The following is a 57,671-nucleotide window of genomic DNA, read 5'->3' as shown; positions in this document are numbered from 1 at the left end:
TCGCCGTCATCGCCCAGTTCAGGAAGTACATCCAGCCCGCCGCGTAGGCGAACTTCTCGCCGTAGAACTCGCGGGCGTACGAGACGAAGGATCCCGAGGAGGGGCGGTGCAGCACCAGCTCGCCCAGCGCGCGCAGGATGAAGAACGCGAACACGCCGCAGATGGCGAACACGATCGCGAGAGAGGGCCCCGCCGTGGCGAGTCGACCGCCGGCGCCGAGGAACAACCCCGTGCCGATGGCGCCGCCGATGGCGATCATCTGCAGCTGCCGGGGCTTCAGACCGTGCTGGAACCCCTCCTGCTCGTGGCTGAAGTCCTGGGGGACCGTGTCCGGGTGCGCGGCCGAGCCGCGGTCTCCGTCTGATGCGCTCATGCCGAGAGGGTAGGCCCGAGTCTGCAGTTCGCGCACATCGACAGGTCGGCATGTCGGGGGACCCGCGCTCTGCGGACGGCGACCCTCGGAGGTGCAGAGCGTGTAACGAAACGGCCACGATGTCGATGCCCATGAACACGGCGATCGAGGGGGATCGGGGTACACGTCCGGTCCCTTCGGAGGGGGGTGCGGATTCGGATGCGCGACACTTGTTCGCTACGGTCGTCGAGGCCCGCTCCGGTGGGCCCGTCATCATCAGGACGCGATGATCGGCGGTCCGGCAGTCTCGGATCCCGGTCGCCGTACGGTCTGGTGGCGCCGGTGCCGGTCCCATGACCGCACCAGTGGGGTACAGGTTCGCATCTCGGATCACGATGCTTGAGCCGGACCATCCCGCATGCGCCGTCGACCCGTCCGCCCGACCAGAACGCCGCCGACGGCGCGCCTGCCCGAGCGGAAGGCGCGACCCGGTGTGCCCGCGGAGAGCCCATGACAACGACACCACCCGCCGTGCGTGCGAAGAACCTCTACAAGGTCTTCGGACGCCGCCCCCGAGAAGCGGTCACCCGCCTCGAGTCCGGCGCCAGCCGCGCCGATGCCTCGGCCTTCGGCACGGCAGCCGTCATCGATGCGTCATTCGACGTGCAGCCCGGCGAGATCTTCGTCGTCATGGGGTTGTCGGGCAGCGGCAAGTCGACCCTCATCCGCATGCTGAACGGCCTGCTCGAGCCGACCTCGGGCTCCGTGGAGGTGTCGGGGTCGAACATCTCCGACGTCCCCGCGAAGGAGCTGCGCGCCGTCCGACGGAAGCACGTCTCGATGGTGTTCCAGCACTTCGCGCTGCTCCCGCACCGCACCGTGATCGACAACGTCGCCTACGGCCTCGAGGTGCAGGGAGTCGCCAAGGCGAAGCGCCTGGCCAAGGCCCGCGAGGTGACCGAGATCGTCGGTCTCGCCGGCTGGGAGGACAAGCTCCCGAGCGAGCTCTCCGGCGGCATGCAGCAGCGAGTGGGCCTGGCCCGTGCGCTCGCAGCCGAGACCGACATCCTGCTGATGGACGAGGCGTTCAGCGCCCTCGACCCGCTGATCCGCCGCGAGATGCAGGAGCAGCTGCTCGAGCTGCAGGCGAAGCTCGGCAAGACCATCGTCTTCATCACGCACGACCTGAACGAGGCCATGTTCCTCGGCGACCGCATCGCGGTCATGCGAGACGGCCGCATCGTCCAGATCGGCAGCCCCGAGGACATCCTCACCGATCCGGCCAACGACTACGTCGCCCAGTTCGTGCAGGACGTCGACCGGGCACGGGTCCTCACCGCGTCGAGCGTCATGGAGCCGGCCAGGGCCGTCGTGCAGCTGACCGCCGGCCCCCGGGGCGCGCTCCGCACCCTCCGCGATCTGCAGACGGCGGCCCTGTTCGTCCTCGGCCGCGACCGCAAGCTCCTCGGCTGGGTCCGCGACCGCCACGTCATGCGTCAGGTGAAGACGAACGACACCGACCTCGAGGCGATCGTGAACACCGAGTTCGCCAAGGTCGGCCCCGACGCCGCCCTCGTCGACCTCTTCGAACTCGCCGTCGAGAGTCCGCTGCCCATCGCCGTGGTCGACGACCGCGATCGACTGATCGGCGTCATCCCGCGGGTCACGCTGCTCGCCGCCCTCGGCAACGTCGACACGACGACCTCGCCCATCCCCGTGCTCGAACCCGTCACGCGGTTCTCCGAGAGCGAGCTCGACGCCACCCTCGCGACGGAGGAGACCCCCGTCGCGGTCACCGAAGGAGCCACCCGATGAACGACATCCTCCGCATCCCCTTCGGCAGCTGGGTGTCGTCGGTCGTCGACTGGATCACCGACAACCTCGGCGGCTTCTTCGACGTCGTGCGCGCCGTCTTCCTCTTCTTCTACGAGTGGATGGAGTACATCCTCAGCGCGCCTCCGTTCTGGGCCGTCGTGATCGTCGTCGCGGCTCTGGCGTTCTTCGCCCGCGGCTGGAAGTTCGCCGTCGGCTCGGCCGTCGGCCTGCTGCTGATCAGCTCGGTCAACCAGTGGGAGAACGCCATGGCGACCCTCGCCCTGGTGCTCGTCGCCGGTGCCATCGCGATCGCGATCAGCATCCCCCTCGGCGTGCTCGCGGCCAAGTCGACGATCGCGTCGCAGATCATCCGCCCCGTCCTCGACTTCATGCAGACGACCCCGGCGTTCGTGTACCTCATCCCGGCTCTGCTGCTGTTCCGGGTCGGCGTCGTGCCGGGCATCGTGGCCACCATCGTGTTCGCCATGGCACCCGGCGTGCGACTGACCGAGCTGGGCATCCGAGGGGTGGACACCGAGGTGGTCGAGGCCGGCCAGGCGTTCGGCTCGTCGCCGTGGCGGATCCTGCGACAGATCCAGCTGCCCCTCGCGAAGCCGAGCATCATGGCCGGCGTCAACCAGGTCATCATGCTGTCGCTCTCGATGGTCGTCATCGCGGGCATGGTCGGAGCAGGCGGACTCGGCGGCGACATCGTCGCGAGCCTCAACCGCATCGACGTCGCACTGGGGGCCGAGGCCGGCGTCTCGGTCGTGATCCTCGCGATCATCCTCGACCGCATGACCGCGGCCCTCGGCGCCGACCGCCGTCGTCGCCCCTCGCGCTCCCCGCGCGCCCCCGGCAGCGCTCCCGCCGCCTCCGGCGGTGCCGAGACCGAGGTCGACGCCACCCCGCTCCCCGACGCACCGGCGCCCGAGCGCGCCACCGCGTCGGTCTAGAACCCCGGCGGGTCGGCCGGCGTCATCGGCCGACCCGCACCTCCTGCACCACCCGAAAGGATCACATGAACAAGCGCACCACCATCGCAGCCTCGGTCGCCCTGGGCACCTCCGCAGTCCTCGGCCTGGCCGCCTGCTCGCCCCCCGGCAGCTCGTCGTCGACCGAGACCCTCGAGAACGGCGACCAGAGCGTCGTCGACATCGCCGTCTTCAACGGCTGGGACGAGGGCATCGCCGCATCCTGGCTGTGGAAGTCCGTGCTCGAAGAGCAGGGCTACACGGTCAACCTCGAGATGGCCGACGTCGCACCGGTCTACCAGGGCCTCACGACCGACGACTACGACGTCGTCCTCGACACCTGGCTGCCCGTCACGCACAAGGAGTACATCGACAAGTTCGGCGACGACCTCACCGACCTCGGCGCCTGGAACGACGGCGCCAAGCTGGCCATCGCGGTCAACGCCGACGCCCCGATCGACTCGATCGACGAGCTGAACGAGAACGCCGACCTCTTCGGCGGCACCATCGTCGGCATCGAGCCGGCCGCAGGTCTGACCTCTGCCGTCGAGAACGCGACGATCCCCGAGTACGGCATCGACGACCTGACCCTGCAGACCTCGTCGACGGCCGCCATGCTCACCGAGCTGAAGAGCGCCACCGACGCGGGCGAGAACATCGCCGTCACGCTGTGGAGCCCGCACTGGGCCTACGACGCGTTCCCGATCAAGGACCTCGAAGACCCCAAGGGCACCCTGGGCGACGCCGAGGGGATCCACTCGTTCGGCGGCAAGAGCTTCACGGACAGCCACCCGCAGTTCGCCGAGTGGCTCGAGGGCTTCGAGATGGACAACGACCGTCTGTCGTCGCTCGAGAACGCCATGTTCAACAGCGGTGTCGACGGCAGCGACTACACCGAGGTCGTCGACGCCTGGATCGACGACAACCAGGAGTACGTCGACGGCCTGACCAGCTGATCCGACCGCATCACCTGTGCGTGGGCCCCGGGCGACGACATCGCCCGGGGCCCTCGTCGTGCGCCGCCCCGGCGGACACCGGGATCACGCAGCCCGGCCGGGGGTTACGCACAGCGAACCGTCAGGGCCTTGCCGAGGAGGCGCGACTACCGTCTGTCTCGTCGCGATCGCAGCATGCGTCAGCACCATCACCCCGGACATCCCGGGGATCAGCACGAGAGGCACCACCCGTGAGCATCACCAGCATCGACGCCGTCCGCCGCAACGCCCGGGTCAGCACCCGATCGATCGCCGCAGACCTCGTGCAGGTGTCGACGCCCGACCGCGTGCTCGGCCACATCCGCGTCGAGAACGGCTCGCACGTCGCGCTGCGGGGCGCGAACCCGCACTGGGGCGACGAGGTGGGCCGCTACGCCACGCAGGGCATGGCGCTCGAGGCTCTGCGACTGCGGAAGCGCTCCGTCTGAGGCGCTGAGGCGCTGAGGCGCTGAGGCGTCCGCCCTACGGGCCGATCGTCGCGAAGAACGACCGCAGCTCGCGGTCGATCCGGCTGCGCGCCTCCTCGTCCGACAGGGTCGCCGTGCCGTCGCCCGACTGCTCGCCGTAGTCGCCGAACTGCGCGTGGTTCGAGCCCTCGATCTGCACCATCGTGGCGTCGTCGGGCAGTTGCGCACGGTAGCGCTCGATGTCCTCCGGCGTGCTCAGGCCGTCCTCGCTGCCGCCGAGGCTGAGCACGGGCAGCTCGGAGTCGTCCGAGAGGTCGTTGGTCGCGCAGTACGACCCGAGCAGCACGAGACCGTCGACCCGGGGGTCGCTCTCTGCGTAGCCGCAGGCCCGGACCCCGCCGAGCGAGTGCCCGCCGACGGCCCAGTGCGAGATCTCGGGGGCGACCGCGGTGAAGTCGCTGAGGGCCCGCCAGTCGAAGATCGCGAAGCCGAGCACGGGACGCACGATCACGACCGTCACACCGGTGCGGACGACGCCCGAGAGCACCTGCTCGTAGGCCTGCGGGTCGACCCGCGCGCCGGCGACGAAGACGAGGCCCTGGTCGCGGGGGCGCGTCTCGGCCGGTCGCATGACCACGGTGTCGGGTCGGTCGGTGACGGTCACCGCCGGGTCGGCCGCGACGGCGGCGATCGAGGAGGCGGTGGCCGACATGGGCAGTTTGGCCCAGGTGAAGAAGCCGGTCGCGACCAGGACGACGACGGCGAAGAGCACCGACGCGACGATCTTGACGAGGCGTCGCGATCGTGATCCCCGATGGAATGCGGGTACGCGGGCGGCGGGCTCGTCGGGGCTGTCGGTACGTCGTCTCACGTCTGACATTCTGGCCTCTTCCTGGTCGCGCCGCTCGCCGGCGTCGACCAAGCTGGTGCGATGCCATGGATCGAACTCGCCGTCGCGGTGCTCGTCGCCGTCGTCCTCACCTTCGTCGTCTCCGCCCTCGTGGCCTGGGTCTTCTCGCTCGTCGCCCGCCGGAAGGACTGGGCCAAGGCGTTCGTGACGCGGATGCGTCGACCCTTCCGATGGTCGCTGCTGGTGGTGCTGCTCACGATCGCGCTCTCGACGACGCTCCCGCGCCTCCTCGGGGCCGACTACCCGGGGCAGGAGGCCGTCTCGCAGCTGTTCCGCTGCACGGTGATCGTGGTCGTCGCGTGGTTCGTCGGCGCCCTCGCCCTGTTCTTCGAGGACCTGGGTCTGTCGCGGTACCGGGTCGACACGCCCGACAACCGGGTCGCGCGGCGCGTGCGGACCCAGGTGCTGATCCTCCGTCGGCTGACGGTCGCCCTCATCGTGATCGTCGCGGCCGGCGCCCTCCTGCTGGGGTTCCCGGGGGTCGAGGCCGTGGGAGCGAGCGTGCTGGCGAGCGCCGGGCTCGTCTCGGTCGTGGCCGGTCTCGCGGCGCAGTCCACCCTCGCGAACGTGTTCGCGGGGATCCAGCTCGCGTTCAGCGATGCCATCCGCATCGACGACGTCGTGGTGGTCGAGGGTCAGTGGGGCCTGATCGAGGAGATCACGCTGTCGTACGTCGTGGTGCACATCTGGGACGACCGACGGCTCGTGCTCCCGTCGACGTACTTCACGACCACCCCGTTCGAGAACTGGACGCGACGCAACAGCGAGCTGCTCGGCGCCGTCGAGTTCGACCTCGACTGGCGCGTGCAGCCCGGCGACATGCGCGACGAGCTCGACCGGGTGCTGGCCGGCACCGACCTCTGGGACGGCCGGGTGAAGGTGCTGCAGGTCACCGATGCGACGGGCGGCTACGTGCGGGTGCGGGTGCTCGTCACCGCGAAGGACGCCCCGACCCTGTTCGACCTCCGCTGCCTGGTGCGAGAGGACCTCATCGCTTGGCTGCACGCCTCGAGCCCCGTGTCGATCCCGCGCGCGCGGGTGCAGATGGTCGGCGACGAGCAGACCGCCCCCGCGCGGCCGCAGCGGTCCACGTCCGAGGCCGGCGGCCTTTTCAGCGGCGAGAACGCGGACACCGAACGCACCGCGCTGTTCACGTCGGCGATCCCGGTCCAGCACCCGGACGACGACGGCCACGGTCGACCCGACGGGCACCCGGTCGGACGACCCGACCGCTGACCCCGCGAGGACGACGAAGGAGGCGCGCCCCGGTCACCCGAGGCGCGCCTCCTTCTCGAATCGATCGCTCGGATCGGTTCGCTCGATCTAGTCGTCGTTCGCGGCGTCGACCACGTTGCCGATGGCGATGGCCGTCGTCGCGGCCCAGGCGACCGCCGTGAGGAGCAGTCGCCAGTCGCGGGGACCGGCGGTGATGCTCTTCAGCAGGCTGAAGCCCGAGAAGGTCGCACTGAGGATGGCTCCGTTGAAAAGGAATTTGCGCAAGGTTCGCTCCCGTGTTCGTTGTGATCACGCTATCCGGTGCGGCCCGTCGTGTCCGGCGGTTGTAGGTTGAGCTGTCCGACGCCCGGTTCGGACGGATCGCCGGTCCCGTCCCCTCCGAAGGAGTCCCCGTGCGCACTGCCGTGCTCGGCGCCGTGTTCCTCGCCCTGGGTCTCGTGGCGTTCCTGGCGGGTGTCCTCACCGGCGCCGAGCTGGTCGCCCTCGTCGAGCGGGTCGCGCCCGTGCTGGGGTTCGTCGTCGCGCTGACCGTCGTGGCCGAGCTCGCCGCCGAGGCGGGGCTCTTCTCCTGGCTGGCGCGCACCTGCTCGCGGCTCGCCGGCGGGCGCGTCGTCGTGCTGTGGCTGTACGTCGTCGTCCTCGCCGTGGCATGCACGGTGTTCCTGTCGCTCGACACGACGGCCGTGCTGCTGACGCCCGTCGTCGTCCTCGTGGCGCGTCACGTCGGCCTGCCGGCGATGCCGTTCGCCCTGACGACGGTGTGGCTGGCCAACTGCGCGTCGATGCTCCTGCCCGTGTCGAACCTCACCAACCTGCTGGCGCTCGGGCAGCTCGGCTCGCCCGCGCCCCTGACCTTCGCGGCGCTCGTGGCACCCGCCGCGGCCGTGGGCGTCGTGGTGCCGGTGGCGGCGATCGGCCTGCGGTACCGCCGCCAGCTGACCGGGCGGTTCGCGCCTCCCGAATCGGAGGAGCCGGCCGACCGGGTGCTGTTCCGCGTGGCGGCGATCGTGACCGCCCTGCTCGTGCCGGCGCTGGTGTCGGGGGTGGAGGTCTGGATCCCCGCCGCCGGCGCGGCGCTCGTGCTCGTCGTCGCGTTCGCCGTCCGCCGTCGCGCGGTGCTCCGACCGGGCATCGTCCCGTGGAGCACGATCCTCTTCGCGGGCGGGCTGTTCGTGGTCGTCGAGGCCGCGCATTCGCTGGGGCTGGCCGACCTGCTGGGGTCGGTCGTCGGGGGAGGGGACTCGCTGCCCGATCTGCTGCGGCTCGCCGGCGGGAGCGCCGCCGCCGCGAACGTCGCCAACAACCTGCCGGCCTACCTGGCGCTCGAACCCGTGGCCGGGTCTCCGCTCCGTCTCGTGGCGGTGCTCATCGGCGTCAACATCGGCTGCCTCGTCACGCCGTGGGCGTCGCTCGCCACGCTGCTCTGGCACTCGCGGCTCTCGTCGATGGGAGTCGAGGTGTCCTGGGGTCGGTTCATGCTCGCCGGCCTCGGGATCGCCGTCGTCGCCGTGCCGCTCGCCGTCGTGGCGACCGTGCTCGTGCTCTGACCCGACGCGGGGGACGGTGCGGGGGCCGGGGATCCGAGGTGCCGACGCGCGAAGGCGACGGTCCGCCGCAGCTGCTCGACCCGCGCCTCCTCGGCTCGGCCGCCGGTGCCGGTGTGCACCTCGGCGACGATCGAGCCCGACCACCCCGAGCGGGCCAGATGCGTCAGCACCTCGGCGACCGGCTGCGTGCCCTCGCCCGGCACGAGATGCGCGTCGTGCAGTCCGCCCGGGCGCTGCGAGACGCGGCCGTCGGTCAGATGGACGTGCCGGAGGCGCGACCCCAGCGCCAGCGCGAGGTCGAGCGCGTCGCGCCCGGCCACCGCCGCGTGCGAGAAGTCGAGGGTCGCCGCGTCGACGTCGATGCCCGCGGGGTCGTGGCCGGGTCGGTGCACGTCGATCCCCAGCGGCCCGACGCGCAGCGGGAACATGTTCTCGACCGCGAGCGTCACCCCGGTCGCCCCCGCGATCTCGCGGATGATCTCGACGAACCCGGCCGAGTACCGCCGCTGCCAGAGGAACGGGGGATGCACGACGACCGTCGAGGCCCCCAGCTCCGCGGCCAGCTCGGCCGAGCGGAGCAGCTTGTCGCGCTGATCGCGACCGAACGCGAAGTGGGCGATCGGCAGCACCGGGGCGTGCACCGAGAGCACCGGCAGACCCCATCGGGCCGAGGAGGCGCGGAGCAGGTCGGCGCGACGGGTGCCGCGATCCGCGGTCACCATCACCTCGACGCCGTCGAAGCCGGTGAGCCGGGCGAGCCGGAAGGCTTCGTCGGTCGACATCGGGAAGACGCAGGACGTGCTCATTCCGACCGTGATCACGCGGCAAGGCTACGACCGACGCGCCCGGGCCCCGGGGCGGGCCGGGTGAACAGTTCGCGAACGACCGGTCACAGCCAGTCGCGGCGTCTGAACTGCCACCAGAGCACGCCGCCGATGGCGACGATGAGCACGCACGAGGTGACGAACCCGGTCGTCGACTGGAACCCCGGGTACGGCACGTTCTGGCCGTAGAAGCCGGTGATCGCCGTCGGCACCGCGATGATGGCGGCCCAGCTCGTCACCTTCTTCATGATCAGGTTCATCCGGTTCGACTGCAGGTTGAGGTTCGTGTCGAGGATCGTCGAGACCAGGTCGCGCAGCGAGTCGTTCTGCTCGGAGACGCGCAGCACATGGTCGTAGACGTCCTGGAAGTACGGCTGCATCTCGGCGTCGACCTCCTTCAGATCGCGACGCAGCAGCGTGTTCAGCACCTCGCGCATCGGCGACGACACCCGGCGGAGCTGCACCAGGCTCTTGCGCAGGGCGAACGAGCGCTTCTGGACGTCGAGGGTCCGCGGCTTCGGGTCGAAGAGATCGTCGGCGATGCCCTCGATCTCGTCGTCGAGCGCGTCGGTCGCGTCGAAGTGCCGGTCGACGACGCTGTCGAGCAGACCCCAGAGCAGGTAGGTCACGCCGTGCGTCGTGAGGTCGACGTTGTCGTCGTAGGTCCGCTCGAGCCGCGACACGTCGAACTCGGGGTGGTGGATCGTGACGAGCGCCCGGGCCGTGACGAACGCCTTGACCTCGCTCGTGCTGAGCACACCGGAGTCCCGGTCGAAGTCCACGTCGTACAGCGCGGTGAAGAGATGGCCGTCGTACCGGTCGATCTTCGGACGCTGTCCGTCGTGCAGGGCGTCCTCGACCGCCAGCTCGTGCAGGCCCAGCTCGTCTTCGAGCTCCGCGAGATCGGCAGCGGAGGGGTCGGTGAAGTCGACCCAGACGATGCAGTCGGCGTCCTCGAGGTGGTCGCTCACCTCCGCGAGCGGGAACCCGTGCGCGACGAGCTCGCCGTCGCGGTAGGCCCTCGTGACGGTCGCGGTGCTGCTGGTGCGGGCGGGTCGCGTGTTGGTCATGAGGCGAATGCTATTCCCGTGGGCCCGGACACCGAGAGGAACCCCGGCGCCCCCACGACCCCCGCTGATAATCTGACCGTCCCGCGTCCGTGCGGGTGATCCGACAGGAGCTGACCCACCTCATGCCCGACTCTTCCGAACGTTACGGCTTCGTCGTCGTCTCCAACCGCCTCCCCGTCGACCGGGTGATCGCCGACGACGGCAGCGCCTCGTGGCAGCACTCGCCCGGCGGCCTGGTCACCGCCCTCGAGCCGGTCATGAAGGCCAACGACGGCGCCTGGGTCGGCTGGGCCGGTCAGCCGGACCTCGAGTTCGAGCCGTTCGACGACCAGGGCATCTCGATCGTCCCGGTGCCGCTCAGCGCCGAAGAGGTGCAGCGGTACTACGAGGGGTTCAGCAACGACACCCTGTGGCCGCTCTACCACGACGTCATCGCCGCCCCGACCTACCACCGCGTCTGGTGGGAGGCCTACGTGCAGGTCAACCAGCGCTTCGCGGATCGCGCCGCCGAGATCACGGAGGAGGGCGGCACCATCTGGGTCCAGGACTACCAGCTGCAGCTCGTGCCGCGGATGCTCCGCGAGGCCCGCCCCGACCTCACCATCGGCTTCTTCAACCACATCCCGTTCCCGCCGCTCGGCATCTTCTCGCAGCTGCCGTGGCGCAAGCAGATCCTCGAGGGGCTGCTCGGCGCCGACGTGATCGGGTTCCAGCGCGCCGACGACGCGTCGAACTTCTCTCGCGCCGTCCGGCATCTGCTCGGCTACGGCACCACCCGCCCGTACGTCGAGGTGCCCGTCGACGACGAGTCGGCTCCCGTGTCGAAGCGCGGCAAGAAGGTCCGCCGGGTGCTCGCGAAGCACTTCCCGATCTCGATCGACGCCGCCAGCTACGAGGAGCTCGCCGCGCGGCCCGACATCCAGGCCAGGGCGCGCGAGATCCGCGAGGGGCTCGGCAACCCCAAGACCGTGATGCTCGGGGTCGACCGACTCGACTACACGAAGGGCATCCGGCACCGCATGAAGGCGTTCGGCGAGCTGCTCGCCGACGGCCGCCTCAGCGTCGAGGACGCCACGCTGGTGCAGGTCGCGAGCCCGAGCCGCGAGCGGGTCGAGACCTACAAGCAGCTGCGCGACGAGATCGAGCTGACCGTCGGCCGCGTCAACGGCGACTACGCCACGATGAGCCACACCGCCATCAGCTACCACCACCACGGCTATCCGCGCGAGGAGATGGTCGCCCTCTACCTAGCGGCCGACGTCATGCTCGTCACGGCCCTCCGGGACGGCATGAACCTCGTCGCGAAAGAGTACGTCGCCGTCCGCCGCGACAACGACGGGGTGCTCGTGCTCAGCGAGTTCGCCGGCGCCGCCGACGAGCTCAAGACCGCGCTGCTGATCAACCCGCACGACATCGGCGGGTTGAAGAACACCATCATGCGGGCGATCGAGATGCCGCGCCGCGACCGTACGACCCGCATGCGGGCCCTGCGTCGTCGGGTGCTCGACAACGACGTGGCCAAGTGGTCGGCGTCGTTCCTGCAGGCGCTCGAGAACGTGCGCCCCGGCCAGCAGATCACCCCGGCGGACGCCGGGGCGACCGACACGACCGAAGAGAGCACCGCCGAATGACCTCCGAAGACCCCCGCGCCCTGTCCGACGCGCTCGGTCGTCTCGCGACGACCCCGCGCCTCCTCGTCGCCCTCGACTTCGACGGCACGCTCGCGCCCGAGGTCGACGCGCCCCTCGAGGCCAGGGCGCTGCCCGAGGCGCTCGCCGCGATCTCACGACTCGCGGCGGCCGAGTCGACCACGGTGGCCCTCGTCTCGGGGCGCGACCTCGCCTCGTTGAGCGCGATTAGCGAGACGCCCGACGAGGTGCTTCTGGTGGGCTCGCACGGCATCGAGCTGCGGATGGACGGCCACGAGACCTCGCTCACCCCCGACGAGGTCGCGGCGCGCGCCCGTCTCTCGGACGCCGTGCACGCGGCGGCCGCGGGGCACGAGGGCGTCTTCGTGGAAGAGAAGCCCGCCGGTCTCGCCCTCCACACGCGCCTCGCCGACGACGAGACCACCGAGACGGTCCTGGCGGAGGCGCGGCGCACGGTCGGCGCGCTCGACGGCATCCATGCGCGGACGGGCAAGAACGTACTCGAGTACGCCGTCCGGTCGACGGGCAAGAACGACGGCATCGATCGGCTGCGCGACATCGTGGGCGCGACCGGGGTGCTCTACGCCGGCGACGACGTCACCGACGAGGACGGCTTCGCGGCCCTCGGCGAGGGCGATCTGGCCGTCAAGGTCGGACCGGGGATGTCGCGAGCGGGGCACCGGGTGGCCGACCCGCAGGCCGTCGCGCGACTGCTGGCCGAGCTGGCGGATCTCCGGGCGCACCTCGGGCACTCCTGAGGCCTCCGGGGTCGGCCGGGGTCGGCCCCGGGGCGAACGCGACCGGGCGTTCCCAGGTGCCTGCAAGGTAGTCTGGACTCTCCGCCCGACTCCCCGCGCCCGTTCATCCCGATCGGTAGACGAGGTCGCCAGCCGACGGAGGTCGTCGTGATCGTAGCCCTGACAGCCTTCGCGGTGGCCGCCGTGGTCGTCGCGGCCATCGGTCGCCGTCTCGGCACGTCGCTGTTCCTGTGGGCCTCGCTCGTCCCGTTCGCGGTCTTCGTCTTCACGGCCCTGCAGGGGCCCGCGGTCCTGTCGGGGGACGTCCCCGAAGAGACCGTGCCGTGGATCCCGCAGCTGGCGATCTCGCTCACCCTGCGGATGGACGTCCTGGCCTGGGTCCTCGCCCTGGTCGTGACCGGCATCGGCGGGCTCGTGCTCGTCTACTGCGCCCGCTACTTCCACAGCGACGAGGCAGGGCTCGCGCGATTCGCGGCCGTCCTGGTCGCGTTCGCCGGGGCCATGTACGGCCTCGTCACGAGCGACGACGTCTTCGTGCTCTTCGTCTTCTGGGAGGCCACGAGCGTCTTCTCGTACCTGCTGATCGGGCATTACACGTCGAAGCAGGCCAGCCGCGGCGCCGCTCTGCAGGCCCTGATCGTCACCACCGCGGGAGGCCTCGCCATGCTGGTGGGTCTCGTCATCCTCGCCGTGCAGGGCGGCACGAGCTCCCTCTCCGCGCTCGTCGCCGAGCCCCCGTCGGGCACGGCCGTCACGGTGGCCGTCGTGCTGGTGCTCGTCGGCGCCCTGTCGAAATCCGCCCTCGTGCCGTTCCACTTCTGGTTGCCGGCCGCCATGGCCGCCCCGACACCGGTCAGCGCGTACCTGCACGCCGCCGCCATGGTCAAGGCGGGCATCTACCTCGTCGCCCGACTGGCGCCCGGCTACCACGACTCGCCCGGCTGGCAGGAGATCATCGTCACCGTCGGCGTGGTGACGATGGTGCTCGGCGGCTATCGCGCTCTGCGGCAGCACGACCTGAAGCTCGTCCTCGCGTACGGCACGGTCAGCCAGCTCGGGTTCCTCACGATCGTCGTCGGCTACGGCACCCGCGACGCCGCCCTCGCCGGCTTGGCGCTGCTCGTCGCCCACGCGCTGTTCAAGTCGACGCTCTTCCTCGTCGTGGGCGTCATCGATCACCGCACGGGCACCCGGGATCTCCGCAAGCTCAGCGGTCTCGGTCGTCAGACGCCGGTGCTCCTGGTCGTGACGGTGCTCGCGCTCGCCTCCATGGCGGGCGTCCCGCCGACCTTCGGATTCGTCGCGAAGGAGGCCGTGCTGACCGCCCTGCTGCACGACGCCGAGTCCGGTGCCGTCTGGGGCGTCATCGCCCTGGTGGGCGTCGTGGTCGGATCGATCCTCACCACGGCCTACAGCCTGCGGTTCCTCTGGGGGGCCTTCGCCCGCAAGAAGGGCGTCGAACCGGTCGACTTCGTCCGCGAGCACATCGACTTCCTGTTCGCCCCCGTCGTCCTCGCCGTCGCGGGTCTCGTGCTCGGTCTCCTCGCGCACCCCGTCGACCCGGTGTTCGCCCGCTACGCCGACACCCTCCCGGCGGGCGGCGGCGACCACGAGCCGTACTACCTGGCGCTGTGGCACGGTCTCGAGCCCGCCCTGGGGCTGACCGCCATCTCGCTGGCGGTCGGCGCCCTGATGTTCTGGCAGCGCGACCGGGTGTCCGCGTTCCAGAAGGCGGTCTCGTTCCTGCCCCGCGCCTCCGACGGGTACGTCCGCATCATGGCGGGCATCGACCGCACGGCCTCGCGCACGACCGCGACGACTCAGCGCGGTTCGCTGCCGTTCTACCTGGCGACGATCCTCGTGGTGTTCATCGCCTCGTCCATCGTGACGCTGTCCCTGAACCGCACCTGGCCGAGCACGGCCGTGCTCTTCGACTATCCCGCTCAGCTCGCGATAGGCGTCCTGATGATCGTCGGTGCGATCGCCGCGGCGCTGTCGAACAAGCGCTTCCAGGCCGTGGTGCTCGTCGGGGTGACGGGTTACGGCATGGCCGCCCTGTTCGCCCTCCATGGGGCGCCCGACCTCGCCCTGACGCAGGCGCTCATCGAGACGATCACCCTCATCGCCTTCGTGCTGGTGCTGCGGCGCCTGCCCGCCCGTCTCGGCGACCGCAACGGCCGGACGCACCGGGTCGCGCGCGCCGTCATCGGCGTGGCCGTCGGCTCCGTCATGGCGGCCATCGCCGTGGTCGCGCTCGGCGCCCGGCCCGGTGCGACGATCTCGGGGGCGTTCCCGTCGCTCGCCGTCGACGGCGGTCACGGCAAGAACGTCGTGAACGTCACCCTCGTCGACATCCGCGGCTGGGACACCATGGGCGAGATCGCCGTGCTCATCGTCGCGGCCACGGGTGTCGCCAGCCTGGTCTTCATCACCTCGCGAGCCGACATCCTGCCGCGACCCGCACGTCGCACACGGGCGCAGCGCTTCCTCGCCCGTGTCCGCCCCCTGCGCGAGCCGGCACCCGTCGTGCCCGACGGCGGATCGACCGTGCAGATCGGCGACAGCACGGAGGGCGACCGTCGCGCCTGGCTCCTCGCCGGTCGCAAGCTGGCGCCGCAGAACAGGTCGATCCTGCTCGAAGTCGTCGTCCGACTCATCTTCCACGCCATCATCGTGGTCTCGATCTACCTGCTCTTCGCGGGGCACAACACGCCGGGCGGCGGTTTCGCCGGCGGGCTGGTCGCGGGCTTCGCGTTCGTCGCCCGCTACCTCGCCGGTGGTCGGTACGAGCTCGGTGCGGCCGCACCGCTCGACGCCGGCAAGCTGCTCGGTGCGGGTCTGCTCACGGTCAGCGCGACGGCGCTCGTCCCCCTCTTCTTCGGGGCCGACGCGCTCACGTCCACCTGGGTCGAAGGCGAGGTCCCGCTGCTCGGTCACCTCGAGTTCGTCACCTCGACCTTCTTCGACATCGGCGTGTACCTCGTCGTCGTCGGGCTCGTGCTCGACGTCCTCCGCAGCCTCGGCGCCGAGGTCGATCGACAAGAAGAGGAAGACGACACCGGTTCGCCGGTGCCGCAGCCCGACGACGCCGGCGAGACGCTCCCCGTCTCGGTCTCCGGCCCGACCTCGACCGACGGAGGCCGCGCATGAGCGTCTCGCTCGTCCTGATCGTCGTCATGGCGGCGCTCTACGCCTGCGGCGTCTACCTGCTGCTGGAGCGCAGCATGACCCGGGTGCTGCTCGGATTCCTGCTCGTCGGCAACGCGACGAACATCCTGATCCTCATCATGTCGGGTCGCCGCGGGGCTGCTCCCATCGTCGACGGCCAGGCCGCGCCGGTCGACTTCGCCGATCCGCTGCCGCAGGCGTTCGTGCTGACGGCGATCGTCATCACCTTCGGCATCTCGGCCTTCATGCTCGCGCTCATCTACCGGTCGTGGCGCCTGGCCCAGGTCGACACGGTGGTCGACGACGTCGAGGACCTCGAGATCGGGCGCCGCGGCGTCCCCGCCGAAGAGGAGGACTCGCAGAGCGACGGCGACGACGTGGCCGGCGGAGACACCGAGTTCGGTGATCGCGCCGAGGCGGCGGTGCCGACCGAGGCGCTCCGCCGGACGGCGCCCGGCGACACAGCCGGGAGCCGCGCCGACCCGGCCGGTTCCAGCCGCACCGGCCGCAGCCGCACCGACCGCACCGACCAGCCCGACGAGAGCGAGAACGCATGAGCTTCCTCGTCCCCCTCGTCGTCCTCGTCCCGCTCCTGGGCGCGGCCGCCGCATTGATCACGGGTCGCCGCCCGCGGCTCCAGTCGATCCTCTCGATCGTCGCCCTCGGCATCGTGGTGGTCATCAGCCTCGTGCTGCTCGTGGTCGTCGACACGCAGGGCGCCATCGCCGTGCAGGTCGGCGGCTGGGAGGCCCCGTACGGCATCACCCTCGTGGTCGACCGCCTCGCCGCCCTGATGCTCAGCATCTCGTCGATCGTGCTGCTGGCCGTGTTCGTCTTCTCGGTCGGGCAGGGGCAGGCCGACGGCGACGGCGAGGCTCCGGTCTCGATCTACAACCCCACGTACCTCATCCTCGCGACGGGGGTCTTCAACGCCTTCATCGCGGGCGACCTCTTCAACCTCTACGTCGGCTTCGAGATCCTGCTGGTGGCCAGCTACGTGCTGATCACCCTCGGCGGCACCGAGCAGCGCATCCGCGCCGGCGTGGTCTACATCGTCGTCAGCCTCGTCTCGTCGGTGCTCTTCCTCGCGTCGATCGCGATGATCTACGGCGCGCTCGGCACGGTGAACATCGCCGACATCGCCCAGCGGATGGACACCATCCCGGCCGACGTGCAGACGATCATCCACGTCATGCTGCTGACCGCGTTCGGGATCAAGGCCGCGATCTTCCCGTTGTCGTTCTGGCTGCCCGACTCGTATCCGACGGCGCCCGCGCCGGTGACGGCGGTGTTCGCGGGTCTGCTGACGAAGGTCGGCGTCTACGCGATCATCCGCACCGAGACCGTGCTCTTCGTCGAGAGCAACGTCAACGTCTACCTGCTGATCATCGCGCTGCTGACGATGGTGGTCGGCATCCTCGGCGCGGTCGCGCAGGCCGACATCAAGCGGCTGCTCTCGTTCACGCTGGTCAGTCACATCGGCTACATGATCTTCGGCATCGCCCTCGGCACGGTCGAGGGGCTGGCGGCCACCATCTACTACGTGGTGCACCACATCACCGTCCAGACGACGCTCTTCCTCGGGGCGGGGCTGATCGAGCGCCGAGGAGGCACGGCCTCCATCACGAGACTGGGCGGGCTCCTCAAGGCGGCCCCGATCATCGCGGTGCTGTTCTTCATCCCGGCGCTCAATCTCGGCGGCATCCCGCCGTTCTCGGGCTTCATCGGCAAGGTGGCGCTCTTCGAGGCCGGCGCGCGACTGGACGATCCGCTCGTCTACGTGCTGATTGGCGCCGGCGCCCTCACCTCGCTGCTGACCCTCTACGCGCTCATGAGGGCCTGGAACCTCGCCTTCTGGCGTCCGAAGGCCGACGTCGACGACCACGAGTCGCCGTTCACCGAGCACCTCGAGGAGGCGCCGGGTCGCGTGGCCGTGCAGCAGAAGCGCACCAACCCCCGCACGATGGTCGGCGCGACGGCCGGGATGGTCCTCGTGTCGCTCGTGCTCACCTTCGCGGCCGGGCCGCTCTACGGCGTGGCCGAGCGGGCGGCAGGTCGCGTGTACGGGTCGAACGAGTACGTGCAGCTCGTCTTCCCCTCCGGAGAGGGCGAGACCCGGGGCGACGACTCGTCGCCGGCACCGACACCCGCCGGGGGACCGGTCGACGAGGGGAGCACGCCATGACCGGTCGCCCGTCACGCCGCGAGGTGGGTCGCAGCCTCGCCCGTCAGATGCCGTTGCTGATCGGCCTCGTCGTGCTGTGGATGTGCCTGTGGAGCCAGTTCACGGTGCTCGCCTTCGTCACGGGTGTCGCGGTGGCCCTCCTGGTCACCCGGGTGTTCTTCCTGCCCCCGGTCGAGCTGAGCGGCCGGTTCAACATCTGGTACGCACTCGCGTTCCTGGCGCACTTCGTCGTCGATCTCGTGCGCGCGTCGGTGCAGGTGGCCTGGCAGGCCGTGGGCCCCAGGGGGGTCCACTCGAACGCCATCGTCGCCGTCCAGCTGCACACGCGGTCGGACTTCATCATGACGCTGGTGGCCGAGGCCATCTCGCTCGTCCCCGGTTCGCTCGTCGTCGAGGCCGATCGCGAACGATCGATCCTCTACCTGCACGCTCTCGGCGTCTCCGACGCCGACGAGGTCGAGGCGGTCCGGTCGGGCGTGCTGGTCGTCGAGAAGAGGATCGCCCGCGTGCTGGGCAGCACCGACGATCTCCGGCGGATCGCCGACGGCACGCCGGCCGCCGCCGAGGTGCACGACCCGGTGTCCCCGTCCTCGTCCTCCGAAGGGGGTCCCTCATGATCGTCGTCGAATACGTCGTGGGCGCGCTGTTCGCCTTCGCCGGTCTCGCCTCGGTGATCCGCATCGTCCGGGGTCCGTCGATCCTCGACCGCATGATCGCCTCCGACATGCTGCTGACGACGCTCATCTGCGTGCTCGCGGCCGACATGGTCTTCTCGGGGCACACCCGCACGATCCCCGTGATCATCGTGCTCGCGTTGTCGGCGGTGTTCGGATCGATCACGGTGGCCCGGTACGTCTCCAGGCAGGACCCGTCATGATCCCCCAGTCCGTCTACGACATCGCGTCGTCCGTCCTGCTCATCGCCGGTGCGCTGCTCTCGCTCGCCGCGGGCATCGGTCTGCTCCGGTTCCCCGACGCGCTCTCGCGGATGCACGCCGCGACCAAGCCGCAGATCTTCGGGCTCATCCTCGTGCTCGCCGCCATCGCGCTCGACCAGCACACCGTCGGCACCATCGCGTCCCTCCTCGTGGTGCTCGTGTTCCAGATGCTGACGGCGCCCATCTCGGCTCACATGATCGGGCGCGCCGGCTACCGGAACGGCGACCTCCGGCGCGATCAGCTCGTCGTCGACGAGCTCGACGAGGCCGTGGCCCGTGCCGCGGGCGAACTCGCCGAGACGGTCGAGAGCGACGACGCCGACATCGACGTCACCGACCTCCCGGTCGGATCCGCCGACGCCCTGGCCGTCGAGATGGACCGCGTCGAGGGCGTGGGCGACCACTCCACGGCCGACGGCGACGGTCCCGTCGAACGCGACTCGGAGGGCCTGCCGCGGCAGGCCGGCGACGATCGACGAGGCGGTTCCGACGGGCTCTGACCGCCCCCGGCCCGGGTGGACGGAGCACACGTCGCCACGCCCTAAACTCGACCCATGCCAGAGAAGGACACCCCGGTAGGGATCGACATCAAACCGCGGAGCCGAGTCGTCACCGACGGCGTCGAAGCCACGACCTCCCGGGGCATGCTCCGTGCCGTCGGGATGGGCGACGCCGACTGGGACAAACCCCAGATCGGCATCGCCAGCAGCTGGAACGAGATCACCCCCTGCAACCTGTCGCTCGATCGTCTCGCGCAGGGTGCCAAGGAGGGCGTGCACTCGGGCGGCGGCTACCCGTTGCAGTTCGGCACGGTGTCCGTCTCCGACGGCATCTCGATGGGGCACGAGGGCATGCACTTCTCCCTCGTGTCGCGCGAGGTCATCGCGGACAGCGTCGAGGTCGTCATGAACGCCGAGCGCCTCGACGGCTCGGTCCTCCTCGCCGGCTGCGACAAGTCGCTGCCGGGCATGCTGATGGCCGCCGCGCGCCTCGACCTGGCTAGCGTGTTCCTCTACGCGGGCAGCGTCGCCCCCGGCTGGGTCAAGCTCAGCGACGGCACCGAGAAGAACGTGACGATCATCGACTCGTTCGAGGCCGTCGGCGCCTACAAGGCCGGCACGATCGGCGAAGAGGACCTCAAGGCCATCGAGTGCGCGATCGTCCCGGGCGAGGGCGCCTGCGGAGGCATGTACACGGCCAACACCATGGCGAGCGTCGCCGAGGCCCTCGGCATGAGCCTCCCCGGCTCCGCCGCCCCGCCCTCGGCCGACCGTCGTCGCGACTACTTCGCCCACCGCTCGGGGGAGGCGGTCGTCGAGATGCTGCGGCTCGGCATCACGACGCGCGACATCCTCACGAAGAAGGCCTTCGAGAACGCCATCGCGGTCGCCATGGCCTTCGGCGGCTCGACGAACGTCGTGCTGCACCTGCTCGCCATCGCCTACGAGGCCGAGGTCGACCTCACCATCGACGACTTCAACCGCATCGGCGACAAGGTGCCGCACATCGGCGACCTCAAGCCCTTCGGCAAGTACGTCATGAACGACGTCGACCGGATGGGCGGCGTGCCCGTCGTCATGAAGGCCCTGCTCGACGCCGGGCTGCTGCACGGCGACTGCCTCACGGTCACCGGCAAGACGGTCGCCGAGAACCTCGAGGCGATCAAGCCGAAGCCCCTCGACGGCGAGGTGCTCCGCACCCTCGACAACCCGATCCACGCGACCGGCGGGCTGACGGTGCTGAGCGGCACCTTCGCCCCCGAGGGCGCCGTCGTCAAGACCGCCGGCTTCGACGCCGAGGTCTTCCAGGGCCCGGCCAAGGTCTTCGAGCGCGAGCGCGGGGCCATGGACGCCCTGACGGAGGGCCGCATCGAGGCCGGCGACGTCGTCGTCATCCGGTACGAGGGCCCCAAGGGCGGGCCGGGCATGCGCGAGATGCTCGCCATCACGGCCGCCATCAAGGGCGCAGGGCTCGGAAAAGATGTACTACTCTTGACGGACGGACGATTCTCAGGCGGCACAACCGGCCTGTGCATCGGCCACATAGCACCCGAAGCGGTCGACGCAGGTCCGATCGCCTTCGTGCGCGATGGTGATCTGATTCGGGTCGATATCGCCGCTCGCTCGATCGACCTACTCGTCGATCCTGCTGAGCTCGCCTCCCGCCGCGACGGCTGGGAGCCCCTCCCGCCGCGATACACCCGCGGTGTCCTCGCCAAGTACGCACGCCAGGTCCGCTCCGCAGCGGAAGGCGCCGTCACCTACTAGGCCGCGCCTCCCGGGCGATCCTCGGTGGGGGTCGGCCCACCGAGACCGCCGGCACGGCGGCCAGGGCTCGACCGTCAGCGGCGACACCCCGTCATCACCGTCACATCATCACGAAGAGGAACCCGGCTCCGATGCCTCCAGAAGCGACGCCCCTCCCCGGCGGCACGACCCGTGCCTCCGGCCGCGGCACCAGTCCCGACGCGACCACCGCGCCTCCCGTCCTGACCGGCTCGGGCGCGATCCTCAAGTCGCTCGAGTACCTCGGCGTGACCGACGTCTTCGGTCTGCCGGGCGGCGCGATCATCCCGTTCTACGACGAGCTGATGGCCTCGACGGCGATCCGTCACATCCTGGTCCGGCACGAGCAGGGCGCCGGTCACGCCGCCGAGGGCTACGCCGCCTCGTCTGGTCGGGTCGGCGTCGCCATCGCCACCTCCGGCCCCGGCGCCACCAACCTCGTCACGGCCATCGCCGACGCCTACATGGACTCCGTGCCGCTGCTGGCCATCACCGGTCAGGTGTTCTCGACCCTGATGGGCACGGACGCCTTCCAGGAGGCCGACATCGTCGGCATCACCATGCCGATCACGAAGCACTCGTTCCTCGTGACGAAGCCCGAAGACGTCCCCGCCACCCTCGCGGCGGCCTACCAGATCGCCAGCACGGGTCGACCCGGCCCGGTGCTCGTCGACATCACCAAAGACGCCCAGCAGAACAGCGCGCCCTTCATCTGGCCGCCCGTCGTCGACCTGCCCGGCTACCGTCCGGTGACCAAAGCGCACGGCAAGCAGATCACGGCAGCTGCCCAGATGATCGCCGACGCGAAGCAGCCCGTCTTCTACGTCGGCGGCGGGGTCATCCGCGCCGGCGCGTCCGCCGAGCTCAAGACCCTGGTCGAAGCCACCGGCGCCCCCGTGGTGACGACCCTGATGGCCCGTGGCGCGTTCCCCGACTCGCACCAGCAGCACCTCGGCATGCCGGGCATGCACGGCACCGTCCCGGCCGTGCTCGGTCTGCAAGAGAGCGATCTGATCATCGCGCTCGGCGCCCGCTTCGACGACCGCGTCACGGGCAAGGCCGATCTCTTCGCGCCGAACGCCAAGGTCGTCCACGTCGACATCGACCCCGCCGAGATCTCGAAGATCCGCATCGCCGACGTCCCCATCGTGGGCGACGCGAAGGTCGTCATCCCCGACCTCACGAGCGCCTTCCTCGAGGTCACCGGCGGCACCCGCCCCGACATCTCGGCCTGGTGGGAGCACCTCGACGGGCTGCGCGAGCAGTTCCCCCTCGGCTACACCGAACCCGACGACGGCCTCCTCTCGCCCCAGGGCGTCATCCAGCGGATCGGCGAGCTCTCGGGCCCCGAGGCGGTCTACGCGTCGGGCGTCGGTCAGCACCAGATGTGGTCGGCGCAGTTCATCCAGTACGAGCGTCCGAACGCCTGGCTCAACTCCGGAGGCGCGGGGACGATGGGCTACTCCGTCCCGGCCGCCATGGGAGCCAAGGTCGCGCAGCCCGATCGCGTGGTCTGGGCCATCGACGGCGACGGCTGCTTCCAGATGACCAATCAGGAGCTCGCCACCTGCGTCATCAACGACATCCCGATCAAGGTCGCGATCATCAACAACTCGTCGCTCGGAATGGTGCGGCAGTGGCAGACCCTGTTCTACGAGGGCCGCCACTCGTTCACCGACTTGAACACGGGGCACGAGACGCGCATGGTGCCCGACTTCGTCAAGCTGGCCGACGCGTACGGGGCCCTGGGCATCCGCGTGCGTCGTGAAGACGAGGTGGACGCCGCCATCAAGCTGGCGCTCGAGACGAACGACCGCCCGGTCGTCATCGACTTCGTCGTCAGCCGCGACGCCATGGTGTGGCCGATGGTGCCCCAGGGCGTCTCGAACTCCGAGATCCAGCACGCCCGAGCCCTCGCTCCCGAGTGGGATGACGAGGCGCCCGGCACGAGCGCCTCCGACACCACGCGCGACGGCGACATGACAGGAGAGCACGCATGAGCCACGTCCTGAGCCTCCTGGTCGAAGACAAGCCGGGCCTGCTGACGCGGGTCGCCGGCCTCTTCGCCCGCCGTGGCTTCAACATCGAGAGCCTCGCCGTCGGCAAGAGCGAGCTCGAGGGCTTCAGCCGCATCACGGTCGTCGTCGACGTGGAGGAGCTCCCGCTCGAGCAGGTCACGAAGCAGCTGAACAAGCTCGTCAACGTGATCAAGATCGTCGAGCTCGACTACTCGCAGTCGGTGCAGCGCGAGCACATGCTGATCAAGGTGCGGGTCGACAACACGACCCGATCGCAGGTGCTCGAGGCCGTGACGCTCTTCCGCGCCTCGGTCGTCGACGTCTCGACCGACGCTCTCGTCATCGAGGTGACCGGCGACACGGGCAAGACCAACGCCCTGCTCCGAGTGCTCGAGCCCTACGGCGTGAAGGAGATCTCGCAGTCGGGGCTGCTGGCCATCGGCCGCGGCGCGAAGTCGATCACCGACCGCGTCTTCAAGAACTAGACCGGCGGGGCGCGGTCGACCCGCGCCTCCTCGGCCCCCATCAACCGACATCCACCGACACCCGTCGACAACCGAGGAGTATCACCACTGTGACTGAAATCGTCTACGACAACGACGCCGATCTGTCGATCATCCAGGGCAAGAAGGTCGCCGTCATCGGCTACGGATCGCAGGGCCACGCGCACGCGCTCAACCTGCGCGACTCGGGCGTCGAGGTCGTCGTCGGCCTGAAGGAGGGCTCGAAGAGCCGCGCCAAGGCCGAAGAGGCCGGGTTCACCGTGCAGACGCCCGCCGAGGCCTCGGCCTGGGGCGACGTCATCGTCATCCTCGCGCCCGACCAGGTGCAGCGCCACGTCTACGCCGACGACATCGCCCCGAACCTCGCCGACGGCAAGGCGCTCGTCTTCGGCCACGGCTTCAACATCCGCTTCGGCTACATCGAGGCGCCCGCGGGCGTCGACGTCGTGCTCGTCGCACCCAAGGGCCCGGGCCACACGGTCCGCCGCGAGTTCGAGGCCGGCCGCGGCGTCCCCGTGATCGTCGCCGTCGAGCAGGACTCCTCGGGCTCCGCCTGGGACCTCGCCTGGTCGTACTCGAAGGGCATCGGCGGTCTGCGTGCCGGCGGCATCAAGACCACCTTCACCGAAGAGACCGAGACCGACCTCTTCGGCGAGCAGGCCGTACTCTGCGGCGGCACCTCGCAGCTGATCCAGTACGGCTTCGAGACCCTCACCGAGGCCGGCTACCAGCCGCAGATCGCCTACTTCGAGGTGCTGCACGAGCTCAAGCTGATCGTCGACCTCATCTGGGAGGGCGGCCTGGCCAAGCAGCGCTGGAGCGTCTCCGACACGGCCGAGTACGGCGACTACGTCTCGGGCCCGCGCGTCATCACCCCCGACGTGAAGGACAACATGAAGGCCGTGCTCGCCGACATCCAGTCCGGCGCGTTCGCCAAGCGGTTCATCGACGACCAGGACGCCGGTGCCCCCGAGTTCAAGGAGCTGCGCAAGAAGGGCGAGGAGCACCCCATCGAGGCCACCGGCCAGGAGCTCCGCGCGCTCTTCGCCTGGAAGCAGCAGGACGCCGACTACGTCGACGGCAGCGCCGCCCGCTAGTCGCCCGTCTCGTCACCGAGTCACCCCACGAGGGCCTCGCACCGCCCGGTGCGGGGCCCTCGCGGCGTCCGCCCGGTCGGCCTCGCCGTGGCATGATCTAAGGCATGGCAGATCGCAAGACAGCAGTCCACTTCGGCGCCGGCAACATCGGCCGCGGCTTCGTGGCCCAGTTCCTCCATGCGAGCGGATACGAGGTCGTGTTCGCCGACGTGAACGACGACCTCATCGGCTCGTTGCAGTCGCAGTCGTCGTTCGAGGTGCACGAGGTCGGCGAAGACAGCCGCACCACCGTCGTCGACGGCTACCGGGCGATCAACAGCCGCTCCGACGAGGAGGCGCTGGTCGCCGAGATCGCGGCCGCCGACATCGTCACGACCGCGGTGGGCGCGCGCATCCTGCCGTTCGTCGCCCCGGTCATCGCGAAGGGCCTCGCCGCCCGAGACGCCGACCGCCCGGCCCTTGCGGTCATCGCCTGCGAGAACGCCATCAACGCGACCGACTCGCTGGCCGCCGCCGTGCGCGAGCACGACCCCGCCGAGAACGCCGTCTTCGCCAACTGCGCCATCGACCGCATCGTCCCCGAGCAGGCCGGCGGCACGCTCGACGTCACCATCGAGTCGTTCTTCGAGTGGGTCGTCGAGAGCACGCCGTTCGGCGCCGACCGACCCGAGATCGAGGGCGTCACCTGGGTCGACGACCTCGAGCCGTTCATCGAGCGCAAGCTCTTCACCGTCAACACCGCCCACGCCGCGGCGGCGTACCACGGGTTCCGTCGCGGTCTCACGAGCATCCGCGAGGCCCTCGACGACGCCGAGGTCATGGCCGAGGTGCGGGGCGTGCTCGCCGAGACCAAGTCCCTCCTCGTCGCCAAGCACGGGCTCGAGGCCGACGCGCAGCAGGCCTACATCGAGAAGAACCTGGTGCGCATCGCGAACCCGCACCTTCCCGACACGACCGAGCGGGTGGGGCGCAACCCGCTCCGCAAGCTCAGCCGGCACGAGCGGTTCGTGGGTCCCGCGGCCCAGCTCGCCGAGCGCGGGCTGCCCTCCGAGGCGCTCGTCCGCGCCGTCGGTGCCGCCCTCGACTTCTCCGTGGCCGACGACGTCGAGAGCGTCGAGCTGCAGGCGCTGCTCGTCTCGGGTCTCGGCGTCGACGAGCTGACGACGACGCTCACGGGGGTCCTCGCCGACCACCCGCTCTTCCCGGCTCTGCGCGACGCGGTGGCCGCCAAGACGTCGGCATGACGCCGAGCGGCCCCGGCGCACTCGACCACGGAGACGACGACGCGCTGAGCTGGGGCGACGAGCTCGACGCCAGCCACATCGACGGGCCCTCTCGCGACACCTCGACGATCGGATCCGAGGGCGACCTCGACGACGATCCGGACGCCGTCCGGCCGATGAGCTCGGCGTCGCTGATCGCCCACGGGGTGCTCGGCGGGGTCTTCCTGCTCTGCTCCGTCGGCTGGGTCGCGCTCGTCGGGCGCTTCGGGTACACCTTCGCCACCCCCGTCGCGACGGGCCTGTGGCGGTTCGGCGTGCTCCTGGCGGTGGCGGCGCCGGCGCTCTGGTTCGTCTCGTCGATCGTGCTCGTGCCCGCCACGGCCACGCGCCGACGCATCCTCGCCATGATCGTCGGCGCCCTGGTCGTCGCCCCCTGGCCCCTCCTGATCGGCGCGGGCGCATGAGCCGGGCCTCCGCCGGGGCGACGGTCGGCACCCGACGCGACCGCGCCTCCTCGGTGGTGTTCGTCGCCCTCGTCGTGCTGTTCGGTCTGCTGTTCGCCTACGACCTGTTCGAGGCCGTCACGAACCTGGTCTCCGTGCCGGGGCAGGCGCGATACGCCAACAACGACTTCTACGCCGAGAACGGGCTCGACGGTCTCGTGGCGTCGCCGCCGTGGTTCGCCCTGATCGCGAACGTGGCGCTGCCGCCCGCGGCCTTCGTCGCCGCGCTCGTCGTGGTCCGCCGTCGGCCGCTGCCCGTCGTGGCGCTGGTCCTGCTCGCTGGTCTCGCGGCGGTGGCCGCCCTCAGCCTGACGATCACGGCGTACGTCCAGAGCGTCTGACGCCGCCGGGCCGACCCGGGGCGTCACACGTCGGCGGAGTCGATAGAGTGACGACAGCCGCGCCCACGGCGCGTCGCGGCCGTCCCCCCGACTCTCTCTTTAAGGACATCGTCTCCGTGGCAAAGCCCGTCGTGTTGATCGCAGAAGAACTCTCACCCGCAACCGTCGAGGCCCTCGGCCCCGACTTCGACGTGCGATCGGTCGACGGCACCGATCGTCCGGCCCTCCTCACGGCGCTGGCCGACGCCGATGCGGTGCTCGTCCGATCGGCCACCCAGGTCGACGCCGAGGCCATCGCCGCGGCGCCGAACCTCAAGGTCGTCGCCCGTGCCGGGGTCGGCCTCGACAACGTCGACATCAAGGCGGCCACGACCGCCGGTGTGATGGTCGTCAACGCCCCCACGTCGAACATCATCTCGGCGGCCGAGCTGACGGTCGGGCACATCCTGAGTCTCGCCCGGCACATCCCCGCCGCTCACGCGGCCCTCGCCCAGGGTCAGTGGAAGCGCTCGAAGTACACCGGGGTCGAGCTGTTCGAGAAGACCGTCGGCATCGTCGGTCTGGGTCGGATCGGCGCCCTGATCACGGCCCGTCTGCAGGCGTTCGGCGTGAACGTCGTCGCCTACGACCCCTACGTCACCCCGGCGCGAGCCCAGCAGCTCGGGGTCACGCTGCTCTCGCTCGACGATCTGCTGGCCACGGCCGACTTCGTCACGATCCACATGCCGAAGACCCCCGAGACCACCGGCATGATCGGTCTCGAGCAGATGAAGGCGATGAAGAAGAGCGCGTTCGTCGTGAACGTCGCGCGCGGCGGTCTCATCGACGAGGACGCCCTGTACGAGGCGCTCACGACGGGCGAGATCGCCGGTGCGGGCCTCGACGTGTTCGTGTCCGAGCCCCCCGTCGACCAGAAGCTGCTCGGTCTCGAGAACGTCGTGGTCACGCCGCACCTCGGCGCGTCGACGTCCGAGGCGCAGGAGAAGGCCGGCGTCTCGGTCGCGCGGTCGGTGCGTCAGGCACTGGGCGGCGAGCTCGTCCCCGACGCCGTCAACGTCGCCGGGGGAGTCATCGACCCCTACGTCCGACCGGGCATCGGCCTCGTCGAGAAGATCGGGCAGGTCTTCTCCGGCCTCGCCGACAGCCCCCTCACGAGCGTCGACGTCGAGGTGCGCGGCGACCTCGTCGAGTACGACGTCAGCGTTCTCAAGCTCGCCGCGCTCAAGGGCATCTTCACCAACATCGTCAGCGAGTCGGTCAGCTACGTGAACGCGCCGCTGCTCGCCGAGCAGCGCGGCATCACGGTCCGTCTGCTCACCGACCCGGCGAGCGACGAGTACCGCAACGTCATCACCCTGCGCGGCTCGCTCAGCGACGGCTCGCAGATCTCGGTGTCGGGCACGCTGACCGGCACGAAGCAGGTCGAGAAGATCGTCGAGATCAACGGCTACGACGTCGAGGTGCCGCTCGCGAAGCACCACCTCGTCATGGTCTACGGCGACCGCCCCGGCATCGTGGCCGTCTACGGGCGCGAGTTCGGCGAGGCGGGCATCAACATCGCCGGCATGCAGATCGCGCGTCGCAGCGCCGGTGGCCAGGCGCTCAGCGTGCTGACCATCGACAGCCCCGCGCCCGACGAGCTCGTCGAGAAGGTCCGCGTCGCGATCGACGCCGAGCTGCTGCGCGAGATCGACATCACGCTCTAGTCCGACCACACCCCGACGACCGCCCGCCCTCGTATCGAGGGGCGGGCGGTCCGTCGTCCGACGGCGGAGCGGCTGAGACGTCGCCGAGGAGGCGCGGCGTCAGATCTCGAGGGATTCGTGATCCGCCAGCAGCACGGCCTGCCCGCCTGCCGCTTCGGCGCTCGACCGGAGCCGGTCGAAGTGCATGGCGAGCCCGGCGTCGCTGAGGGTGCGTTCGTGCGTGGGGAACACGGTGGTCGCTCCGACGGCGGTGACGTAGTCCATGGCCTCCGAGATCTTCAACCACGGGGCGCCCACGGGCGCGGCGAGTATCTCGACGGGAACGGGCGGGACGGTGAACGCGTCGCCGGGGTAGAAGAGCCGACCGTCGACGAGCACGCCCACGTTGTCGATGACGGGGATCGACTCGTGGATGACGGCGTGACGCGAGCCGTGGAACGCGAGGTCGAACGGGCCGACCTCGATCGTGTCGCCGTCCGCGACGACGTGGACGTCGAAGTCGGCCGCCGCGGAGGCGACGCCGGCCGGACCGTAGATCGTCATGCCGGGGTTCGTCGCGAGCAGGTGGGCGAGCTGGTCGGGCGTCCAGTGGTCGGGGTGCTCGTGCGTCACGACGACGGCGTCGACGTCGGCCACGTCGATCATCGGCGAGCCGAACGACCCGGGGTCGACGACCAGGCGCCGCCCCTCGATCTCGATGATCAGGCAGGCGTGTTCGAGTTTCGTGAGGCGCATGGGCGCGACTCTACGCGCGGATCCAGGCGACGCCGTCGAGTCATCCCGAGGGCGTGGGGTCGAGGAGGCGCCCGGTCCAGTCGCGCAGAGCGGTGACGGCCCGGCGCGACAGGATCGCCTCCGGCATCATGCTCGTGGACCCGTGGAACGCCCCCGGCCACACGTGCAGCTCCGCCTGCACTCCCGCCGCCCAGAGCGCGCCGGCGTACGCGACGGTCTCGTCGCGGAACACCTCGGTGCTGCCGCAGTCGACGTAGGCCGGCGGCAGGCCGGTCAGGTCGTTCGCGCGGCCGGGGGCGGCGTAGATCGACACGTCGTCACCTCCGCGACGGTCGCCGAGGTAGGCGTCCCAGCCGAACCGGGTCATCTCGCGGTCGGCGACACCCACCCCGTCGAACTGCCGGGCGGAGAGCGTCGCGTCACGGTCGTCGAGCATGGGGCTGACGAGCACCTGCCCGACGACGGCCGGCCCCCGCCGATCCCGGGCGAGGAGCGCCGTGCCCGCCGCCAGCCCGGCTCCGGCGCTCTGGCCGACCAGGACGATCCGCTCGGCGTCGACGCCGAGCTCATCGGCGTGCTCGGCGACCCAGACCAGGCCGGCGTAGCAGTCCTCTACCGGGTACGGGTCGGGATGCTCCGGGGCGAGACGGTAGTCGGGGCTGATCAGGACGACGTCGTGCACCAACAGCCAGTCGTCGTACGAGTCGAGATTGCCGAGGTGGTGGCCGAACATCATCCCGCCGCCGTGGATGGCGTAGGCGCAGGCCGCCGTCCCGGTGCGGCCGATGCGTTGGACGACCGCGAGGGCGATCGGCTCGCCGAGGTGCCCGGGAACGGTGAAGCTGCGCCTCTCGAGACCGCGGGCCCGCAGCCCTTCGTCGAGCTGCGCCTCCTTCATGTCCAGCTGTCGCATCTGCGGCAGCATCGCGGTCTCGAGGCGGAAGCGGCCGCGGGCTTCCATCGCCTCCAGGAAGGGCGCGAACTCGGGGTCGAACGGCGGGCGGGGCAGGGCTGTTCTGTCAGACACGAGAGGACTCCTGGGCGGTGGGGGTGAGAGCGGACGAGGGGGTGGGTGCAGTGGTGCCGAGGGCGGGGTCGGCGGCCCGGGCCCGGACCATCCCGATCGCGACGAGCACGGCGGCGACCGCGGCGAGACCGAGCCCGGCGACGGTGAGGGCGTTCTCGAAGGACGCGAGCCGCGAGGCCGTCCACGGGGCGGTCGTGATGCTGCCGGTGACGAACGCGGCGACGATCGTGCCCGCGGCGGCGACGGCGGCTCCTCCGGCGAGCTCGCTCGAGGTGTCGACGAGGGCCGCGCCGACCGAGGTGCGGTCGGCCGGGAGGCCCGTGAGCACGGAGACTCCGGCCACGACGCCGACGACGCGCATGCCGACGGCGACGAGCACGAGCGCGACGAGCACCCAGACGTACCCCTGACGACTCAGGGCGCCGAAGACCGCGAGGCCCGACACGACAGCGGCGGCGCTGACCCCGGCGGCCCGGCTCAGGCCGACCCGCTGCACGAAGGGCCCGACGAGGCGGCCCCCGGCCAGGAGCACGACGACCTGCGGCAGCGTGCCGACGGCGGCGAGGGCCGGCGGCCAGCCCCAGGCGAACTGCAGCTGCAGCGTGACGAGGTACGACAGTCCGGCGACGGCGAGGCCCGACGCGGCCTTGAACGCCAGGCCGCTCGACACCAGGGGGCGGGCGAGCAGGTGCAGATCCACCACCGGGCCACGCCGCAACCCCGCCGCGTCGTCGCGAGCGACGCCGACGAGGATGCCGATGAACGCGAGCGCGGCGATCGGCACGTCGGCCAGCAGCAGCACCTGCCATGGGGCGACGGCGAGCACGAACCCGCCGACGGTCGGGCCGACGGCGAGGCCCACCAGCCCCGCGGTCGAGATCACCGTGAGAGCCCGGACGCGGAGGCCCTCGTCGTCGAACAGCCGGAACGCCAGCGCCATCGACCCGGGGGTGGTCATCGCCGCGGCGACGCCCGTCAGCACCCGGACGGCGATCAGCTGCTCGGTGGTCGTGACCGCCACGGTGGCGAGGCTCGCCACGGCCAGCAGCGCGAGGCCCGCGAGCATGATACGGCGGCGCCCCACCCGGTCGGCGACGGCGCCGAAGAGGAGCATGAGCCCGCCGAAGGCGACCGCGTAGGCGCCGGACACCCACTGCAGCCCCGTCGTCGACGAGCCCAGCTCACGGCCGATCGTCGGCAGGGCGACGTTCAGCACCGAGGTGTCGAGCATCTCGAAGAGGAACACCGCGGAGAGCCCGGCCAGGGCGAGCCACGAGTCGGAGAGCCGGGGAGGCGCGTCGCCGGCAGGCAGCCGACCGCGGGTGGGAGAGGGACTGGGGGACACGGGGGCGCACTCCTTCTGGGAAGAAGTGGCGACTCGTTCGATGCCGCGTGCGGGTGCGCCGCAGAGCGCGACGCCTTTTACCTCAGTGCTGTGCACGATACACCGGCTGTTGCAGAAGGAGAACTCCCGCTGCTCTGGCGCAGTACGGCAGAGCCTGCGACTCGGCTCCGAACCGCGCAACCGGGCCGATTTGTGCGGCGCTCGACAGCTGTGGCATACTCGACGAGTTGCAAATACGGCCCCATCGTATAGCGGCCTAGTACGTCGCCCTCTCACGGCGGTAACACGGGTTCGAATCCCGTTGGGGTCACCACCACGAAACCCGCTCGGCTCCGGCCGAGCGGGTTTCGTCGTCTTCCGGCGAACGTCTCCCGGCGCCGACCGCGGCAGAGGTCGAGGCCAAGCCCCACCGGCCGCTCGACACGTCACGGCGTGGCGACGACGTTCCGGGTAGTCCCCTCGAGCAGACGGGCCACCCCGTCCACGTCGACCTCGACGAAGCGCCCGGCCCAGGTGCCGATCTGCAGCTGACCCGCGAACGACCACAGCGTCTCGCCGGTCGCGAGGTCGAACCCGACGAGGGTCGAGCGCCCGCCCGAGCTGCCGAAGGCGAGGGCGTACCCGACGGTGCGCGACGCGGCGACCACCACCGCGCCGTCCGGCAGGGCGATGGTCGCGCGCGCGGCCCCGGTCTCGCCGTCGAGGGCGACGACCGATTGCGGGCCGGCGCCGGGCGCGGTGACGGTGGCGTACACCGTGTCGTCGGTCTGACCGGGCAGCCCGTCGGCGCTCGACGCCCCGTCCGCCGGTCTTGACCACCGCACCTCCCCGGTGCCCCAGTCGACGCAGCTGAGCTGGTCGTCGCTCAGATCGGTGACGGTGAGGCACGTCCGCGACGTCGAGTACGAGCCCGACGCCTCCGGGGTGGAGGTCCACAGCGGCCGTCCGTCGAGGTCGACGGCGGCGAAGCCCCGGTCGACGCCGCGGACGGGCCCCACGATCGAGTCCGGGCGGGCGACGTAGCCCCCGAGCGCGGCGAGGTCCCCGCGCCACGGGGTCTCACGACCGTCGAGACCGACCTGCACCGTGCCTCCCGGGCGGGCGACCACGAGGCGGTCCGGCAAGGCGAGGGCCTGGCCCTCGAGACTCCCGGGGCCGGCCCAGAGTACGAGGTCGAGATCGCGGACGTCGCGCAGCTGGAATGCATACGTCGCGCCCTCCGCCGTCTGCCCGCCGGTCATCACCGTGCGGCCCGCCGTCTGGAACTGCTCCGAGTCGACCGTCGTCACCGGGGCCGTCTGCTGCCTCGGCTCACCGGTGGTCGCGTCGAGGGTGACGAGGACCGTCTGGCCGCCCGCCCGGGCCCGCACCACGACGATGCGGGCGTCGTCGACGACCGTGGCCGACGCGAGCTCCACCGGGCCCCGCAGCCCGAGCGCCAGGAGGTCGTCGGCCACGTCGTGGACCCACAGCACGCGCCCGAGGTCGGTGTCGAACGACGCCAGTCGAGTGCCCACGCCCGCCGTGGCCCCGCCGCAGTCGCCGTCGTTGGCGAAGCCGTAGGTCCACGCGCCGGCCGCGCGCAGCAGCACCCGACGATCGTCGATCGGCTCGTCCCGGAACCGCAGGCACTCCGCCGGCGTCCCGGGCGCGAGCGCGGCACCGAGGTCGATCGACCAGCCGGTGGCCGTCGGCGCCTCCCGCAGGTCGTCGACCGCGACGCCGCGCCATGGCCGGTCCGCCCCGTACCGCGGCTGCCCGGGCACGAGCGCGACGATCACGACGACGGTGACGATCACGCCGACGAGGTAGGCGCTGGCGATGCGGCGGGCCGAGGAGGCGCGGTGCCAGCCCGAACGGACGCGGCGGCTCGGTCGACGGGAGGTCCGTCGGGCGCCGGCTCGCGCCTCCTCGGCCTGTCGGTCGGATGGCCGGGTCATGACGTCGCCCCGATCCGCTGACCGCCGCCGAGTCGTCGCGCCACGCCCACGCCGTCGACCTCGACGAGCGCTCCGCCCCAGAACGAGACGCTGCCCGCCGAACGGAGGGTCCAGAGCGGGCGTCCCGAGGCGGCGTCGTAGGCGGCCACGGCCCTGCTCTGCGGCGACGCGCCCTTCGCCAGGTAGACGACGGTGCGCGAAGCCGCCACGACCGTCTCGAGATCGCCTGCGGGGACGTCGAACACCGACCGCCCGGTGGGGCCGTCGAGGGCCGTGAGTCGGGGTCGACCGTCGCGGCGGGCGATGCCGTAGACGTCGTCGGAGACCTGCCCGGGCACTCCGCGCGCCGTCGCGGCCGCACCGTCCACGGACCAGCGCGTCGTGCCGTCTGCGGGCCGCAGGCACGTCGTCGTGTCGTCGTCGGACGTCACGAGCAGGCAGCCGGGCGTCGACGCGATCGAGCGGGCGTCGAGGGGGCGCGCCCATCGGGCGGCGCCGTCGGGGCCGAGGGCCGAGACGACGCGGCCGCCGGGACCGGAGCGCACGGCGAACAGGTCGTCGTCGCCGCCCGGCCCCGGTGAGCCGGCCGCGACCAGATCGGGGTCCGACCGGTACGGCGTCATCTCGCCGGTGCGCCCGTCGATCCTGACCGTGCGCCCCTCGATGCGCACGATGAGGGCGCCGGGCACCAGCAGGGGAGCGGCGCCCCGATCCGCGGATCCGCGCCAGACCGGCACGGTCAGCGCGGCGGCGTCGACGAGGGCGTAAGCGTCGGGGTCGCCGACCGCGGCCGCCGCCGAGCGCAGCTGGAGGCGACCGAGCGTGGCCACGCTGATGCTCGGCAGGTCGCGGCGCTCGCGGGCCGTCTCGAGATGCCGTCCGTCGTCGAGGGCGAGCGCCGCCTGCACGAGCCCGCGCTCGGACTGCGTCTGCACGAGCACGCGGCCCGCCGCCGGCACCACCTGGGCCGACGGGATGCTCGTGGGGTCGGCGTCGGGGACGTCGTCGACGAGGTCGTGCACCCAGACGGCGGCTCCGGTGCGGACGTCGACGAGGGCGACGCGGCTCGTGTCGTGGGCGAACGCCGCCGTGCGGCACTCCGCGGCCTGCGCGAGGTCGTCGGCGCGGAGGTCCACGTCGGCCTCGAGGTCGAGGTCGATCGAGGTGGTGACGGCGACCAGACCGGACTCGGCGGCCGACGGCCAGAGATGGACGCAGTGCGCGGGCGCCTCGGGGGCCAGCAGCGCCGCGAGGTCGAGCGACCAGAGGGTCTCGCCGGGGGCCGAGCGGAGGTCGTCGACGACGAGTCCGCGCCACGGCGGCTCCGCGCCGTAGTCGGGGTCGGCCGCCCACCCCGCGACCAGCACGATCGCCGTCGCCACGAGCAGCGCCAGGTAGCCCCCGAGGAGGCGCGGCGCACGTCGACCGCGGACGGCGCGCAGTCGTCGCCACGGGTCTCGCGCGGGGCCGGGCAGGGGGTCGGGCACGGGCGGATCGACCTCCTCGTCGAGCGGCGCCGCCGGTGCGTCCGACGACTGCCGTCATGGTATTCGGAGCCGTCCGCATCGGTGCTCGCCCGGTCGGCGGGAATGAGCGGACCGGCCCCGCGCGTTGCCCCCTCGACCGAGGACTCGCGCACGACCCTGGCGTAGACTTCGACGATCATCCGAGCAGCAGACATCGAGAGAGGCGGGCCCGTGGGTAGAACGCTGGCCGAGAAAGTATGGGACGACCATGTGGTCGTCAAGGGCGAAGACGGCGCCCCCGACCTTCTCTACATCGATCTCCACCTCGTCCACGAGGTCACGAGCCCGCAGGCCTTCGACGGCCTCCGTCAGGCCGGGCGGCCGCTGCGTCGCACCGATCTGACGATCGCGACCGAAGACCACAACACGCCCACGCTGGCGATCGACCGGCCGATCGCCGATCTGACCAGCCGCACGCAGATCGAGACCCTTCGTCGCAACACGGCCGAGTTCGGCGTGCGCCTGCACCCCCTCGGCGACGCCGAGCAGGGCATCGTCCACGTCGTCGGCCCGCAGCTGGGGCTCACGATGCCCGGCATCACCGTGGTCTGCGGCGACTCGCACACCTCGACCCACGGGGCCTTCGGGGCCATGGCGTTCGGCATCGGCACCAGCGAGGTCGAGCACGTGATGGCGACGCAGACCCTGCCGCTCAAGCCGTTCAAGACGATGGCGGTCACGGTCGAGGGCACCCTCCGGCCCGGTGTCACCGCGAAGGACATCATCCTGGCCGTCATCGCCCAGATCGGCACCGGCGGCGGGCAGGGCTACGTGCTCGAGTACCGCGGCAGCGCGATCCGCTCCCTGTCGATGGAGGGGCGCATGACGATCTGCAACATGTCGATCGAGGCCGGTGCCCGGGCCGGCATGGTCGCCCCCGACGAGACCACCTACGACTACCTCCGCGGTCGTCAGCACGCCCCCGAGGGCTCCGACTGGGACGACGCGGTCGCCTACTGGCAGACCCTGCCGACCGACGACGACGCCGTGTTCGACGCCGAGATCTTCCTCGACGCCGACGAGCTCGAGCCGTTCGTCACCTGGGGCACGAACCCGGGTCAGGGCGTCTCGCTCAGCGAGTCCGTTCCCGACCCCGAGGCGATCGTCGACCCGAACGAGCGCGCCGCCGCGTCGCGCGCCCTCGAGTACATGGCGCTCGAGGCCGGCACGGCCATGAAAGACATCGCGGTCGACGCCGTCTTCATGGGGTCGTGCACGAACAGCCGGATCGAAGACCTCCGCGCGTTCGCGTCGATCATCCAGGGTCGCACGAAGGCAGAGGGCGTCCGCGTGATGGTCGTGCCCGGCTCCGCCCGGGTACGCCTCGAGGCCGAGGCCGAGGGTCTCGACAAGGTGTTCACCGACTTCGGCGCCGAATGGCGCTTCGCCGGCTGCTCGATGTGCCTCGGCATGAACCCCGACCAGCTCGCACCGGGCGAACGCTGCGCGTCGACCTCGAACCGCAACTTCGAGGGCCGTCAGGGCAAGGGCGGTCGCACCCACCTCGTCTCACCCCTCGTCGCGGCGGCGACCGCCGTCCGCGGCACGCTGTCGTCCCCGTGGGACCTCACCTCCGACACCCCGATCGGCGACGCCCTCGCCGAGCGCCTGACCGGCACCCCCTCAGGAGGCGCGCTCTGATGGAGAAGTTCACCACCGTCACCGGGGTGGCGGCGCCGCTGAAGCGGTCGAACGTCGACACCGACCAGATCATCCCCGCCGAGTTCCTCAAGCGGGTCACGAAGACGGGTTTCGAAGACGCCCTGTTCTTCTCCGCCCGCCAGGATCCGGACTTCGTCCTCAACCGACCCGAGTACCAGGGCGCCCGCGTCCTGATCGCCGGGCCGGACTTCGGCACGGGGTCGAGCCGCGAGCACGCCGTCTGGGCACTCCGCGACTTCGGCTTCGACGTGGTGCTCAGCGCCCGCTTCGGCGACATCTTCCGCGGCAACTCGGGCAAGCAGGGTCTCCTCGCCGCCATGGTCGCCGAAGACGACATCGAGCGCCTGTGGGCCGCCGTCGAGGCCGCCCCCGGTGTCGCGATCACCGTCGACCTCGAGTCGCAACGCGCCACGATCGGCGACCTGTCGGTCCCGTTCGAAGTCGATGCTTACACTAAGTGGCGACTCCTCGAAGGCCTCGACGACATCGGCCTGACCCTCCGCGACGAAGCGGCCATCACAGAATTCGAAACCCGCCGCGCCGCATGGCGCCCGAAGACATTGCCGGTGAAGTAAGTGAACTCGCTCATCCAAGACGCAGCAGCAGCAGGGGCCCGTGTGGGGCTCAAGTCCGACGAGATCGTCATCCGCGGCGGCAAGCCGCTGATCGGTCGCATCGAGGTGCGCGGCGCCAAGAACCTCGCCACCAAGGCGATGGTGGCGTCGCTGCTGGGCGACACCCCGAGCATCCTGCGCGACGTGCCCGACATCAGCGACGTCAACGTCGTCCGCGGTCTGCTGTCGGTGCACGGCGTCCGCATCACCGACCCGGCCCGCGGCGAGATGATCCTCGACCCGTCGAACGTCGAGTCGGCCCACTTCGCCGAGATCGACGCGCACGCCGGCTCCAGCCGCATCCCGATCCTCTTCTGCGGCCCGCTGCTGCACCGCCTCGGCGAGGCGTTCATCCCCGACCTCGGCGGCTGCCGCATCGGCGACCGCCCCATCGACTTCCACCTCGACGCCCTCCGCGCGTTCGGCGCCGTCGTCGACAAGTCGTACAACGGCATCCACCTGACCGCCCCGAACGGTCTCGCGGGCGCCAACATCGAGCTGCCCTACCCGAGCGTCGGCGCCACCGAGCAGGTGCTGCTGACCGCCGTGCTCGCCACGGGTGTCACCGAGCTGCGCAACGCGGCCATCGAACCCGAGATCATGGATCTCATCGCGATCCTCCAGAAGATGGGCGCCATCGTCTCGGTCGAGCCGAACCGCGTCATCTTCATCGAGGGCGTCGAGAAGCTCCGCGGCTACACGCACCGGGCCATCAACGACCGCAACGAGGCCGCGAGCTGGGCCGCGGCCGCTCTCGCCACCAAGGGCGACATCTTCGTCGAGGGCGCCGACCAGAAAGACCTGATGACGTTCCTCAACGTCTTCCGCAAGGTCGGCGGCGACTTCGACGTGCACGAAGACGGCATCCGGTTCTTCCACCCGGGCGGCGAGCTCAAGCCCGTCGTCGTCGAGACCGACGTGCACCCCGGCTTCATGACCGACTGGCAGCAGCCGCTGATCGTGGCCCTCACGCAGGCGCAGGGCACGTCGATCGTCCACGAGACCGTCTACGAGAACCGCTTCCAGTTCACCGAGGCCCTCAACGACATGGGTGCCGACATAACGGTGCACAAAGAGGGGCTGCCCGGTCACGACCGTCGCGTGGCGCGTCGCGAGTTCGAGCAGGCGGCGGTCATCAACGGCCCGACCGCGCTGCACGGCGCCGACATCCGCGTCCCCGACCTGCGCGGCGGCTTCAGCCACCTCATCGCGGCCCTGACGGCCGAGGGCGAGTCGAAGATCAGCAACGTCGGCATCATCAGCCGCGGGTACGAGCACTTCATCGCGAAGCTCCGCAAGCTGGGCGCCGACTTCGACTTCAAGGGCTGATCGGAGCGTGGCACCCCACGGCGACCCGGACGCCCCCGTCGTCCCGGTCGCGACGCGTGGGCGCCGCATGGACAAGGGCGCGATCTTCCGGGCCCTGGCCATCCCTGCGGCGCCGTTGTTCGATCTGATGGCGAAGATCGAGGTCGTCGACGGGCAGAAGCTGCCCGCCTCCGGCTCGTTCGTGCTGACGCCCAATCACATCACCAACATCGATCCCGTCGTGGTCGGGCGCGTGATGTACGGACTGGGTCGTCTGCCGAGGTTCATGGCCAAGGCGTCGCTCTTCCGCGTGCCCGTGTTCGGCCGGCTGATGCACGCGATGGGGCACATCCCCGTCGAGCGCGCCGGTCGCACGCACGACAGCGATCCGCTGGCCGCGGCGCGTCGTCTCACCTCGGTGGGCGGCGGGGTCATCGTCTACCCCGAGGGCACGCTCACCCGCGATCCCGACCTCTGGCCCATGAAGGGCAAGAGCGGGGCCGTCCGGTTGGCCCTCGCCGCCGGTGTGCCTCTCGTGCCCGTCGCCCACTGGGGCAGTCAGGAGCTCATGGGGCGCTACTCGTCGAAGCTCCGTCCGTTCCCCCGCAAGCGGATCCGCGTGATCGTCGGCGATCCCGTCGATCTCTCGGCCTACCGCGACCGGCCCCTCGACCAGGCCTCCATGACCGAGGCGACCGCCCTCGTCATGGCGGCGATCACCGGACTCCTCGAGCGCCTCCGAGACGAGCAGGCACCCGTCGAGCGCTGGAACCCCGCCAAGAACGACCAGAAGGAGACCGGCCGCTTTGAGTAGTCCTGCGTCGCGCGAAGGCGCGATCGAAGCACTCGGCGAGGGCGCCGTCACCACTGAGGCGATCTCGATCGTCATGCGGGACTCCGTGCCGCGTCGGGTCGCGGTGCTCGGCTCGGGCAGCTGGGGCACGACCTTCGCCAAGGTCCTCGCCGAGGGCGGCGCCGACGTCACGCTCTGGGCCCGTCGCCCCGAGGTCGCACGCGAGATCACCGAGAGCAAGCGCAACACCGACTACCTGCCGGGCATCAACCTCCCGCGCACCCTGGTGGCCTCCTCGAGCGTCGAGACCTCGCTGGCCGGTGCCGAGCAGGTCTACCTGTCGGTGCCCAGTCAGACCCTCCGCGACAACCTCTCGGCGATCCGCTCGCTCGTGCCGCGCGGCGTGCCCGTGGTCAGCCTGATGAAGGGCGTCGAGAAGGCCACCGGCCTCCGCATGAGCGAGGTCATCGAGAGCGAGCTCGACATCGACCGGTCGCTGATCGCCGTGGCCTCGGGCCCGAACCTCGCGCTCGAGATCGCGAAGCGACAGCCCACCGCTGCGGTCGTGTCGTCGCACAGCCTCGAGACGGCGACGCTCGTCGCCGCGACCGCCACCAACCCGTACTTCCGCTCGTTCGTCAACACCGACGTCATCGGCACCGAGTTCGGGGGCGTTCTGAAGAACCTCATCGCGGTCGCCATCGGCATCGTCGACGGCGTCGGCTACGGCGAGAACACCAAGGCGTCGATCATCACGCGCGGTCTGGCCGAGATGACGGCGTTCGCGGTGTCGTTCGGGGCCAAGGCCGAGACGCTCGCCGGTCTCGCCGGGCTCGGCGACCTCATCGCGACGTGCGAGTCGCCCCTGTCGCGCAACAACACCGCGGGGCGCCTCCTCGGTCAGGGGTACGCCTTCGGCGACGTCGTGCGGCAGATGAACCAGACCGCCGAGGGTCTCGCGTCCGTCGCGCCGATCCTCGAGCTGGCCCGCGGTCGCGGCGTCGACATGCCCATCGTGCAGCAGGTCGCCGAAGTGCTCGCCGGTACGCTTGACCCGCGGAACATCGCTCCGCACCTCACCGAGACCAGCGAGCCCCAGGGCGAGTGACCGGGGGTCGACGGCGCGCGCCGGTGCGACGCCGCCCCGAGTCGCCTGCCCGCCGACCACCCCGAGAGTGACCCCGATGAGCATCGATCAGGCCAGCCCCGCTCCCACCCCCCTCGCGGGCGCCAAGCAGACGGTCGTCGTGCTGTTCGGCGGCCGGTCGAGCGAGCACGCGATCAGCTGCGCCACCGCCGGGGGAGTCCTCTCGGCCATCGACCGCAGTCGCTACGACGTCATCCCGGTCGGCATCACCCGCGACGGCGCCTTCACCCTGCAGGCGGACGACGCGTCGAGCTTCTCGCTGACCGGCGAGACGCTGCCCGCCGTCGTCGACAACGGCACGAGGGTGCACTGGCCCGAGTCCGCCGCGACTCGCGAGATCTCGGTCGTCGAGCCGGACGGCTCGGTCCGCCTGCTCGGGGCCGTCGACGTCGTCTTCCCCATCCTGCACGGTCGCTTCGGAGAAGACGGCACCGTCCAGGGGCTCCTCGAACTCGTCGGCCTCCCGTACGTCGGGGCGGGTCTGCTGGCGTCGTCCGTCGGGATGGACAAGCACTTCACGAAGACCGTGCTGCAAGAGGCAGGCATCGCGGTGGCCCCGTGGCGGACCGTCCGCCGTCGCACCTGGCTGAGCGACCCCGACCAGGTGATCGCCGACGTCGCGCCCCTGGGCTTCCCCGTCTTCGTCAAGCCGGCCCGCGCGGGGTCGAGCGTCGGCGTCTCGCGGGTCGACTCCGAGGCGGAGTTCGCGGCCGCGATGGAGATCGGGCTCGCCGAAGACGGCAAGGTGCTCGTCGAGGCCGCCGTCTCGGGGCGTGAGATCGAATGCGCCGTGCTCGGCGGGCGCGACGGCGGGTCGCCCCGCACCTCCGTCGGCGGTGAGATCGTGCTCGGCAGCGACACCTTCTACGACTTCGAGTCGAAGTACCTGGGTGCGCCCGGCGCCGATCTCGTCTGCCCGGCCGACCTCACGGACGACCAGCTGGCCGAGATGCAGCGACTCGCCGCGCTCGCGTTCGAGTCCGTCGACGGCACCGGGCTGTCGAGGGTCGACTTCTTCCTCACCGACACCGGCTGGGTGATCAATGAGATCAACACCATGCCCGGCTTCACGCCGATCTCGATGTTCCCCGCCTGCTGGCTGGCCAGCGGACTCAGCTACCCCGAGCTCATCACCGAGCTGATCGAGCTCGGGCTGCAGACCGAGCGCTGACCGGCCGGGGCCTCCTGCGGAGGTCGACCCGCGCCTCCTCGGGGAAGGGTCAGCCGAGGAGGCGCGGGTCGGCTCAGGAGGACGGGGTCGCCTCGGTGCCGGGCAGGTCGTCGACGCCGACGCAGCCGCGACCGTCGTTCGGCAGGTAGCCGACCGCGTCGGCCAGGTCGAAGAGCGCGGTGCTGCCCGCCTCGGCGGAGACGATCACCTGGACGGCGGGCGTGCGGCCGTAGGTCGTGAAGACGAACGTGTCGGGGTCGTCGGCGTCTTGATCGGCGAGCCAGTCGACGCCGCTGACGGGGTAGCAGGGCAGATCGGAGACGGCGGGGGCCTCGACGCCGCAGCGCAGGAGGACCTGCGTCGGCGTGCCCCAGGCGCCGGTGGCCTGCGCATCGGTCTCGCGGCGCTCGAAGGGAGAGTTGTCGGGGCCGACCGTCTCGGGGAGGTGCACGGTCACCTGCGCGCAGGCCGCGTCGTTCGCATCGGCCGCCGCCGTCATCGGCACGGCGGCCGTGCAGCCGGCGAGCGCCGGGGCGATCACGGCGCCGGCGGCGAGCAGACGGAGGAGGCGGCGACGAGGTCGCCTGGTCGGGCTGGGCACGGCAACCAGGCTACCGTCGTCACATGGAACGCCCCGCCACGTCGGTCGACGTCGAACCACCCGCCACGGTGCAGGGGGTGGGCGAGCTCGCCACCCTCGCGCGCATCCTGCCCCGACTGCCCCGCGGGGCCCGCACCGATCTGGGGCCGGGCGACGACGCGGCGGTGGTCTCGGCACCCGACGGGCGCTTCGTGGTGACGACCGATCTGATGGTGCACGGCCCCGACTTCCGTCTGGCCTGGTCGACCCCGTACGACCTCGGCTGGAAGGCCGCCGCCTCGAACCTCGCCGACGTGGCCGCGATGGGGGCGGTCCCGACCGCTCTCGTGGTGGCCCTCGCCGTGCCGGGCGACACCCCGGTGACCGATCTGGAGGCCCTCGCCGACGGGCTGCGCGACGCCTGCGCCGTGATGGCCCCGGGCTGCGGCGTCGTCGGCGGCGATCTGTCGGTCTCGGCGACGATGACGATCGCCGTCACGGCGTTCGGCGATCTCGAGGGGCGGCCGCCGGTCACCCGCGACGGCGCCCGCGAGGGGGACGTCGTCGCCGTGTCGGGCGCGCTCGGCCGGTCGGCCCGTGGGCTCGAGCTGCTCTTCCGTCTCGGCGTCGACCACGACGGGGTCCCCGACCGTGCCGCCGCGACGGCTCTGCGCGAGCGCGACCCCGACGTGGGCTGGCAGCTCGCCCCCACGCCGCCGATCGTCGACGGGCCGATCGCGGCCCGGGCCGGTGCGACGGCGATGCTCGACCTCTCGGATGGTCTGGCCCTCGACGCGGGTCGGGTCGCGCGGGCGAGCGGTCTGGTGGTCGACCTCGACTCGTCGGCGCTGGGCGGCGATCCCGCGGCGGCCCTCGCCGGGGGAGAGGACCATTCGCTGCTCGCGACGTTCCCGCCGGGTGCGGCGCTGCCGGGCGGGTTCCGGGCGATCGGCGTCATGCGCGCCGTCGGGTCCGGTGAGCCGCGGGTCGTCGTCGACGGCGGCGACGCCGGCCCGGAGGGCGGCTGGGACCCGTATCGCCTGTGGTCGGGCGAGCGGGGCTGACGACGGGTCGGCCGAGCGGGGCTGACGACGGGTCGCGCGAGGGGGCCCGACGGCGGGTCAGTCGCGGAGGGCGAACCACACCGTCGTGTCGCCGTACTGCTTCTTCACGTCGAGGGTGAGCCCCGCGGGCCAGCTCGGCTCGCCGTCGCGGCTGGCGCGTTCGACGACGACCAGCGCCTGGGCGTCGAGCAGGGGCAGCAGGGCCGCGAGGTCGGCGGCGAGCTCGTCCTTCGACAGCTCGTAGGGCGGGTCGAAGAAGACCAGGTCGACGAGCGCGCCCGAACCCGTGAGGTACGACCGCACCGTCTGCGCGACGATGTCGACGCGCGGGGGAACGCCGCGAGGGGGCTTGGGGGCCCGTGCCAGCACGGCGTCGGCGTTCCGCCGCAGCACCTTCGCCGCCGCCGGGGCCTTCTCGACCAGGGTGACCGAGGCCGCGCCGCGCGATGCCGCCTCGAGGCCGAGGCCCCCGGTGCCCGCGTAGAGGTCGAGCACGCGTCGACCGCGGATCTCGTCGCGGGCGTCGAGCGACGAGAAGAGCGCTTCGCGGACGCGGTCGCTGGTCGGCCGGGTGCCGACCTTGGGGACGACGAGCGTCAGGTTGTCGGCGAAGCCGGAGATGATGCGGGACATGAGGTCAACCATGCCAGGTCGCGGCGGCCCGCCCGTCTCGTCGGGCCCGCCTCCCGGTCTGCGTCGGGCCCGCCTCCCGGTCTCCGGGGGCGGCGCCGCTTCGAGCATCCCGACAACGCGTCAGCGCCCGGCCCGGTCGTGCTTCGTCGATGAGGCACAACGGACTTGGCAGGGCGTCGCGCTTTCGGAAGCATCTCCCAGCATGACCAGCGTTGATCGTACTGTCCGGCCCTCGTTCACCAAGTCCCTGTTCGCGGGGCGGATCGCCTCCGAGCTGGTGCTGCCGTTCCCGCACATGTCGGCGGCCGAGAAGGCGCGGGTCGAGACGGTGTCGGCGTCGGCGCGCGAGGTGCTGGCCGGCTACGACCCGCTGAAGGCCGAGCGCGACGGCTGGATCGGCGACGACCTGGTCCGCGAGCTGGGCGAGCGCGGTCTGATGGGGCTCTTCGTGTCGGAGGAGTACGGCGGTCTCGGTCTCGGTCAGAGCGCCTACTGCCGCGTCTACGAGGAGTTCGGCCGGGTCGACGGCACCCTCGCCACCGTCATGGGCGTGCACCAGTCGATCGGCACCAAGCCGCTGCACCTCTACGGCACCGACGATCAGAAGGCCCGCTGGCTGCCCGACCTGGCGAGCGGCCGGAAGCTCGCGGCCTTCGTGCTCACCGAGCCCAACGTGGGCAGCGACGCCTACGCGCTCGAGACACGGGCCGAGCGGCAGAGCGACGGCAGCTGGCTGCTGAACGGCGAGAAGCGCTGGATCGGCAACGGCGACAAGGACGTCCTGACGGTCTTCGCGCAGAGCGACCTCGGGCACGTCGCGCTGATCGTCGAGAAGGGCATGGACGGGCTGAGCACCGGCCCGCGGTTCGAGACGCACGGCCTGAAGGCCAACCACCTGCAGCGGGTGCGCTTCAAGGACGTCCGGGTGCCCGCCGAGAACCTGCTCGGCGAACCCGGCGACGGCTTCCGCATCGCGGTGAACACGCTCAACAACGGTCGCATGTCGATGGGCACGGCGATCGCGGGCGGCATGAAGAGGTTCCTCCAGCTGAGTCTCGAGCACACGGAGGCGCGTCACCAGTTCGGCAGACCGCTCGCGGACTTCGAGATGGTCGGCGACAAGCTCGCCTGGATGACGCAGCAGATCTACGGCATCGAGTCGATGTCGTATCTGACCACCGGTCTCGTCGACCGTGGCGACACCGACTTCGCGCTCGAGTCGGCGATGACGAAGGTCGCCGCGAGCGACACCGGCTGGTACGCGCTCAACCGGGCCGTGCAGCTGCACGGCGGCGAGGCGTACATGGAGGGGCACCCGCTGTCGAAGGCGCTGCGCGACTTCCGCATCTTCCCGATCTTCGAGGGGGCCAACGACGTCCTGCGCGCCTTCGTCGCCCTGAACGGCCTCAAGACGCTCAGCGAGGAGCTGCCCGACGTCGCGTCGCTGAGCATCGGCGCCCCCGGTCGCGCGCTGGGCGTGCTGGCGCCGTACGTCGCGGGTCGCGTGCAGCGTCGGCTCCGACCCGATCGCCCGGTCGGAGTGCACCCCGAGCTCGCCAAGCAGGCAGCGGAGCTCGGCGACCAGGTGTCGCGGCTGCGCGAGCGCACCGAGGGGGCGCTCCGCAAGCACGGCAGGAAGGTGCAGGAGAGACAGCTCGTGCAGAAGCGCCTCGCCGACGCCGCGAGCGGCATCTACGCGCAGACGGCCGTGCTGTCGCGGGCGTCGACGGCCCTGCAGGAGGCGCGGGTCGACTCCGACGCCGAACGTCGCCTCGCCGTCGGGTTCTGCAAGCAGTCGGCACGCGGGGTGTCACGGCAGCTGCGGGCCCTCGAGGTGAACGACGACCGGCACGCGACCGAGCTCGCGGCGTCGACCCGCGCCTCCGGCGGGTACGACTTCACCCTCTGAGGCCGCCCGCCCGTGGCGCGCGTGAGCCCGGGCGCCGGTGTCGGAGGCGGGCAGTAGCGTGGGGTCGTGCCCGACTCACCCCTCGACGCCTCCCTCGCCGGTGCCCTGGGCGGCCGCACGGCCACGGCCCTGCAGAAGGCCTTCGGCCTCCGCACCGTCGGCGATCTGCTGACGCACTTCCCGAGGCGGTACGCCCGCCGGGGCGAGCTGACGGCGCTCGATCAGCTGCCGCTCGGCGAGTCGGTCACGATCGTGGCCCAGGTGCTCGACGTGCGCGAGCGCACGATGCGCGCTCGCCGCGGGTCGATCCTCGAGGTCCGCATCGGCGACGGCCAGGGCATCCTGACCCTCACGTTCTTCAATCAGGCATGGCGCGCGAAAGACCTCGTGCCGGGCGCCCGGGGCATCTTCGCCGGCAAGGTGGGCGACTACCGCGGGCTGCGGCAGCTGGCGCACCCCGACTACGAGCTCTTCGACGCCTCGCACGAGGCGGTCGCGGGCGTGGGCGACGCCGAGGCGCAGAAGTGGGCGAAGCAGCCGATCCCGATCTACCCCGCGAGCGCCTCCGTGGCGTCGTGGCAGGTGCAGAAGTCGGTCGAGGTGCTGCTCGACTCGCTGCCGCCGATCGACGACGCCGTGCCGGCCGCGGTCCGTGCCGAGCTCGATCTGATGCCCTTGGCCGAGGCGTACGAGCGCATCCACCGACCCGAAACCGACCGTGACCACCTCACGGCCCGCGACAGCCTGCGCTTCGACGAGGCGTTCGTGCTGCAGAGCGCTCTGCTGCAGCAGCGCGCCCTCGTCCGCCGGTCGGCGGCGACACCCCGTCGTGCCCTCGCGGGGGGCATGCTCGACCTGTTCGACGCGGCCCTGCCCTTCGAGCGCACGGGCGATCAGCGTCTCGTCGGCGACGAGATCACCCGCGACCTCGAGGCCGAGGTCCCCATGAACCGGCTCGTCCAGGGCGAGGTCGGCTCGGGCAAGACGCTCGTCGCGCTGCGGGCGATGCTCGCGGTCGCCGAGAGCGGGGGGCAGTCGGCGCTGCTCGCCCCGACCGAGGTGCTGGCCGCACAGCACCTCCGCTCGATCACGGCGACCCTCGGCCCCGACCTGGCCGCCCGACTGCGACCGACCCTGCTCACGGGGCAGATGACCACGGCCCAGCGCAAGAAGGCGCTCCTCTCGATCGTCAGCGGTCAGGCGCACATCGTCGTCGGCACGCACGCGTTGATCAGCGAGACGGTCGGGTTCTTCGACCTCGGGCTCGTCGTCGTCGACGAGCAGCACCGCTTCGGCGTCGATCAGCGGGAGGCGCTCCGCAAGAAGGGCGCCACCCCGCCGCACGTGCTGGTGCTGACGGCGACGCCCATTCCCCGCACCGTAGCGATGACGGTGTTCGGCGACCTCGACATCTCGACCATCGCCGAGCTGCCGAAGGGGCGTCAGCCGATCGAGTCGTTCGTCGTGCCGCTCGCCGAGCACCCGGGCTGGGTCGACCGCGTCTGGCAGCGCTCCGCGGAGGAGATCGCGGCGGGGCGCCAGGTCTTCGTGGTCTGCCCTGCCATCGACGCCGTCACGACGGAGCCCGGCGACGACGCGGGGCCCGGCGACGACACGGGGCCGGGCGGTGAGGCGGGGCCGGGCGGCGACTCCGAGCCCGGCGGCGGCGCTCGATCGGCGGGCGCCGACGGGCAGAACGGGGGCGACCAGCCGCCTGCGCCCCCGCCCCGGGCGAGCGTCGAGGGCATCGTCGCGCTGACGGCCTCGCTGCCGGTGCTCGACGGTCTCGTCATCGAGCCCCTGCACGGTCGCATGTCGTCCGACGAGAAGGACGACGTCATGCGCCGGTTCGCCGCCGGCGACATCGACATGATCATCGCGACGACGGTGATCGAGGTCGGTGTCGACGTGCCGAACGCCTCGACCATGGTGGTGCTCGACGCCGACCGGTTCGGCGTCTCGCAGCTGCACCAGCTGCGGGGACGCGTCGGTCGAGGCGGTCACGCGGGTCTGTGCCTGCTCGTGACGTCCGCGCCCGCCGACTCCGTCGCCCGCGAGAGGGTCGACGCCGTGGCGTCGACCCTCGACGGCTTCGAGCTCGCGCAGGTCGACCTCGATCTGCGCCGCGAGGGCGACGTGCTCGGCAACCTGCAGTCCGGCGGCCGGTCGTCGCTCCGACTGCTGAGAGTCGCCCGCGACGGCGACCTGATCGGCCTCGCGCGAGAGCACGCGGCCGAGGTGCTCGACGACGACCCGCGCCTGGCCGACCACCCCGCCCTGGCCGCGGCCATCGCGAGACGGCTCGACGATCGCGGACGCGAGGCGATGGGCAAGAACTGACGTCTCCGCCTGCGCGCCCGACGTCCGGTGGATGCTCGGCCAACCTCCCGGGCCGGGCCGCTACTGTGTCCGCATGAGCAGGATCGCCGTCGTCCCCGGGTCGTTCGACCCCGTCACCCTCGGCCACATCGACGTGATCGCCCGGGCCGCCAACATCTTCGATCAGGTGCATGTGCTCGTGGTGCACAACCCCGACAAGTCGGCTCTGCTCCCGCTCACCCAGCGGGTCTCGCTGCTCACCGCCGCTCTGCGTGAGGCCGGGCTGCCCGACACCGTCAGCGTGCACAGCTGGAGCATGGGTCTGCTCGTCGACTACTGCACCGACGTCGGCGCCAGCGTGCTGGTGAAGGGCATCCGCTCGCAGGTCGACGTCGCGTACGAGACCCCGATGGCGATCATGAACCGCAGCCTCGCCGGCGTCGAGACCGTCTTCCTCCTGCCCGACCCCGCCCACGCGCACGTCTCGAGCTCGCTCGTCCGGCAGGTCGCGGGGCTCGGCGGCGACGTGTCGCCGTACGTGCCGAGGGTCGTCGCGGAGTACCTCGAGACCACCTGAGACGCACCGGGTGATCGCGACGACCGCCTCCTCGAGGGGGTCCGTTCCGAACACCGCGTGACGCTCCTCCCGCCGAACCGCTCGATCACTCCTCAGAAAGCGATCCGATGACAACGACCAGCCGTCCCGCCGACCGGCCGAGCGCCTCCGCCGACGAGGGCCTCATGCCGCTGGCCGACGTGCAGCGACGTGCGCGGGACATCCTCGAGGCCATCGGCACCGTCATCGACGGGAAGGACGGCGCCATCGGCACGGCCCTGACCGTGCTGCTCGCCGAGGGGCACCTCCTGATCGAGGACGTCCCCGGGGTCGGCAAGACCCAGTTGGCGCGCGCGCTCGCCAAGGCCGTAGACGCCACCGTCACGCGCATCCAGTTCACCCCCGACCTGCTGCCGAGCGACATCACCGGCGTCTCGGTCTTCGACCGGCCCTCCGGGGGTTTCGAGTTCAAGCCCGGCCCGGTCTTCGCCAACGTCGTCATCGGCGACGAGATCAACCGCGCGTCCCCGAAGACGCAGTCCGCCCTGCTCGAGAGCCTCGAGGAGCGCCAGGTGACGGTCGACGGCATCACGCACCCCCTGCCCGACCCGTTCCTCGTCGTCGCGACGCAGAACCCGGTCGAGATGGAGGGCACCTACTCGCTTCCCGAGGCGCAGCGCGACCGGTTCATGGCGCGCATCTCGCTCGGCTACCCCGACGCCGAGAGCGAGCTCCGCATGGTGCAGCAGCGTGAACGGGTCAGCCCGCTCGATGTCCTGAAGCCCCTCGTGTCGCTGACCGACCTCCGCCGCATGATCGCCGCCGTCCGCGCCGTCTACACGGCCGAGGCCGTCGAGCGCTACGCCGTCGCCGTCGTCCAGGCCACGCGCGTGCACCCCGACGTCCGACTCGGCGCGAGCCCGCGGGCAACCCTGCAGCTGATGCGCGCGTCGAAGTCGTGGGCGGCGCTCAACGGTCGCGAGTTCGTCGTGCCCGACGACATCGACGCCATGAGCGGGCCGGTGCTCGGTCACCGCATCATCCTCGCCGGGCGAGCCGGTGCCGGGGCGGTCTCGGCCGCCTACGACGTCGTGGCGGACGTCGTCGCGGCGACTCCCGTCCCCCTCGGCGACGCGCGCTGACCGTGACCGATCGGGTCGCGGCGCCGCCGACGCCGCACGGCGACGTGCCGGCGCGGCCGGGCGTGCGTGCGCAGACGGGCATCACCCGCGGGGGAGCGCCCCGGCCGACCCTGCGCGGCGGCGCGGTCGTCGGCGTCGGCGTCGCCCTCGTCGCGACGGGAGCCGTCGTCCCGTCTCCGGCGCTCGTCTTCGCCGGCACGACCCTGGTCGTCCTGGTGGTGGCCGTGCTCGTCTCGCTGCTGTTCCGACGCCCCCTGATCACGGTCGCCCGGCGCTTCTCGCCCGATCGCGGCATGGCCGGCTGGTCCGTCGACGAGACCGTGACCCTGACCGCCCCCGGCGGCGCGGCGGGCCGCATCGGCATCCGCGACGACGTCGGCTGGCGCCGCACCAGGGCATCCGAGGCGGTGGGGGTCACGCTCGTGCCGGGCCGCGCCTCCTCGGCCGTGTTCCGTCACGAGGGCCTGCCGCGCGGGCGACACCGCGTCGGGCCTCTGCACGTCGATCTGATCGAGTCGTTCGGCGTCGCCCGGCGTCGGGTCGTCGCCCCCGGCGGTACCGAGCTGCTCGTCGTGCCCGAGGTCCACGACCTGGGGCTCGGTGCCGAGTCCCGCGCCCTCGGGGACGGCGCCCGCCGTCAGCGGGAGCACAGCCTGGCCGGTGGAGACGACGACCCCGTCACCCGCGAGTACCGACGCGGAGATCCCATGCGGCGCGTCCACTGGAAGGCCTCGGCCCGTCATGACGAGCTCATGGTGCGGCAGGAGGAGCAGCACGGCCTGCCGAGCGCCCGCCTCGTGCTCTCGACGGGGGTCGACGGCTGGTCCGACGCCCGGACGGGCTCCGACGGGTCGGCCGTCAGCGACGCCTTCGAGTGGGCCGTCTCGGTCGTCGCGACCCTGGGTGTCGAGTTCGGGCGCAGCGGCTCCGTGGCCCAGGCGACGACTCCCGAGGGCGACGTCGTCGCCCGCAACGACCCGGACTCGACCGCCTCGTACCTCGAGTCGCTCGCCGACCTCCGGCTGGGCGACGCCGGTCACCGCTCGGCCGCGCCCGCCGCGCCGCGTGAGCCCGTCGTCGCCGTCGTGTCGGGTCTCCGGCCGCGAGAGCTCGAGTCGCTCGGGCGCTCGCGGGGCGTCGGCTCGTCCGCCGTCGCACTCGTCGTCTCGCCGCCCCTCGGCTTCAGCGAGACGACCGCATCGCGGGGCGGCGTCACCGGTGCGGAGACCCTCGGCCCCGATCGGGTGGCGGCCGCCCTCCGCGACGCCGGCTGGCGCGTGGTGGAGGTCTCGTCCGGCGATCCGGTCGCCGACGTCGTGCTCCAGGCGAGGCCGCTCGATGACTGACGCCCCGCTCCGGCGCCCGGTGGTGCGCGTCGCCGCCGCCTCGTGGCTGCCCACCCTCTTCGCCTGGCTCGTGTTCGTCGCGTCGCTGGCGAGCCTCCATCCGCTGTTCGTCGGGACGGGCTGGTGGTTCGCCGCCGCATTCGTCTCCGCCGTGGTGCTCGGCGTCTCGCTGGCCGTCCGGGGCCTCCGGGCGCCGGCCTGGGTCGGCTGGATCGTGGGCGCCGTCGCGGGCTCGGCCGTGACCTGCGCCTTCGTCTCGGGCGGCACGGCCGTCCTCGGCGTCATCCCCACGTCGGCGACGCTCCAGCGGATGCGCGACCTCGCCGATCAGGCCGAGGCGGCCATCGTCGGCGAGGCGGCGCCCCTCGACGTCACCGACGGCGTGCTCGCGACGGTGCTCGTGTCGGTCCTGGCGGCGGCCGTGCTGATCGACCTCGTCTCGTCCGTCGGGCAGCTGCCCGCGTTCACGGGGGTGGTGCCGGTCGTCGTCCTCGCCGTGCCGGCGTTCGTGCCAGGGGTCGAGACGAGCTGGCCGTTCGTCGTGGCGACCGTGCTGCTCTTCCTCGTGCTCCTGGCGCTGGCCACCGGCAGGCACCCCACGCGCGGCGGTCTCGTCGGGGGTCTGGCCGCGCTCGGCGTCGCCGGCCTGCTGACGGCCACCGTGCCCCTCGGCGGCCTCGCGCCCCTCGCCGGCACGGGCGGCTCCGGTCTCGGGCTGGCCACCGGCGTCAATCCGATCATCGACCTCGGCGACGACCTGCGTCGTGGCGCCCCGGTCACGGTGCTGACCTACCGGTCCTCCGACGCCGACGGCGAGTACCTGAAGCTCGTCGACCTCGTCGACTTCTCGGGTCGCTCGTGGAGTCCCGCCGAGGGCGAGTCCGACCCGGAGGCGACCCTCGACCGGCTCCCGGCCGCTCCCGGCGTCGCCGAGGCCACCGACCGCCGGGCCGTGACCACCGAGATCGACGTCGGCGCTCTCCGCAGCCCCTACCTGCCGGTGCCGGTGCCGGCCACCCGCATCGAGGGCCTCGGCGACGAGTGGGAGGTCGTGGACGAGTCGGGGGTGACCGTCCGCAGCACGACGACCGGCACGCAGGGCCTCGACTACACGGTCGAGAGCGCTCCGGTCGACCCCACCCGCGACCAGGTCGTCGCGTCGTCGGCCGGCGACGACACCGCGATGGCCGACTACCTCTCGATCGACGGGGTGCCCCAGAGCGTGATCGCGCTGGCCTCCGAGGTGACGGCCGACGCCCCCAACGACTTCGACGCCGCCGTGGCCCTCCAGGACTTCTTCCGAGACGGCGACTTCACCTACTCCGAGGAGACCCCCGTCGATCAGGGCTACGACGGCAGCGGTCTCGAGGCCGTGCAGACCTTCCTCGAGGTCCGCAGCGGATACTGCGTGCACTTCGCCTCGTCGATGGCCGTCATGGCGCGGACGCTCGGCATCCCCTCGAGGGTCGCGGTCGGGTTCCTGCCCGGCGAGTCCACGGGCTTCGGGGCTGAGGCCGAGCGTCGCGTGAGCAGCGACGACCTGCACACCTGGCCCGAGCTGTACTTCGAGGGGCTCGGCTGGGTGCCCTTCGAGCCGACCGTCGGCCTGGGCAGCCCGCAGGCGTACCTCCAGCCCACGGGTGTCGAGCCGAGCGCCGCGCCGACGGCCGACGACGCCGCGACGCCCACGCCCTCCGCCGACGACGCGCCGGCCCAGACCCCCTCCGCGACGCCGTCCGCCGACGCGTCCGATCCGACCGCCGCGGGCTCCGCCTCGGGCACGGGCGGCCCCGGCCTCGGGTCGGCCGGTCTGATCGCCCTCGTGCTGCTCGCGGTCGTGCTGATCGTGCCCTCGGCGCTCCGGGCCGGGCGCCGCCGACGTCGATGGGCCACCCCGCCGCCGGACGTCGCGCTCGCCGTCTGGCACGAGGTCGTCGACACGGCCGCCGATCTGGGGCTGCACGTCCCATCGGGGGCGACGCCCACCGCGGCCGCGGCGCTCCTCCGCACGAGACTCTCGTCACGACCGGAGACCGAGGAGGCGCGGGTCGCCCTCGACCGCCTGGTCGCCGCCCTGCAGAGCGAGCGGTACGGCGGGGTCGCCGCCCCCGACGGCACGAGGGCGGACGCCCGGCTCGTGGTCGACGGCCTCCGTTCGGCGTCGAGTGCGCGTGACCGCCTCGCCGCGCGGTTCGCTCCGCGATCGCTGTTCGCGACCTCCCCTGCGAAGACCGGGTCGACGGCGTAAACTCGTCTCCCGTGCCTCATTTCAACCTGACCCCCTACACGCTCCCGGTGTACGACCTCATGCACCGCCCGGGCGAGATGCGCGAGCGCACGCTCGACGTCGTGGTCCCCGAGCGGCTCGGCGAGGGCCAGATCTCGGTCGCGGCGGGCGATCCGCTCCGCCTCGACGTGCGGCTCGAGGGTCTGCACGACGGCATCCTGGTCTCGACGCACGTGTCGGGCACGGCGACCGGCGAGTGCAGCCGATGCCTGAAACCGCTCTCCGAGCCGGTGGAAGTCGATTTCGCCGAGCTTTTCGCGTACGCTATCGACGAAGCTTTTGACTATCAGGTTCACGACGACCACGTGGATCTTGAACCTGTGGTCAGAGACGCAGTGGTTCTGTCACTGCCCTTCCAGCCGGTCTGTCGGCCGGATTGTCCTGGACTCGACCCCGCCACGGGTGAACGGATCGAAGACATCCACGACTACCAGCCCGAAGAGGACATCGACCCCCGCTGGTCGGCACTCACCGGGTTCCAGGCTGAATCGGCACCTGCCGAGGGCTCGCCCGACACCGACTCGCGTCGGTAGGGGTGGCCGGCGGCCTCCCCGGGCCGCATCACACCACCGCGTCACCCACCAGTCAGACCAGGCCCCCTGCGGGGGAGCCGCAAGAGAGAAGAGATGCTCATGGCCGTTCCGAAGCGGAAGCAGTCACGCTCGAACACGCACGCCCGTCGCTCGCAGTGGAAGGCGACGCCGGTCCAGCTCGTCAAGACCATCGAGAACGGCAAGGTCACCTACAGCCTCCCGCACCGCGCGAAGGTCGTCGAGGACAGCGCCGGCACCGCCCTGTACATGGAGTACAAGGGCCGCAAGGTCGCCGACGTCTGAGCACTCCCGTCGTGATCACGTCTCCCTCGGCGGTGTCGAGATGACGTCGACTTCTGATCAGCCCGAGTCGCGCCTCCGCGCCGACCGGGCTGATCTGCTGTCACGCCTCGACATCGACATCCGACCCGAACTGCTCGATCTCGCGCTGACGCACCGCTCGTACGCGTACGAGAACGGCGGCATCGCCAACAACGAGCGTCTCGAGTTCCTCGGTGACTCCATCCTCGGGCAGGCCGTCACGGTCATGCTCTTCACGGCGAACCCCGATCTCGACGAGGGCGACCTCGCCAAGCGACGCGCGAGTCTCGTCAGCACCGTCGCGCTGGCCGAGGCCGCCCGGGTCATCGGTCTCGGCGACCACCTCCGACTCGGTCGGGGGGAAGAGCTGACCGGCGGGCGCGACAAGCCCTCGATCCTCGCCGACACGGTCGAGGCGATCATCGGCGCGACCTATCTCGACGCCGGCGGAGACACGGCGACCGCTCTCGTCCTCCGCTTGATCGCACCTCTGCTCGACGATCCCGACCGCTTCGGCGCCGCGATGGATCCGAAGACGAGTCTGCAAGAGCTCGCGGCCTCGCTCGGGCGCGGCATGCCGACCTATCACGTCAGCGACAGCGGCCCGGATCACGACAAGAGGTTCCACGCCAGCGTCCGCCTGGGCGGCGACGACGTCGCGACCGGCATCGGCAGCAGCAAGAAGCAGGCCGAGATGTCTGCGGCCCTCGAGGCGTGGACGCGACTCAGCACACCGGTCGACGGTCTCTGAGCGGTGCCCGAGCTCCCTGAGGTCGAGGTCGTCCGCGCCGGGCTGCAGCCCGTCGTCGCGGGCGCCGTCGTGACCGGTGTCGACGTGCTCGACCACCGGTCGCTCAAGCGTCATCGCGGTCCGTCCGACGACTTCGTCGACCGGCTCGTGGGCGGCACGATCGACGCGGCGGTCCGTCGCGGCAAGTTCCTCTGGTTCCCCTTCGAGCCCGCGGCGCCGCACGAGCAGCCCCTCGCCCTCGTCGCCCACCTCGGCATGAGCGGTCAGGTGCTGCTCCGCAGTCGCGACGCCGAGCCCGACCGCCTGATGCGCATCCGGCTCGACGTCGAGAGCCCCGCGCACGGGCCGGTCCGGCTCGCCTTCGTCGACCAGCGCATCTTCGGCTCGATGGCTCTCGACGACACGGTGCCCACCCTCGACGGGCGACCTGCGGGGTTCTCCGGAGCGCGCCTCCTCGGCTCTCCGGCCCCCGCAGGCGGCGCCACCTCTGACGTCGAGTCCGCAGCCGACGAGACGGCAGCCGACGAGAACGCGGCAGCCTGGGTCCGACGGGTGCCGCAGCAGGTCTCGCACATCGCCCGAGACCCGCTCGACCCGGCGTTCGACGAAAACCGGGTGCTGACGCGGCTGCTCGCGCGGCGCACCGGCGTCAAGCGGGCGCTGCTCGATCAGGGGCTGCTCAGCGGCGTCGGCAACATCTACGCCGACGAGAGCCTCTGGGCTGCTCGGGTGCACCCCGATCAGCCCACCGAGTCGTTCTCGCGGGCCCGCGCACGGGTGCTGCTCGCCGAGGTCCGCGTCGTGCTGCTCAAGGCGCTCGGCGAGGGCGGCACGAGCTTCGACGCCCAGTACGTCAACGTGAACGGCCAGTCCGGCTACTTCAGTCACAGCCTCAACGCGTACGGGCAGCAGGGCAGGCCGTGCCCCCGGTGCGGAGCCGAGATCGTGCGCGAGGCCTTCATGAACCGCTCGTCGCACTTCTGCCCGAGGTGCCAGCGCGTCCGCTGACCCATCCGCACCTATTCTTGAGCGACGGTCACCCCGCAGACAGGACCCGAGGAGGCGCGGCGCATGTACCTGAAGAGCCTCACCCTCAAGGGCTTCAAGTCGTTCGCCTCGCCCACGACGTTCGCTTTCGAGCCGGGGGTCACCTGCGTGGTCGGCCCGAACGGATCGGGCAAGAGCAACGTGGTCGACGCTCTCGCCTGGGTGATGGGCGAGCAGGGCGTCAAGAACCTCCGCGGCGGCAAGATGGAGGACGTCATCTTCGCGGGCACGTCGACCCGGGGCCCGCTCGGCCGGGCGCAGGTCGTGCTGACGATCGACAACAGCGACGGCGCGCTGCCGATCGACTACACCGAGGTGACGATCAGTCGCACGCTGTTCCGCAACGGCGGCAGCGAGTACGCGATCAACGGCGAGGGCTGCCGGCTGCTCGACGTGCAAGAGCTGCTGAGCGACTCCGGCCTGGGGCGCGAGATGCACGTCATCGTCGGTCAGGGGCAGCTCGACGCGGTGCTGCGGGCGACTCCGGAGGAGCGGCGCGGCTTCATCGAAGAGGCGGCGGGCATCCTGAAGCACCGCCGCCGCAAGGAGAAGACCCTCCGCAAGCTCGACGCCATGCAGGCGAACCTGACGCGGTTGAGCGACCTGGCGGGCGAGATCAGGCGGCAGCTGAAGCCGCTCGGGCGCCAGGCCGAGATCGCCCGCGAGGCGCAGACGATCGCCGCCGTGGTGCGCGACGCCCGGGCGCGGCTCCTCGCCGACGAGGTCGTCGGGCTGAAGCGGTCCCTCGACGCCCGGTCGCGCAGCGAGGCAGAGCAGAAGGCCCAACGCGAGCTTCTCACCGGCCGTCTCGGCGAGATCGCCGCCGACGAGCAGCGCCTCGAGCAGTCGATGGCGGGCGACGACGTCGACCGGGCGCGACGGGTCGCGTTCGAGCTCGAGTCCGTGCACGAGCGCCTCCGCAGCCTGTCGAGCCTCGCCCGCCAGCGCCTGCAGCTGCTCGCCCAGCAGGCCGAGCAGCCCGTCGCCGTGACCACGGTGTCGGCGGGCATGGTCGCCGACGCCCGAGACGAGGCCGAGCGCCTGCAGGGCGACGTCGCGGCGGCCGCCGAGGCCGTCGAGGAGGCCCGCGGCGGGCTGGCCTCCGCCCGTGGGGCGCTCGACGCCCTCGACGACGAGATCTCCGCCCAGAGCGCTCTCGTCTCGAAGCACGATCTCGAGGCCGGGCGCCTCCGCTCGGCGCTCGACCTGGCCCGGTCGCGACTCGCTGCGGTGCGGGGGGAGCGCCTCCGGCACGAGACGGCCCTGCAGTCCGCCGAGACCCGCCGTGACGCCGCGCACGCCGAGCTCGAGGCCCTCGACCACGAGGCGCCCGAGGGCGACGGGGTCGACCACGTCGCGGCCCAGGCGGGCGCCGGGAGCGAGGCGGCGGGCCTGGGGGCGCGCGTCGGCGG

The 57,671-nt window shown here is 71.5% G+C and carries 51 protein-coding genes, 1 tRNA gene and 1 pseudogene (1 of these 53 running past the window's edge); 41 read left to right on the top strand and 12 right to left on the bottom strand.

Translation table 11 applies throughout. From position 1 onward, the window contains the following. Positions 1–373, bottom strand: partial view of an amino acid permease gene (locus SOM11_RS00265; protein WP_243213537.1) — the beginning only. 1,175 nt of this gene lie to the left of the window's left edge; 373 of the gene's 1,548 nt are visible here — the first part of the coding sequence; its start codon is at positions 371–373; its stop codon lies beyond the left edge, outside the window. Between the two features lie 489 nt (positions 374–862). Here SOM11_RS00265 and SOM11_RS00260 point away from each other — a divergent pair, with 489 nt between their 5' ends. The 4 genes from SOM11_RS00260 to SOM11_RS00245 all read left to right on the top strand — a co-directional run bounded on the left by SOM11_RS00260 (position 863) and on the right by SOM11_RS00245 (position 4,564). Further along, positions 863–2,167, top strand: coding sequence for a quaternary amine ABC transporter ATP-binding protein (locus tag SOM11_RS00260; RefSeq protein WP_192058426.1), 1,305 nt, complete (start codon positions 863–865; stop codon positions 2,165–2,167). Further along, complete coding sequence (locus SOM11_RS00255) at positions 2,164–3,123, top strand: ABC transporter permease (RefSeq protein ID WP_320476860.1); 960 nt, start codon at positions 2,164–2,166, stop codon at positions 3,121–3,123. Before SOM11_RS00260 ends, SOM11_RS00255 begins: the two co-directional genes overlap by 4 nt. A gap of 65 nt (positions 3,124–3,188) precedes the next feature. Continuing rightward, positions 3,189–4,097, top strand: a complete 909-nt coding sequence (locus SOM11_RS00250) for a glycine betaine ABC transporter substrate-binding protein (protein WP_243213535.1) — start codon at positions 3,189–3,191, stop codon at positions 4,095–4,097. A gap of 230 nt (positions 4,098–4,327) precedes the next feature. Continuing rightward, positions 4,328–4,564, top strand: a complete 237-nt coding sequence (locus SOM11_RS00245; RefSeq protein ID WP_192058420.1) for a hypothetical protein — start codon at positions 4,328–4,330, stop codon at positions 4,562–4,564. A gap of 34 nt (positions 4,565–4,598) precedes the next feature. On the opposite strand, the gene SOM11_RS00240 is transcribed toward SOM11_RS00245, so the two are convergent. Then, a complete protein-coding gene (locus SOM11_RS00240; RefSeq protein WP_320476859.1) occupies positions 4,599–5,414 on the bottom strand; it encodes an alpha/beta hydrolase in 816 nt (271 codons plus the stop codon). Between the two features lie 60 nt (positions 5,415–5,474). Here SOM11_RS00240 and SOM11_RS00235 point away from each other — a divergent pair, with 60 nt between their 5' ends. After that, positions 5,475–6,689, top strand: a complete 1,215-nt coding sequence (locus tag SOM11_RS00235) for a mechanosensitive ion channel family protein (protein ID WP_320476858.1) — start codon at positions 5,475–5,477, stop codon at positions 6,687–6,689. An 87-nt stretch (positions 6,690–6,776) separates the two neighbouring features. Here SOM11_RS00235 and SOM11_RS00230 read toward each other — a convergent pair whose 3' ends face one another. Further along, complete coding sequence (locus SOM11_RS00230) at positions 6,777–6,953, bottom strand: hypothetical protein (protein WP_192058414.1); 177 nt, start codon at positions 6,951–6,953, stop codon at positions 6,777–6,779. A gap of 128 nt (positions 6,954–7,081) precedes the next feature. On the opposite strand from SOM11_RS00230, the gene SOM11_RS00225 reads away from it, so the two are divergent. After that, positions 7,082–8,236, top strand: a complete 1,155-nt coding sequence (locus SOM11_RS00225) for an SLC13 family permease (RefSeq protein WP_320476857.1) — start codon at positions 7,082–7,084, stop codon at positions 8,234–8,236. Positions 8,237–8,325: 89 nt separating this feature from the next. On the opposite strand, the pseudogene SOM11_RS00220 reads toward SOM11_RS00225, so the two are convergent. Continuing rightward, positions 8,326–9,018 (bottom strand): annotated as a pseudogene (locus SOM11_RS00220) (sugar phosphate isomerase/epimerase family protein); the annotation flags it as partial. Positions 9,019–9,125: 107 nt separating this feature from the next. Then, positions 9,126–10,130 carry a magnesium transporter CorA family protein gene (locus tag SOM11_RS00215; protein ID WP_320476856.1) on the bottom strand — a complete coding sequence of 335 codons (1,005 nt, stop codon included), beginning with the start codon at positions 10,128–10,130 and terminating at the stop codon, positions 9,126–9,128. Positions 10,131–10,252: 122 nt separating this feature from the next. Here SOM11_RS00215 and otsA point away from each other — a divergent pair, with 122 nt between their 5' ends. From otsA to serA, 16 genes are all read left to right on the top strand, one after another. After that, positions 10,253–11,761: an alpha,alpha-trehalose-phosphate synthase (UDP-forming) gene (gene otsA, locus SOM11_RS00210; protein WP_320476855.1), complete on the top strand. Its 1,509-nt coding sequence runs from the start codon at positions 10,253–10,255 to the stop codon at positions 11,759–11,761. After that, positions 11,758–12,537, top strand: a complete 780-nt coding sequence (gene otsB / locus SOM11_RS00205; protein WP_320476854.1) for a trehalose-phosphatase — start codon at positions 11,758–11,760, stop codon at positions 12,535–12,537. The genes otsA and otsB overlap by 4 nt, the downstream gene beginning before the upstream one ends. Before the next feature lie 147 nt (positions 12,538–12,684). Then, positions 12,685–15,687, top strand: a complete 3,003-nt coding sequence (locus SOM11_RS00200; protein ID WP_320476853.1) for a Na+/H+ antiporter subunit A — start codon at positions 12,685–12,687, stop codon at positions 15,685–15,687. Continuing rightward, entirely contained in the window at positions 15,684–16,262 is a 579-nt protein-coding gene (locus SOM11_RS00195; protein ID WP_243213523.1) for a Na(+)/H(+) antiporter subunit C, read from the top strand. Before SOM11_RS00200 ends, SOM11_RS00195 begins: the two co-directional genes overlap by 4 nt. Further along, positions 16,259–17,890 carry a Na+/H+ antiporter subunit D gene (locus SOM11_RS00190; protein WP_192058400.1) on the top strand — a complete coding sequence of 544 codons (1,632 nt, stop codon included), beginning with the start codon at positions 16,259–16,261 and terminating at the stop codon, positions 17,888–17,890. Before SOM11_RS00195 ends, SOM11_RS00190 begins: the two co-directional genes overlap by 4 nt. Then, positions 17,887–18,507 (top strand): Na+/H+ antiporter subunit E, encoded by a 621-nt coding sequence (locus SOM11_RS00185; RefSeq protein ID WP_320476852.1) that lies wholly within the window; start codon positions 17,887–17,889, stop codon positions 18,505–18,507. Before SOM11_RS00190 ends, SOM11_RS00185 begins: the two co-directional genes overlap by 4 nt. Beyond that, positions 18,504–18,767, top strand: coding sequence for a monovalent cation/H+ antiporter complex subunit F (locus SOM11_RS00180; RefSeq protein WP_192058396.1), 264 nt, complete (start codon positions 18,504–18,506; stop codon positions 18,765–18,767). The genes SOM11_RS00185 and SOM11_RS00180 overlap by 4 nt, the downstream gene beginning before the upstream one ends. Then, on the top strand, positions 18,764–19,327 hold the full coding sequence (gene mnhG / locus SOM11_RS00175; RefSeq protein ID WP_320476851.1) for a monovalent cation/H(+) antiporter subunit G: 564 nt from the start codon (positions 18,764–18,766) through the stop codon (positions 19,325–19,327). Before SOM11_RS00180 ends, mnhG begins: the two co-directional genes overlap by 4 nt. 54 nt (positions 19,328–19,381) lie before the next feature. After that, positions 19,382–21,094, top strand: a complete 1,713-nt coding sequence (ilvD, locus tag SOM11_RS00170) for a dihydroxy-acid dehydratase (protein ID WP_320476850.1) — start codon at positions 19,382–19,384, stop codon at positions 21,092–21,094. Positions 21,095–21,225: 131 nt separating this feature from the next. Continuing rightward, positions 21,226–23,112 (top strand): acetolactate synthase large subunit, encoded by a 1,887-nt coding sequence (locus tag SOM11_RS00165; RefSeq protein WP_192058390.1) that lies wholly within the window; start codon positions 21,226–21,228, stop codon positions 23,110–23,112. Beyond that, positions 23,109–23,615, top strand: coding sequence for an acetolactate synthase small subunit (gene ilvN / locus SOM11_RS00160; RefSeq protein WP_192058388.1), 507 nt, complete (start codon positions 23,109–23,111; stop codon positions 23,613–23,615). The genes SOM11_RS00165 and ilvN overlap by 4 nt, the downstream gene beginning before the upstream one ends. An 89-nt stretch (positions 23,616–23,704) precedes the next feature. Next, positions 23,705–24,730: a ketol-acid reductoisomerase gene (ilvC, locus tag SOM11_RS00155; protein ID WP_192058385.1), complete on the top strand. Its 1,026-nt coding sequence runs from the start codon at positions 23,705–23,707 to the stop codon at positions 24,728–24,730. Positions 24,731–24,834: 104 nt separating this feature from the next. Further along, a complete protein-coding gene (locus SOM11_RS00150; RefSeq protein WP_192058383.1) occupies positions 24,835–25,974 on the top strand; it encodes a mannitol-1-phosphate 5-dehydrogenase in 1,140 nt (379 codons plus the stop codon). Beyond that, positions 25,971–26,417 carry a hypothetical protein gene (locus SOM11_RS00145; RefSeq protein WP_320476849.1) on the top strand — a complete coding sequence of 149 codons (447 nt, stop codon included), beginning with the start codon at positions 25,971–25,973 and terminating at the stop codon, positions 26,415–26,417. Before SOM11_RS00150 ends, SOM11_RS00145 begins: the two co-directional genes overlap by 4 nt. Further along, positions 26,414–26,797, top strand: a complete 384-nt coding sequence (locus SOM11_RS00140) for a hypothetical protein (RefSeq protein ID WP_192058379.1) — start codon at positions 26,414–26,416, stop codon at positions 26,795–26,797. The genes SOM11_RS00145 and SOM11_RS00140 overlap by 4 nt, the downstream gene beginning before the upstream one ends. A gap of 116 nt (positions 26,798–26,913) precedes the next feature. After that, positions 26,914–28,503, top strand: coding sequence for a phosphoglycerate dehydrogenase (serA, locus tag SOM11_RS00135; RefSeq protein ID WP_243213512.1), 1,590 nt, complete (start codon positions 26,914–26,916; stop codon positions 28,501–28,503). A 99-nt stretch (positions 28,504–28,602) separates the two neighbouring features. Here the strand turns inward: serA and SOM11_RS00130 are convergent, their stop codons facing one another. From SOM11_RS00130 to SOM11_RS00120, 3 genes are read right to left on the bottom strand one after another with little or no spacing between them, the layout of a single operon-like run. Beyond that, complete coding sequence (locus SOM11_RS00130; protein ID WP_320476848.1) at positions 28,603–29,238, bottom strand: MBL fold metallo-hydrolase; 636 nt, start codon at positions 29,236–29,238, stop codon at positions 28,603–28,605. Positions 29,239–29,278: 40 nt separating this feature from the next. Continuing rightward, a complete protein-coding gene (locus SOM11_RS00125; RefSeq protein ID WP_320476847.1) occupies positions 29,279–30,265 on the bottom strand; it encodes an alpha/beta hydrolase in 987 nt (328 codons plus the stop codon). Next, the gene (locus SOM11_RS00120) at positions 30,258–31,610 is read right to left on the bottom strand and encodes an MFS transporter (RefSeq protein WP_320476846.1); all 1,353 of its coding nucleotides are present in this window, start codon (positions 31,608–31,610) and stop codon (positions 30,258–30,260) included. The genes SOM11_RS00125 and SOM11_RS00120 overlap by 8 nt, the downstream gene beginning before the upstream one ends. 237 nt (positions 31,611–31,847) lie before the next feature. On the opposite strand from SOM11_RS00120, the gene SOM11_RS00115 reads away from it, so the two are divergent. Then, positions 31,848–31,923 (top strand) — tRNA-Glu (locus SOM11_RS00115). Between the two features lie 112 nt (positions 31,924–32,035). Here the strand turns inward: SOM11_RS00115 and SOM11_RS00110 are convergent. After that, positions 32,036–33,550, bottom strand: coding sequence for a hypothetical protein (locus SOM11_RS00110; protein ID WP_320476845.1), 1,515 nt, complete (start codon positions 33,548–33,550; stop codon positions 32,036–32,038). Continuing rightward, positions 33,547–35,037, bottom strand: coding sequence for a PQQ-binding-like beta-propeller repeat protein (locus tag SOM11_RS00105; protein WP_320476844.1), 1,491 nt, complete (start codon positions 35,035–35,037; stop codon positions 33,547–33,549). The genes SOM11_RS00110 and SOM11_RS00105 overlap by 4 nt, the downstream gene beginning before the upstream one ends. Positions 35,038–35,247: 210 nt before the next feature. Here SOM11_RS00105 and leuC point away from each other — a divergent pair, with 210 nt between their 5' ends. The 6 genes from leuC to SOM11_RS00075 all read left to right on the top strand — a co-directional run bounded on the left by leuC (position 35,248) and on the right by SOM11_RS00075 (position 41,771). After that, positions 35,248–36,717 carry a 3-isopropylmalate dehydratase large subunit gene (gene leuC, locus SOM11_RS00100; protein WP_320476843.1) on the top strand — a complete coding sequence of 490 codons (1,470 nt, stop codon included), beginning with the start codon at positions 35,248–35,250 and terminating at the stop codon, positions 36,715–36,717. Continuing rightward, a complete protein-coding gene (gene leuD / locus SOM11_RS00095; RefSeq protein ID WP_320476842.1) occupies positions 36,717–37,313 on the top strand; it encodes a 3-isopropylmalate dehydratase small subunit in 597 nt (198 codons plus the stop codon). Before leuC ends, leuD begins: the two co-directional genes overlap by 1 nt. Continuing rightward, a complete protein-coding gene (gene murA / locus SOM11_RS00090) occupies positions 37,314–38,681 on the top strand; it encodes a UDP-N-acetylglucosamine 1-carboxyvinyltransferase (protein ID WP_192058363.1) in 1,368 nt (455 codons plus the stop codon). 7 nt (positions 38,682–38,688) lie between these two features. Continuing rightward, positions 38,689–39,474 (top strand): lysophospholipid acyltransferase family protein, encoded by a 786-nt coding sequence (locus tag SOM11_RS00085; protein WP_243215508.1) that lies wholly within the window; start codon positions 38,689–38,691, stop codon positions 39,472–39,474. A gap of 73 nt (positions 39,475–39,547) precedes the next feature. Next, on the top strand, positions 39,548–40,561 hold the full coding sequence (locus SOM11_RS00080) for an NAD(P)H-dependent glycerol-3-phosphate dehydrogenase (protein WP_320477097.1): 1,014 nt from the start codon (positions 39,548–39,550) through the stop codon (positions 40,559–40,561). 76 nt (positions 40,562–40,637) lie between these two features. After that, positions 40,638–41,771 (top strand): D-alanine--D-alanine ligase family protein, encoded by a 1,134-nt coding sequence (locus SOM11_RS00075; protein ID WP_320476841.1) that lies wholly within the window; start codon positions 40,638–40,640, stop codon positions 41,769–41,771. 73 nt (positions 41,772–41,844) lie between these two features. Here the strand turns inward: SOM11_RS00075 and SOM11_RS00070 are convergent, their stop codons facing one another. Beyond that, positions 41,845–42,372 carry a DUF3515 family protein gene (locus tag SOM11_RS00070; protein ID WP_243215511.1) on the bottom strand — a complete coding sequence of 176 codons (528 nt, stop codon included), beginning with the start codon at positions 42,370–42,372 and terminating at the stop codon, positions 41,845–41,847. Positions 42,373–42,395: 23 nt separating this feature from the next. On the opposite strand from SOM11_RS00070, the gene thiL reads away from it, so the two are divergent. Beyond that, positions 42,396–43,415 carry a thiamine-phosphate kinase gene (gene thiL / locus SOM11_RS00065; protein WP_320476840.1) on the top strand — a complete coding sequence of 340 codons (1,020 nt, stop codon included), beginning with the start codon at positions 42,396–42,398 and terminating at the stop codon, positions 43,413–43,415. Positions 43,416–43,472: 57 nt separating this feature from the next. Here thiL and rsmD read toward each other — a convergent pair whose 3' ends face one another. After that, on the bottom strand, positions 43,473–44,048 hold the full coding sequence (rsmD, locus tag SOM11_RS00060) for a 16S rRNA (guanine(966)-N(2))-methyltransferase RsmD (protein ID WP_320476839.1): 576 nt from the start codon (positions 44,046–44,048) through the stop codon (positions 43,473–43,475). Between the two features lie 202 nt (positions 44,049–44,250). Between rsmD and SOM11_RS00055 the strand changes: the two genes are divergently transcribed. From SOM11_RS00055 to SOM11_RS00005, 11 genes are all read left to right on the top strand, one after another. Next, positions 44,251–45,957, top strand: a complete 1,707-nt coding sequence (locus SOM11_RS00055; protein WP_320476838.1) for an acyl-CoA dehydrogenase family protein — start codon at positions 44,251–44,253, stop codon at positions 45,955–45,957. 66 nt (positions 45,958–46,023) lie between these two features. Beyond that, a complete protein-coding gene (locus SOM11_RS00050; RefSeq protein WP_320476837.1) occupies positions 46,024–48,297 on the top strand; it encodes an ATP-dependent DNA helicase RecG in 2,274 nt (757 codons plus the stop codon). Positions 48,298–48,370: 73 nt separating this feature from the next. Next, complete coding sequence (gene coaD / locus SOM11_RS00045; RefSeq protein WP_320476836.1) at positions 48,371–48,853, top strand: pantetheine-phosphate adenylyltransferase; 483 nt, start codon at positions 48,371–48,373, stop codon at positions 48,851–48,853. 107 nt (positions 48,854–48,960) lie between these two features. Beyond that, on the top strand, positions 48,961–49,974 hold the full coding sequence (locus SOM11_RS00040; protein ID WP_414655432.1) for an AAA family ATPase: 1,014 nt from the start codon (positions 48,961–48,963) through the stop codon (positions 49,972–49,974). 2 nt (positions 49,975–49,976) lie between these two features. After that, a complete protein-coding gene (locus SOM11_RS00035; protein ID WP_320476835.1) occupies positions 49,977–51,320 on the top strand; it encodes a DUF58 domain-containing protein in 1,344 nt (447 codons plus the stop codon). Then, on the top strand, positions 51,313–53,568 hold the full coding sequence (locus tag SOM11_RS00030) for a DUF3488 and transglutaminase-like domain-containing protein (protein WP_320476834.1): 2,256 nt from the start codon (positions 51,313–51,315) through the stop codon (positions 53,566–53,568). The genes SOM11_RS00035 and SOM11_RS00030 overlap by 8 nt, the downstream gene beginning before the upstream one ends. Positions 53,569–53,579: 11 nt before the next feature. Further along, complete coding sequence (locus tag SOM11_RS00025; protein ID WP_320476833.1) at positions 53,580–54,140, top strand: DUF177 domain-containing protein; 561 nt, start codon at positions 53,580–53,582, stop codon at positions 54,138–54,140. Between the two features lie 99 nt (positions 54,141–54,239). After that, complete coding sequence (gene rpmF / locus SOM11_RS00020; RefSeq protein WP_043593937.1) at positions 54,240–54,443, top strand: 50S ribosomal protein L32; 204 nt, start codon at positions 54,240–54,242, stop codon at positions 54,441–54,443. 40 nt (positions 54,444–54,483) lie between these two features. Beyond that, positions 54,484–55,212 (top strand): ribonuclease III, encoded by a 729-nt coding sequence (rnc, locus tag SOM11_RS00015; RefSeq protein ID WP_192058346.1) that lies wholly within the window; start codon positions 54,484–54,486, stop codon positions 55,210–55,212. A 3-nt stretch (positions 55,213–55,215) separates the two neighbouring features. Beyond that, on the top strand, positions 55,216–56,220 hold the full coding sequence (locus tag SOM11_RS00010) for an Fpg/Nei family DNA glycosylase (protein ID WP_320476832.1): 1,005 nt from the start codon (positions 55,216–55,218) through the stop codon (positions 56,218–56,220). Between the two features lie 63 nt (positions 56,221–56,283). Then, positions 56,284–57,671: chromosome segregation SMC family protein (locus tag SOM11_RS00005; RefSeq protein WP_320476831.1), on the top strand; the 1,388-nt coding region annotated here is incomplete at its 3' end.

It is taken from the genome of Frigoribacterium sp. CFBP9029 (assembly GCF_034045305.1).
Classification (GTDB): domain Bacteria; phylum Actinomycetota; class Actinomycetes; order Actinomycetales; family Microbacteriaceae; genus Frigoribacterium.
This window is presented reverse-complemented; position numbering and strand designations above follow the sequence as displayed.

What these genes read in the sequence shown, in the direction of transcription:
- ilvD (WP_320476850.1), top strand. Translation starts at nt 19,382, where the DNA reads ATGCCAGAGAAGGACACCCCGGTAGGGATCGACATCAAACCGCGGAGC.
- SOM11_RS00145 (WP_320476849.1), top strand. Translation starts at nt 25,971, where the DNA reads ATGACGCCGAGCGGCCCCGGCGCACTCGACCACGGAGACGACGACGCG.
- ilvN (WP_192058388.1), top strand. Translation starts at nt 23,109, where the DNA reads ATGAGCCACGTCCTGAGCCTCCTGGTCGAAGACAAGCCGGGCCTGCTG.
- thiL (WP_320476840.1), top strand. Translation starts at nt 42,396, where the DNA reads ATGGAACGCCCCGCCACGTCGGTCGACGTCGAACCACCCGCCACGGTG.
- SOM11_RS00150 (WP_192058383.1), top strand. Translation starts at nt 24,835, where the DNA reads ATGGCAGATCGCAAGACAGCAGTCCACTTCGGCGCCGGCAACATCGGC.
- rsmD (WP_320476839.1), bottom strand. Translation starts at nt 44,048, where the DNA reads ATGTCCCGCATCATCTCCGGCTTCGCCGACAACCTGACGCTCGTCGTC.
- coaD (WP_320476836.1), top strand. Translation starts at nt 48,371, where the DNA reads ATGAGCAGGATCGCCGTCGTCCCCGGGTCGTTCGACCCCGTCACCCTC.
- SOM11_RS00040 (WP_414655432.1), top strand. Translation starts at nt 48,961, where the DNA reads ATGACAACGACCAGCCGTCCCGCCGACCGGCCGAGCGCCTCCGCCGAC.
- SOM11_RS00140 (WP_192058379.1), top strand. Translation starts at nt 26,414, where the DNA reads ATGAGCCGGGCCTCCGCCGGGGCGACGGTCGGCACCCGACGCGACCGC.
- SOM11_RS00055 (WP_320476838.1), top strand. Translation starts at nt 44,251, where the DNA reads ATGACCAGCGTTGATCGTACTGTCCGGCCCTCGTTCACCAAGTCCCTG.
- SOM11_RS00180 (WP_192058396.1), top strand. Translation starts at nt 18,504, where the DNA reads ATGATCGTCGTCGAATACGTCGTGGGCGCGCTGTTCGCCTTCGCCGGT.
- SOM11_RS00255 (WP_320476860.1), top strand. Translation starts at nt 2,164, where the DNA reads ATGAACGACATCCTCCGCATCCCCTTCGGCAGCTGGGTGTCGTCGGTC.
- SOM11_RS00190 (WP_192058400.1), top strand. Translation starts at nt 16,259, where the DNA reads ATGAGCTTCCTCGTCCCCCTCGTCGTCCTCGTCCCGCTCCTGGGCGCG.
- SOM11_RS00250 (WP_243213535.1), top strand. Translation starts at nt 3,189, where the DNA reads ATGAACAAGCGCACCACCATCGCAGCCTCGGTCGCCCTGGGCACCTCC.
- SOM11_RS00030 (WP_320476834.1), top strand. Translation starts at nt 51,313, where the DNA reads ATGACTGACGCCCCGCTCCGGCGCCCGGTGGTGCGCGTCGCCGCCGCC.
- SOM11_RS00260 (WP_192058426.1), top strand. Translation starts at nt 863, where the DNA reads ATGACAACGACACCACCCGCCGTGCGTGCGAAGAACCTCTACAAGGTC.
- SOM11_RS00235 (WP_320476858.1), top strand. Translation starts at nt 5,475, where the DNA reads ATGCCATGGATCGAACTCGCCGTCGCGGTGCTCGTCGCCGTCGTCCTC.
- SOM11_RS00075 (WP_320476841.1), top strand. Translation starts at nt 40,638, where the DNA reads ATGAGCATCGATCAGGCCAGCCCCGCTCCCACCCCCCTCGCGGGCGCC.
- leuD (WP_320476842.1), top strand. Translation starts at nt 36,717, where the DNA reads ATGGAGAAGTTCACCACCGTCACCGGGGTGGCGGCGCCGCTGAAGCGG.
- SOM11_RS00165 (WP_192058390.1), top strand. Translation starts at nt 21,226, where the DNA reads ATGCCTCCAGAAGCGACGCCCCTCCCCGGCGGCACGACCCGTGCCTCC.
- SOM11_RS00195 (WP_243213523.1), top strand. Translation starts at nt 15,684, where the DNA reads ATGAGCGTCTCGCTCGTCCTGATCGTCGTCATGGCGGCGCTCTACGCC.
- rpmF (WP_043593937.1), top strand. Translation starts at nt 54,240, where the DNA reads ATGGCCGTTCCGAAGCGGAAGCAGTCACGCTCGAACACGCACGCCCGT.
- rnc (WP_192058346.1), top strand. Translation starts at nt 54,484, where the DNA reads ATGACGTCGACTTCTGATCAGCCCGAGTCGCGCCTCCGCGCCGACCGG.
- SOM11_RS00080 (WP_320477097.1), top strand. Translation starts at nt 39,548, where the DNA reads ATGCGGGACTCCGTGCCGCGTCGGGTCGCGGTGCTCGGCTCGGGCAGC.
- SOM11_RS00185 (WP_320476852.1), top strand. Translation starts at nt 17,887, where the DNA reads ATGACCGGTCGCCCGTCACGCCGCGAGGTGGGTCGCAGCCTCGCCCGT.
- SOM11_RS00110 (WP_320476845.1), bottom strand. Translation starts at nt 33,550, where the DNA reads ATGACCCGGCCATCCGACCGACAGGCCGAGGAGGCGCGAGCCGGCGCC.
- otsA (WP_320476855.1), top strand. Translation starts at nt 10,253, where the DNA reads ATGCCCGACTCTTCCGAACGTTACGGCTTCGTCGTCGTCTCCAACCGC.
- SOM11_RS00215 (WP_320476856.1), bottom strand. Translation starts at nt 10,130, where the DNA reads ATGACCAACACGCGACCCGCCCGCACCAGCAGCACCGCGACCGTCACG.
- otsB (WP_320476854.1), top strand. Translation starts at nt 11,758, where the DNA reads ATGACCTCCGAAGACCCCCGCGCCCTGTCCGACGCGCTCGGTCGTCTC.
- mnhG (WP_320476851.1), top strand. Translation starts at nt 18,764, where the DNA reads ATGATCCCCCAGTCCGTCTACGACATCGCGTCGTCCGTCCTGCTCATC.
- SOM11_RS00130 (WP_320476848.1), bottom strand. Translation starts at nt 29,238, where the DNA reads ATGCGCCTCACGAAACTCGAACACGCCTGCCTGATCATCGAGATCGAG.